Raw genomic sequence first — 57,671 nt, 5'->3', positions numbered from 1 at the left:
GTCATGAATGCGTGCGTTCATATCCAGGGCAGCAAAAAGCTGATAGCAGGGAGATGTGGAAGCATGCATCATGTACGCATTATTCATGCGTTTATGCGGGACATACCGGTCCTGATCCTTGATATGGTTGTCTTTTTTGTGAATCTGGCTGGTCATGGAAAATCCGGCCTGCTGTTTATGAACAGACTGGGTGACAAAGATGCCGGGGTCATCTGGTCCAAGCGTCAGGAGCAGAGGCGAGGCGTCTTTCATCATGGGAATAAACTGTTCGTAACCCACCCAGGCGGAATCAAAGAAAATATAATCACAGAGATATCCGATTTCATCCACAATCTGCCTTGCGTTGCAGAGACAGCCGTCATAAGTGCCAAGCTCAATGACTGCCATGCGGATGGGCCGTTCTTCCTTTGCCTTTTCCGGATTTTTTTCAGCCACCAGTTTCCGGATATATTCTTCATCAAGGCAGCGGGCCGGGATGCTGCCGATGGAGCCGCAGGCATTTCGTACCGTTTCAAGATAAACGGGGACAGCCCCGGAAAGAATAAGGCCCAGATCCATGGATTTATGGTTGTTCCGGTCATAAAGTACGATATCTCCCGGAGCAAGAGCCGCATTGAGGACGATTTTATTGGAAGTGGAGGTGCCGTTCAGCACAAAATAGGTTTTGTCCGCATTGAATACTTTGGCCGCATACTGTTCGGCTGCCAGGGCCGGTCCTTCATGAATGAGGAGATCCCCCAGATCAACATCGGAGGAGGAAAGGTCCCCGCGGAATACATTGGGACCATAAAAGTCATAGAAAACTTTTCCTGCCGGATGTTTGCGGAAAAAAGCGCCGGTGTGATGGCCGGGCGAGTCATACTCATCATTGTGACGGGACGTATAGCGCATAAGGGCACCAAAAAAGGGCGGGAGCAGGTTCTTTTCATACTGCATGGCTCCCCTGGTGATCCTCTTTTTCCAGGATGTTTTTTCTTTGATGGGCAGGAGAATACCGGAAATAGAGGAAATATTTCTTCCGGCTGCCAGGCCGGTATCCAGAATGAATAAAGGAATATCAAAGGAATGAATCGTATCGTAAGCCTTCGGGATTTCATCCCTGTTTGTCATAACCACGGCAGATACTTCGGTCAGGTCAGCCGTATCGAGAGGAACCGTCTTGAAACCGTCGGGAATGATATTCTGGTCCATGGCCAGCGGCGCAAGAGCGATTTTTAACTGTTTCATGAAGCACCTCCTTTTTTAACTGTATTATAAAAACGAAAAGCCCGGCATGTCAATGAGGAAAAATGAGGAAAATGAGGGAAAAAGAAGGAGTTTTGGGAAATAATGGGAATTAAATGATTTTATTTTAATTTATTTCATAATATTGCGATAAATCGCATTTAAAACGGTTAAAAATGGACTAATAAGGGCTGAAACAGGGCGAGAGCGGCTGAAATGGGCCAAAACGGGAAAATAAAGAAATCATGTTTTAAATTTTTACGATTGGGAGTAAAATTCCTGCAGGGTTTATCTCTTTCCTGTATAATAATAAAGATACGAATGAAGAAAAGGAGAAGCCATGAAATTACTCCGTTTGATACTGCAGGGATTCAAATCTTTTGCAGATAAGACTACCGTAGAATTTGCTGATGGAATGACCGTCATTGTGGGGCCGAACGGCTGCGGAAAGAGCAATATTTCCGATGCTGTGCGCTGGGTTCTTGGAGAGCAGAATGTAAGAAACCTCCGCGGGCAGAAAGCAGAAGATATTATTTTTTCCGGCTCCGAGGCAAGGCCGGCGAAAAATGGCGCTGAAGTGACGCTGGTACTGGATAATTCCGCACATGAACTTCCTCTCGATACGGCAGAAGTTGCCATTACCAGAAGACTCCTCAGGAACGGGGACAGTGATTTCCGCATCAATAAAAGGTCCTGCAGGCTGAAGGATATACAGGAATTATTGGCTCCCACAGGTCTTGGGAAAGGTTCTCTGGCCATTATCGGGCAGAACCGGGTGGATCAGGTCCTGACAAGCCGCCCTGAAGAGAGGCGTATCATTTTTGAAGATGTGGCAGGCATCACGCTTTACCGCATGAGAAAAAATGAGGGCCTCCGGAAGCTGGAAAAAACGGCGGAAAATATGGAACGGGTCAATGATATGGTGGCTCTTCTCGACGAACAGCTCATCCCTTTAAAAGAAGGCGCTGAAAAAGCAAGGATTTATAAGGGAATCATGAAAGAAAAAGAAGCGGTAGAGGCTTCCGAGTCCGTGCTGAAACTGACTTCCATCGGACGCATGCTGTCCCGTTATGAAAATGAATACAGAAATCTCGAAGATGAGGATATCGAATGGGAAGCCAGACTTTCCACTCTGACCGCGGAACGGGAAAAACTGGAAAAACAGGTCCTTGATTACCAGGAGAATTTAAGAAATATGGGTACCCTCACCGCTGATGCCCAGGCCCATATGGAAAAAATTAAAGGAGATTTCCGGGTTAAAGAAGAAGAGCTCCGCCATGAGGAAGAAAGAAAAGAGGAACTTGACAGGGACGAAGAAGACCAGCGTCAGGCAGAAGAAGAACTGGCAGAAGATATCAGAACGGTAGAAAAGGAACTTGCGGAAGCCCGGATACGATTTGATGAATGGAAAGAGAAGAAGGACCGGGCCGAAAAGGAAAAGCAGGAACTGGGAAATTCTCTGGCTGCTGCTGAAAAGTCCTATGAGGAAAAACTGTCCCTGAACAGGCAGAAAATCGAAAAGAAACAAAGGCTGGAACAGGAGTTATCTCATCTCGAAGAGGAACTGAAGAGGGAAAAGGAAGAGAAGGAGGAACTTCTTCTTTCGGCCAAAGAAAAAGAAAAAACTATTGAAATGCTGGAAAAAGAAGCCCTTTCCCTTGGAAAAGAAGAAGAAGAGAAAAGGACCGTTCTGGATCAATTGGAAGCACAGGGGAAAAAAGACAGCCTGGCATTAAAAGAAGCGCAGGATCATCATTTTGCCATGAGCAATGAAATGGCGAAAATGAAATCAGATAGAGATGCCATCCACTCCCGCAGGGAATATCTGGAACGGGCGGACCGGGAATATGCATTTTTTTCTGCTGCGACGAAGACCATTATGGATCAGGCGGACCTTTTCGGAGATTCCATTCATGGCATTCTCGGAGAACTTCTCCGGGTACCGGAAAAGTATACGGATGCGGCAGAAGTGGCACTGGGCAGCCGTATTTCCTGCATTGTCACGGATACCACGAAGGCAGCAGGAGATATCATCAAATGGCTGAAAGATCGTCATCTGGGAAGGGCCACCTTTTTCCCTCTGGAATCCATGCATCCTTCCGGCAGCAGCAGAGAAATTTCCGGGGCAGCCAAAGAAACGGGCATCTGCGGAATCGCATCGGACCTGATTTCCTTTGCACCCATGTATAAAGATCTGGTGGAATCCATTCTGGGAAAGACTCTTTTTGCGGAAAATCTGGAGGATGCCAGAAGAGTGGCCAGGAAATACAATTACCGTTTCCGTATCGTTACCCTGGATGGCCAGGTGGTGAATGCAGGCGGTTCCATGACCGGCGGTTCTATGAAAAAGAAAGAAAATACTTTCTTTGGAAGAAAGCAGGAAATCAATCGTCTATATAAAGAAGAAAATCTGAAATCAAAGAATCTTGCGGATTACCGGGAAAGACTGGATGCAGAAGACCGCAGGGCGGATGCTCTTGCCCAAAAAGTGACGGAAGAAAGGGAAAACTGGCAGCAGGCGAAAGAAGCTCTCATTGCCCTCACTACAAGAAAAGATGGCATTCTGGCAAATCTGACGGAACGAAGAAAAGAAGTCTCTCTGGAAAAGGAAAAAATTTCAGAAAAAGAAAGGATTCTCAATCACTCTCTGACCCGAAAGACAACTCTTACTGAAGAATTTATCTCGCTTGCGGATATTCCCACTGTTCTGCAAGATAAAGAAAGCGGAAAACTCAGACAGGCCCTGGATGAGAAGAATCAGGAAATTATTTCCATTCGTATATCCCTTACAAAGGCAGAAGAAGCGCTGAATTTCGGAAAACGCATGATGGATGACAGAGAAAGGGCAAGGAAATCCCAGGCAGCCGACCGGGCAGCTCTGGAAGAAGCCAGAAGGCAGAATGAAGCGTCCCTGATTTCAATGAAAAAGGAAAAAGAAAACCTGTCTTCTGCTTATGAGGACGCAAGGAAAATCTGGGAAGCCCATCAGAAAAGCCAGTCCCAAATGCAGGATGAATCGGATACCTTCGCCGGCAGCAGGAAGGCGCTGGAGGGAAAATGGAGAAAAGTCCAGGAGAAATCGTCACAGCTTAAACAGGACATGGCAGAAAGAAAGGGACGGATTGAACATTTCAAAGAGCAGGAAAAAGAAGAATTCAGCCGTCTGGAAGAACGTCATATGACGCTGGCCGATGCAGAAAAGCTGCGCCTTCCGGGATCCATGGCAGATATGAAAAAGAAGGAGGAAGAGCTGTCAGAAAAACTTAAAGCCCTGGGCTCTGTCAATCCCAATGGTGAGGAAGATTATCAGAAACAGCTGGACCGCCGCGAATTTTATAAGGTGCAGATCGAAGATCTCAGGAAAGCGAGAGAGGGACTGGAAACGGTCATTCAGGAAATTGACGAAACCATGACGATCCAGTTCAAAGATGCTTTCAAAAAAATAAATGAAGAATTCGGACGTATTATGCAGCTCATGTTTCAGGGAGGCCGGGCACGACTGGAACTTACCGATGAGGAACACCCGCTTGAAGGAGGCGTGGAGATGTACCTTCAGCTTCCCGGCAAAAAGAGGCAGCCCCTGACACTTATGTCCGGCGGCGAGAGGGCACTTACAGTCATCGCACTTCTTATTTCTTTCATGGCCTACCGGCCTGCACCATTCTGTTTTGTCGATGAAATCGATGCAGCCCTTGACGATGCCAATGTAGAAAGGTACAGCCGCATGATTGCTGACTATAAAAAGAAAACACAATTCATCGTTATTTCCCACAGGAAAAAGACCATGGAATTTGCGGATACCCTTCAGGGAGTCACTATGGCGGAAAAAGGCGTATCTTCCCTCATCACAGTCAAAATGCAGGAAATGGGGATGTGAGCGGTCAGACATCAGAGCTGGCGGAGAATGGTGATGAATCAGGGCCCATCTGAAAAGCCCGGAGTCAGTATCCAACCACCGTGCTTCATGATACAATATAGAAGATAAGAAACTCAGATAGAAAGAAGAAATTTCGGAAAGTGACGAACGGAGGAATCTATGGGATTTTTTGACAAACTGAAAAAAGGGCTGACCCGCACGAAGGCAAGCCTGATTAAAAATATTGAAAGCGTAGTCATCGGCTATGCACAGATTGACGAAGATTTTCTTGAAGATTTGGAAATGGTGCTCCTTTCCGGAGATCTGGGCGTGAGGACGACAGATTACCTGATGCGCCAGATCCGCCGGGGGGTAACGGAAGGGTCCATTCACAATACAAATGAAGTCATGCCATTCCTCGAAAAGACAGTACAGGACTTGCTTAAGGATGATACGATCGATCAGGAAAACACCCATCATCCGGAAGTCGTTCTCGTAGTCGGGGTCAATGGTGTAGGCAAGACCACCACCATAGGCAAACTTTCCGGACGTCTCCATAAAGAAGGGAAAAAGGTCCTTCTGGCTGCGGCCGATACATTCCGTGCTGCCGCCTCCGAACAGCTTACCATCTGGGCCGAACGCACCGGGGCGGATATCGTGAAGCATGCGGAAGGTGCAGATCCTGCAGCCGTGGCATTTGATGCCGTATCCGCAGCTAAAGCCAGAGGGGCGGACGTGGTACTGATTGATACGGCCGGCAGACTTCAGACAAAAATCAACCTGATGGAAGAACTGGCAAAAATCAGCCGTGTGGTGAAGAAAGTTATTCCAGACGCACCGCACCAGACCCTTCTCGTCCTTGATGCCACGACCGGACAGAATGCCATCAGCCAGGCAAGGAATTTCGGGGAAATTGTCCCATTGACCGGCGTTGTCCTGACAAAACTTGACGGTACGGCCAAGGGCGGGGTAGTCCTTTCTGTTCATGAGGAACTGAATGTGCCGGTAAAATGGATCGGCCTCGGAGAAAGAGAAGATGATCTGGAACGGTTTGATCCGCAGGCTTTTGCAAAGGCGCTTTTTGAAACAGATGACCATGTACTGGGAGAAAGTACAAAAGTCTGAGTGGTATCATTTCTGAAATCAGATGACGGCAGAACCTGTAAAGGCGGGTTCTGCCGTTTTTCAGGAGGAAATATTGGAAATCATTGTCGTACGGAAACGGATTAAGAATATATATCTGCGTATTACCAGAGACCGGCAGGTAATACTGACAGCTCCTCTGCGCATGCCTGATAAGGCGATCCGGGAATTTGCTGAAAAGAAACGGGACTGGATAGAAAAGGCCCTTGAGAAGACGCCGCTTCCTGTCCGGTATACCTATGTCTCCGGTGAAAAGCATTTCGTTTTCGGAAAAGAATTTGTCCTTCATGTTTACGGCGGCAGCCGTAACGGAGGGGCACTGCGAAAAGACTCAGTGGAAATGTATGTGCATTCGGAGGTCACCAACAGGGAAAAGCTGTATAAGGAACTTGCCAGAACATGGCTTTTACCGGTTTTAAAAGAAATGATTTCTTACTGGTCGCCTGTTATGAAAGTGAAACCGGGAAAAATCACCATACGTGTCATGAAAAGCCGCTGGGGCAGCTGCAATATAAGGACTCATGATATTTCTTTTTCGCTTGACCTGTTTACAAAACCTGAAAGCTGCATTGAATCCGTAGTGGTTCATGAACTCAATCACCTGCTTGAGCCGGGGCACGGGCCCCGTTTTCATGCGCTTATGGCGCACTGGCTTCCTGATTACAAGGATAGAAAAAAAGAGCTTGAACGATTTCCTAAAGAATTTATGTAGGAAGAGGTTCATAAGAGGGAATGGAATGAGTGTCCCTGCGTACATCTATATTCTGTGAAAAGAAATTCTATCAAAGAAAATTTTTGCAGGGAGCTCATATTTTTTAAAATTCTTTACAGATGGCTTGCAAAATATGGTATAATCTAATAAAATAATTTTATATCAACAGTTTAGACAGAAATCGTTTTATGTTCATTCCCAAGGGGTAATTTCAATGAATAATACCGATTGGAAAATCCTCATTTACCTTCGCGAAGAACGAAGCATCAACAAAGTAGCCAAGCGGCTTTTCATGACCCAGCCGTCCCTGACTTACCGTCTGAGCCAGATGGAAAAGGAAATCGGCTGCCCTCTTTTTATCCGGACCAACAAAGGTGTCCATTTCACGGATGCAGGGAATCGCCTCTTTTCCTTTGCCGAAAAAGAGCTGCAGCAGTACCAGGATATGAAGAACTATGTCACCCATGAACCAAATTCCATCTCCGGGGTGCTCCGCATCGGTGCCAGCCAGTCCTTCGCACAGTCCCACATGCCGGCAATCCTGAAGGGATTTGTGGATAAGTACAGTGATATTGAAATTTCCCTGACTACCGATACCAGTGACCGTTTGGTGAAACTGGTGAAAAAAGAAGATATTCATCTGGCCATCGTTCGAGGCTCTCAGGAATGGCCGGATGCGGATATTCTTCTGGAGGATGCGCCGCTTTATCTGATTTCTGCCAATAAAATCGATTATGCTACCCTTCCCGAGCAGCCGTCTATCCGTTATCGCAGCGACCCATCCCTCGATGAGCTGCGTACCCGCTGGTGGAGGCAGAATTTCACCGATTCTCCCCATTTCATGCTTACCGTTTCCGATTGCCTGACCTGTGTGGAAATCGTAAATAAAGGACTTGGGCATTCCCTGATTCCGGCGGATCTGCTTCCCAAGTGCGAACCCCAGGTGAACCGTGAATTGATTTTTGATAAACAGAAACGTCCGGTCTGCCGGCCGATTCATCTGATTTACAAACAGGCTATGCTGCAGTCTACCCCGGTGAAGATGTTTGTAGATTATGTAAGGGATTATTTCAAAGTATAAACAAGGATGGATTTTGAATACCGACAGTAGAAAAAGAGGCTTTCATGCCTCTTTTTTGAATGAATTGGATTTTATGATGAAATATTTTTGACTAACGGTCCATTACGAATGATTGAAATCGTGGTAAAATGGAAATAATCAAAGAATTTAACAGGAGGTTTCTATGAAAAAAATCATATCTTTTCTGATGGCCTTTCTTATGGCGCTTTCTCTTGTCTTCCTGGCAGAGGCGGCCGACAAACAGGAAATGAACAGGAAACTTGGATATTTCGATAATACCCGGACGGTTGTCCTTCTTCCCACGCGTTATACGGGCAGTGATTCTGCAGCAGCTATCCTGAACCGTGAAATGAGACAGATCTTCCGGTATCCCTATTACAGGACGCTGAATGCTTCGGACTATGCCGGCATGGCCGTTTCTCCGTCTTCGCTGCCGGATATTGCAGAGAAATCAGGGGCGGATATCGTGATTATGCCGACTCTTCAGTGGCATCAGTGGATTTTCCACCGCTTCCTTTTTGATGATGGAGATGCTATTGTGCAGACAAGAGCTATCGTGGATATTTATTCCTACAAGAAAGAAGAAGGGACTGTCCGCGATGACCGGGGCACTTATTTCGACACGGAAGACGAAGGCTTTGTCCGTACCACCTACATCATGGATGATCTGATGAAAAAAGTGTATAAGACATTCCCGTACCGCCGCGTACCGACCGATGTCTCCAAATCTCTGACAGAAGATACAAAGGATGATACACCAAAGGCAGTCATGAAGAATTAGGGGGAGCCATGAATCGATTATTGAAAGCGGCGCTCCTTCTGGGGGCTGCGCTTTCCTTCTATGCATCAGGAGAAATCTGTGCCGAAGGACCGCAGTCTTCAGAGAAAAACATTCAGGCGGAGGAAACGACCCTGGAAGGGGCCATGGCACATGGCAATTACAAAAGGGCTCTTGCTATCGCCACAGATCTGGTGGAACTGTATCCCGGGAAAGCTTCCGTTTATGAAGAACGAAGCACCATTTATTCCATGATGCACCGGATGAAGCCGGCTCTTGCGGATATAGGGAAAGCTATTGAACTGTCACCGGCAGACCCATCCCTTCTTATGGAGCGGGGAATCATTTACTATCATATGAAGAAATATGATCCGGCACTGGCTGATTATGAAAGTGCCCTTGCCATGAATCCTTCTTTTCCGCCACTCCGTTCTTCCATCTATACGGGACTTTCCTATGTTTATGCTGATCTCGGAAATATAGGGGAAGCGCTGGGTAATGCCAGGCTTGCCCAGGGACAGAATCCTTTTGATCCGGAGGCATACCGTGCCGAAGCCCATGTCTATGAACTTCAGGGAAACAGGGAAAAGGCTCAGAAAGTCATATCCAGGGGAATGGCATACGTATCCGCCCATCAGGGGAATTTCCTCGCGGCCGGCATCTGCGCCCAGCAGGCGGGGGAAATGGATATGGCCCTTGAATTCCTGAACCGTGCAGAAAAGCAGGACAAAGACAATGCAGAGGTTTATTCTGCAAGAGGCCTCGTCTATGCTCTTACCGGACGGCCGGAAAAAGGGATTGAAGATCTGACGAAGGCTTTGAAAAAGCGGGATAACAGCATGGACTATAATAACCGGGGTGAATGCTGGCGGGACCTTAAGAAGTATGACAAGGCCAGAGCAGATTATGAAAAGTCAGTGTCCCTGGCGAAAAATAAAAATGATTTCCATGCGGTGTATGACAGCATCGGCCAGATGTATATGAATGTGGGAAACTATAAAGAGGCAGAAAAATATTTCACGAAGTCCATTGAACAGGAAGAATACAGGGAAGGATACGAATTCCGCGCCCGGGCGAGAAGGATTATGGGGAAAGAGGCTGCGGCAACGAGAGACGAAGAAAGAGCGGCTAAGTTTAAGAAATAGCTGTCAGCCGTTAGCAGTAGAAGACGAAACTTTTGGCCAATTGCGTTTTCCCCAAAATAAAAGAGTCGTAAATCAGGAAACTGATTACGACTCTTTTTGATTTGAGGAAAATTGAATCTGCAATTCTGCCGTCTCTTACTAATGTCTGATGAGCTGACAGCTAACGGCTCTTACAGCCCTTTCTGCTCAATACCGCTGACCAGGTATCCCAGATGAGCTGTATTGTTCAGGCTGACGATGCGCCAGATGCCCCTGTCACATTCCAGTACATTGATGCAGCAGTTGTCCTGTTTGATCTGCCAGAAATGACTCATGTCAAGTCCCAGAAGATCGCAGATAATGGCCTTGTTCACGGCATCGTGGGCAGCTACGAGTATTGTCTCTCCGCCATATTTCTTTGCATAATCATCAAAAGCCTCCCGGCAGCGCTTCCTAACATCTTCCAGATTTTCACCTTCCGGCATCTGTACCTGCTCGGGGTGCGTATGCCAGAGATGAAATTCAGTGGGATAGAGCGCTTCAATCTCATCCGCATGGATGCCTTCCCATTTGCCGTGGGAAATTTCCGTGATTCTCGGGTCCTTTTCAACGGTCAGTCCGTGATAATCGGCAGCCATACGGCAGGTATCGTAGGAACGGGAAAGAGGGGAGGAGACGGCCCGGTTAATGGGCACGTCCTTCAGCGCCAGGGCTGCCTTCTTTCCCTGTTCAATGCCGCGGGCAGAAAGGGGTGTGTCCTCCTGGCCCTGATAACGGCCTTCGATATTCCAGGTAGTTTCTCCGTGACGAAGAAGAATGATGCGTATCATATGGACTCCTTAATGTTCGCAGTGAATGACTTTTACATCATGAATGCCTTCGATATTCATGAGGGCCGGAATGATGGCAGACGGGATATCCTTATCTACGGCAACAACCATAACGTTGGTGCCTTCTTCAGGAGAAGCGCCTACCTGCATACCGTTGATATTGATTTGTGCCTTGCCCAGAACGGAAGCGACCTGGCCGATCATGCCCGGTTTATCTTCATGCGGCGCAATGATGATGCAGCCTTTCGGTTCGATATCTACGCGGAAATGATCGATGGATACGATTTTTGCTTCCTTGCGGTCGAAGAGAGAACCAGTGATGCGGTGAGTGCCTTTATCGGTATCGATAGTCAGGGAAATGGTATTGGTGAAATAATGGCCTTTCTTTGCTTTTACTTCACGGACGTCCATATGACGTTCTTCCGCAATGCCTCTTGCATTAACGAAATTGACAGTCTGCTGGAGAATCGGTGTGAGAAGTCCTTTCAGAACTGCCGTGGTCAGAGGAGCGGTTTCTGTTTCGGCAAGTTCACCCGTGTATTCTACATTGACAGTGGAAATACGGCCGCCGGCCAGATCGATGCCAATATTTCCCATACGTTCGCAGAGGTCGAAGTAAGGAGCGATAACGGTAAGAGTGGCTTTTGTAATCGGGGAAGCATTGACCGCAGTAGCCACGGGTTCACCATGGAGTGCCTGGGCAACGCCTACAGCCACATCGGTAGCGACACCGGCCTGCGCTTCTTTCGTGGAAGCGCCAAGGTGCGGGGTGAGAGCGACATTGGTCATGCCGAGGAACGGGTTGTCTTCCGGCTTCAGCGGTTCATTGGCCCATACATCGATGCCGGCTCCTGCCACTTTTCCGCTCTTTAGTGCATCAGCAAGGGCATAGATATCCATAACTGCACCGCGGGATGCGTTGACGATACGTACACCGTCTTTCATCTTTGCAATTTCTTTTGCACCGATCATTCCGCGGGTTTCATCAGTCAGCGGCGTATGGAGGGTGATGTAGTCAGATTCCTTGAGGAGGGTATCCAGATCGACAAGTTCGACTCCCAGCTGTTTGCCTCTTTCCAGGGAAATATAGGGGTCGTAGCCGATGGTTTTCATATTGAATGCCTGAAGGCGTTTTGCCACGTTGGAACCTACACGGCCTACACCGATAATGCCGACGGTTTTATTCAGAAGCTGGATACCTGTAAAGGACTTCCGGTCCCAGCGGCCTTCCATAATGGACTGATGAGCCTGTGGAATATGACGGGTCATGGAGAGCATGAGGGCAATGGTGTGTTCACAGGCGGCAATGGTATTGGATTCCGGCGTATTGACTACGGTAATCCCTTTCTTGGTAGCTTCCGGGATATCGATTCCATCGATGCCTACACCTGCACGGCCGATGACCTTCAGGTTTCTGGCTGCATCGATGACTTTTTTAGTAATTTTTGTCTGGCTTCTGGTGATAATGGCATCATAATCTTTAATGGCTTCGCAAAGTTCATCTTCCTTCATGTTCGGACGGATGTCTACGATGAATTCCTTTTCCAGGATTTCCTTTGCTTCTTTGGCAACGTCTGCAGTAATAAAAATTCTAAACATAATTTCCTCCTATATAATATAGAAATATATTATTAACCGTTGACTCTTTCATATTCTTTCATAAATTCGGCCAGTGTTTCTGCCGCTTCCGGAGTAACCGCATTGTACAGGGATACCCGGAGTCCGCCTACCAGACGATGGCCTTTGACACCGATGAAATCATTTTCTTTTGCTTTAGCCACGAAATCTTTTTCCATATCTGCATTAGCCAGATTGAAAGTGACATTCATGCGGCTTCTGGAGGCTTTTTCTGCATGGCCTTTGTAGAAACCATCGCTTTCATCGATTACATCGTAAATGAGCTTTGCCTTTACCTTGTTTCGTTCTTCAATGGCAGTAAGGCCGCCCATATTCTTGATCCAGTGAAGCATGCGGTTTAAAGAATAAATGCAGAAAACCGGCGGTGTATTGTAGGTGGAATCCTTTTTCACGAAAATATTGTACTGCAGGAATTCCGGAATGTCGGTACGCGCTTTGGCAAGCAGGTCTTTTTTGATGATGGCAAGAGCCACACCGGCAGCGCCCAGGTTTTTCTGGATGCCTGCCCAGATCATATCGAATCGGTTGAAATCAATCTTTCTGGAAAGAATGTCGGAAGACATATCCGCAATGAGCGGGACATCCACTTCCGGGAATTTCCAGTATTCTGTACCGTAAATGGTATTATTGGCGCAGATATAAAGATAATCAGTATCCGGTCTGATTTCACAGGTATCGGGGATGTAGGAATAATTTTTATCTTCTGCCGAGTTCGCATTATATACTTCGCCGAAGAAGGCTGCAGAATTTCTTGCCTTGTGGGCCCATACGCCCGTATCCGCATAAGCGGCGCGGGTGTGGAGGAAATTATAACCGGTCATGAGGAACTGCATGGTCCCGCCGCCCTGGATGAAGACGATTTCATAATCATCAGAAAGATTCATCAGCTGGCGGAGAAGTGCCTTCGTTTCATCAAGCATGTCCTGGAATTCTTTGGAACGATGGGAAATTTCCGTAATGCCCATGCCTGTATTTTTAAAATTGGTGAGATCTTCTTTCATTCCTTCCAGAACTTCCAGCGGCATTGGTGAAGGTCCTGCATTAAAATTAAATACCCTTTTCATTTTGCCCTCCTGAAAACAACAAAAAGAGAAGCGTCCCATGGGACGAGCTTCTCTTTCTCGCGGTGCCACCCAATTTAGCCGGGGGAGTATCTATAAAAAAAGCCCTTCATCCTGTAAGGGACGAGAGCACCCGCGATACCACCCAAATTGCCTTCCGGCCATCTTTGATCTGCTGTATCGGGCTTACCCGGAAGACTCATCATCTTCAGCTCCGAAGTGGAAAGATAATCATGCTCCGGCAGCTCACACCGGCCGCTGCCTCTCTGGACGAGAATCATTATCCCTTCTTCATCATCGTTCTTCATATGATTGGATTATAGTCCCTGTAACGTTTACTGTCAAGCCCTTAGCAAAGACGAAAATCGGAGAAATGTCCCTGGTACTGTACACTCTATGGATAAGGGTGTATAATGTTTTTACCGTTATCTTGAAGATACGGCACACTTACGCACACATCCGCATTGCAAGATAGAAGAATAGAAGCTGCGTAAAATGGGAAATCTAAGGAGAGTAGTAACATGGCAATCAAAACAAGAAAAATCGGTATCATCGGAGCCGGCAACGTAGGCTCCCATCTGGCACTTCAGTTCGCAATTCAGGGACTGGCAGATGAAGTGGTTTTTTATGATACAAATAATGACAAAGCGGTCGGTGAATCCCTTGACCTTATGGACGCAAACAGCTACCAGCCTCATCATTTCGAAGCTTATGCAGGCACCGTGGACGATATGAAAGATGCAGATATCCTCATCAATGCGTCCGGCAAACCGAGACTTCCGGGACAGACCCGTCTGGATATGATGGACGGTGCTATCACTACCAGCAAGGAATTTATTCCGCTTATCGCCAAATCCGGCTTTGATGGTATCATTATTTCCATTTCCAACCCCTGCGATATCATTGCTGAATACCTGCAGTATAAACTGGACTGGCCGAAACAGAAAATCATCGGCTCCGGTACGGCTCTTGATTCCGCACGTCTCCAGTATCAGCTGGCCGACCAGCTCAAAGTGAACCGCCGCAGCTTGACCGCTTACCTTATGGGCGAACATGGCGATTCTTCCATGATTCCCTGGAGCCACGTCAAGGTGGCAGGCAAACCGGTAGATGAACTGCTGGCTGAAAAACCGGATCTCTACCATATGGATCCGAAGGATGTCATCCTGAAGAAAGTTCATGAAGAAGGTTACATCGAAAATACGACCAAGGGCTGCACCGAATTCGGTGTAACTTCTGCTACTGCAGAACTGGTTCGTGCTATTTACCATAATGAACACAAGATTCTGCCCTGCTCCGTATACCTCAATGGGCCGTATGGCATCGAAGACTCCTTTGCCTCCGTTCCTGTCAAAGTCGGCAAAGACGGCGTAGAAGACATCATTGAAATCCATCTGACCGATGAAGAAAATGCTGAGCTCCAGCATTCCATCAAAGTTTTGAAAGAACACTTCGCAAGAGCACTGACCCTCTGATTTTAGAAATAAAAAAGCTGTCCTGCCATGGGGCAGCTTTTTTGTGTGCAATCCGATTTTGCAGAAATCAAATTTACAAATCACGAACAACGAAGAACGAACATCGAATAACGAAGAACGATTCTTCCCCCGGTCCCGGCTAAAGTGACTCTATCCATAATCCCCTATATGTTGTATAATATAAAGGCTTATTATGTTTTACATGAGGTGAATCATGACTGATCAGGAAGAAATCAAGAGACGCCGTACCTTTGCCATCATTTCCCACCCGGATGCCGGCAAGACGACGCTTACAGAAAAACTCCTCCTTTACGGAGGCGCCATTCATCTGGCAGGATCCGTAAAGGCCAGAAAGACTGCCCGCTATGCGGTTTCCGACTGGATGGAAATTGAAAAGCAGCGTGGTATTTCCGTTACAAGCTCTGTTTTGCAGTTTGATTACCAGGGATGCCGCATCAATATCCTGGATACCCCCGGCCATGCGGATTTCTCGGAAGATACTTACCGTACCCTTATGGCTGTGGATTCTGCAGTTATGGTCATCGATGTGGCCAAAGGCGTGGAAGCGCAGACGAAGAAGCTATTCAAAGTCTGCTCAGACCGGGGCATCCCGATTTTCACCTTTGTCAATAAAATCGATCATTTCGGCAAGAATCCTTTTGACCTCATGGCAGATATCGAAGATGTGCTTGGCATCCGTTCCTGCCCCATGAACTGGCCTATCGGGGTCAATGGCGATTACACCGGTATTTATGATCGGGAAACGGAAATGTGTCATCTTTTCATCAAGGATAATGCCCATGGTGTAAAGAAGCTGGAAACCATTTCCGGAAAGATGGATGATGAGGCCATTATATCTCATGTGGATCCGGAAGCTCTGGAAACGCTTAAGGAAGATCTTGAACTCCTTGATGAAGCGGGAGATCCCTTTGATGCAGATAAAGTGGCAAGAGGTGAACTGACGCCTATGTTCTTTGGCTCTGCCATGACGAACTTCGGCGTCCAGCCGTTCCTTGAAAAATATCTGGAGCTTGCTCCGCCGCCGGAACCCCGAAAGACTCTGGAAGGAACCATCGATCCGGAGGATCCTTCCTTCTCTGCTTTTGTTTTCAAAATTCAGGCCAATATGGACCCGAAACATCATGATCGTGTAGCATTCATGCGTATCTGCTCCGGTCTCTTTGAAAAAGGAGTCTCTGTTCTTCACCGGCAGAGCGGGAAAATGATTCGACTTTCCCAGCCTCAGCAGTTCCTTGCGACAGAACGGCAGGTAGTGGAAAAAGCGTATCCCGGCGATATCATTGGCGTTTTTGATACCGGTGAGCTGGGCGTAGGAGATACGGTGTGCGAAAAGAAGCATCCTGTCACTTTCATTGATTTCCCCGTGTTCCCGCCGGAACTTTTTGCCCGGCTTTCCCCGGTAAGCTCCATGAAGAGAAAACAGTTCCTGAATGGCGTTACCCAGCTGGCTCAGGAAGGGGCCATTCAGGTGTATAAGCAGCCTTATGTTATGGAATCCTTTATCATCGGTGCCGTTGGCCAGCTGCAGTTTGAAGTCATGAAATATCGTCTGGAAAATGAATATAATGTACAGGTGAATCTGGAACCTCTGGGCTATACGGCAGCCCGTTGGACCGAAGGAGACATTCCGCCGGATGAACTGGTGGGTATCGATAATGCCATGGTAGTTTATGACCGCCGTCAACGTCCGGTATATCTTCTCCCCAATGCATGGCAGGCAGGGTGGCTGGCACAGCGCAACCCGAAAGTTAAATTTCTGGAAAGCCCGCCTCTTGGCGTAGCTGAACTGGAAGGGAACTGAATGAGGTAGATCGGTCTTTAAGACATAATGATTGCTATCTTCACGTTATGATTCCTTTATATAAATAACACAAATTGAACCGCAAAAGAGCAGATGCTCTTTTGCGGTTTTTGATGTGCAGGTTTTTGCGAATTGCCGGGGTGAGTGCCGCTTTTCCGCTGAACCAGCCTTTCCTGTACATGGCGGGGGCATGTATTTTATAAAAATTTTTTCCATTCCTATCTGAAACTGGTATAATAACAATAATAGTATTTTGTTTACTAATGGAAGGCGGTGAAGGGATGGCCAGGAGAAAAGGCCTGAAGCGGTGGGATATGATTACCACGGAAGGCTGGCTCATGCTCATGGGAGATACCTCAGTCATGAGCCACCTGATGATGGAAATTTTTGAACGCTTGTATGATTCGGCTGATTACATGGATAATGGTAAAAACATTGCCGGAGCTCTTCACATGGAGTATCGTGCTCTTAATGCAGGTGTGGGCTGGGCCGGCGGCAAAATCAAGGATCTGGTGGAAAAAGGCCAGCTGCCGCTGTACGAAGACAAACCGTCAAAAAAACGAAAAGGAGAGGCACAGCCTTTACTTATGCTGAAAGAGGATGGCCCTTCTGATGCTGAATCCATTCCTGAAGAAAAAGACGAAAAAAGGCCGCCCTGGGAATACGTATTTGATGGAGCAGAGGGCGAAGATGGTACTTATTTCTGGATTCTGAAACCGGAAGCGGTGGAGGCATTCAGGGAAATCCGGGAGGCAAAAGGTCATGAGAAGCAGAAGCTGCGCAGGATTCTTGATGAAGATGAATCGGCTTCCGGCGAAGAGGGCAATCTTTTTTCAAAATCTTCTCAGAGCACGGTGAGCCGCATCCGTAAAGTGCTCGATGAGGATGATTATTTCCAGAGAAAATCTCTTGGGGAGAGTCCCTGCTGCTTCCTCTGCGGAGCAAAGCGTATTTCCCTCCTGAAAGCTTATCCCTATGGTGATGGGGAGCGTGAAACGAAGGGACTTCTTTTCTGTCCCACTCATGGTACTCTTTTCTCGGCGCATCTTATTTCTTTTAATGATCGGGGAGAACTTCTTATTTCCGGGAAGCTCAGTGAAGAAGAAAGAAAGCTTTTTAACCTGAACGACGGAGAAAAGGCAAAAAGCTCTTTCATCCGGCGTCGCATGTCGGCTCATCGTAAAATTTTCAATGAGGAAGCGAGGAAATTCAAATGATTTTATCCGGCAGAGAAATAGTTCGTCACATGGGACAGGAAATCGTTATCAATCCCTTTGATCCGAAGAAAGTCAATCCGAACAGTTATAATCTGACTCTGGCTGATGAACTCATGGTCTACGACAATCATGAGCTGGATATGAAAAAACCGAATCTGGGGCATATGATTCATATTCCGGAAGAGGGAATCGTGCTGGAGCCGAACAAGCTTTATCTTGGCCGTACTCATGAATATACAAAGACGAAATGCTTTGTCCCCATGCTGGAGGGCCGGTCTTCCATCGGACGCCTCGGTCTTTTCATTCATGTGACTGCAGGATTTGGCGATGTGGGCTTTGCAGGGTACTGGACACTGGAGATGTTCTGCGTGCAGCCGATCCGCATTTATGCGGGCGTTGAAATCTGCCAGATTTATTTCCACACGGTTCTTGGTGAAGCAGATAGTTATAACGGTGGAAAGTATCAGAATAATAAAGGAATTCAGCCCAGCCTTCTTTACAAAGATTTCGAAAAGTAGTATTATAATAATAACTTTATAACATAGAGCGAAGCAGCTTGCAGCTTGTGCAGAGTGATTCTGTGCGCCAAGCTGCTTTTTTATTTCACTCTATGAATTTTTGAAAGCCCCGGAATTCACTATTTTTCAGGAGGGAAGAAGGCTTTCGTTTTCCAAGAGGGTATTTAAGGAGGACAGTATTATGAAAAAGGCATTGAAAAAACTGATGGTAGCCGGTGCATTCTGCCTGGCTGGTACAGCTCTTCTTGCAGGCTGCGGCGGCGGTGGCGCTTCCAGCGGCTCTGCAGGCGGTGGAAAACAGTTCCTGAATATCGCGACTGGCGGTACTGCAGGCACCTATTATCCGCTGGGCGGTGCTCTGGCAGAACTGCTGAACCAGAATATTAAGGGTATGAATGCATCTGCCCAGTCCACCGGCGCATCTGTAGCAAACGTCAATATGCTGAAGGATGGCTCAGTAGACCTGGCATTTATCCAGAACGATATTTCCTACTATGCAGCAAATGGCAAGGAAATGTTCAAGGATAACAAAGTAGACAGCCTCCGCGGTATTGCTGCCCTCTATCCGGAAACCATTCAGTTCGTAACCACCCAGGATAAAGGAATCAAGACCATTGCAGACCTGAAGGGCAAGAAGGTCGCAGTTGGCGCATCCGGTTCCGGCGCTGAAGCAAACTGCCGTCAGATTCTTGAAGCTAACGGCATCACCTATAACGATATCGATGTACAGTACCTCTCCTTCGGTGAAGCAGCCGATGCCCTGAAGGATGGCAACGTAGATGTAGGCGTAGTCGTAGCAGGCTATCCGACCGCAGCCATTCAGGACCTTGCCGCCAACAGATCTGCAGCTATCGTAAACCTGGATGAAAAGACCATCGATACCCTGATGAAGAAATATCCGTACTACACCAAGATGACCATTCCGAAGGGAACCTACCCCGGACAGGATGCAGACGTTAAGACTGTAGCGGTAAAGTGCATCATCGTTGGTACTGATAAACTGAGCGATGACCTGGGCGGCCAGATTGCAAAAGCCATCTATGAACACCTGGATCGTATGAAAGCTGCTCATGCCGTAGGCAAGTACATCACGAAGGATACCGCCCTCGAAGGCATGTCCATCAAGATGAACGCAGGCGCAGAAAAGTACCTGAAGGCAAAATAAGGAAGAATCCTGACAGGATCCAACCTTGTATAGAAAGGAGGGAGAACGGACCTGTTGGTCCGTTCTCGCTTTCATGAGAAAACAAAAAAACGGGAAACTTGAAACAGTGATGATTGTTTTCGGAATCATCATATGCCTGATCGTGGCGGTAGGCGGATACTGGATCCGCATGCCCTACGTATTCGGGCAGACGGCAGATGGATTCGTGTTGAGGCAGCGGGTGGAATCGGGTACCCCGGTCACCCTCACGTATCACCATTCCGTCCAGAAGACGATGATTTACGAATATCTTGAAGTCAACAAGATTACAGATGGTTTTGTTCTTAAATCCACCAAGTATCAATCTATGGGGGTGGGGCTGCCTTTCTCGGCTGACGAAGGTAAGTTCAGGGAAGAAAACGGCTGGTTCATTCTGGAAGACATCAACCGGAGATATCCGGAACTTTCTATCCGAAACGGAGTCACCAATCATGGCGTACTGACCGTAGGAGATACGGATTACAATCTCGACGAGCTTGTCCCGCTGGGAAAGGAATTAAAGCTGTATGTAGCACCACTGTATAAAGGGTGGTACATGAAAAAAGAAATCAGGAGTTGATTACATTGGCAGATTTAGAGAAAAAAGAGACTGCCGCAGGTACCCCGCCGGCTGAGGGAGAGCTCAGCGAGGAACTGCAGGCCAAATTAAAGGCTCTCGATAAGGAATCAAATACGGCGGATTATACAGGTATCTGTGGAACCATTATTTCCATTATCTGTATCTGCTTTTCTCTCTTTCAGATTTATACCGGTATCTTTGGCGCGAGAGACGCCATGATCCAGCGTTGCATCCATCTTTCTTTCGGCATCTGCCTGGTTTTCCTGCTTTGTCCGACAAAGAAATCCTGGATTAAAAACGGTCGGTTCAATCCTCTTGATGTGGTACTTGCCATTCTGGCCATGATCCCGCCGATTTACATCCTGGTCAATTACCAGGCACTTATCCTTCGTGCCGGTACTGTTACACCGACAGATGCTTTCATCGGGGCTCTCGGGATGATCATGGTTTTGGAGGCTGCCCGCCGAATCGTAGGCCTTCCGATTGTTATCGTAGTTCTATGCTTCCTGGCTTATGGGTTCCTTGGACCTTACATGCCGGGGCCTCTGGCACACAGAGGACTTACCATCAACCAGATGGTAGGCCATATCTTCTTTACTACAGAAGGCGTTTTCGGTATTCCTCTGGGCGTATCATCCACATTTATTTTCCTCTTCATCCTCTTTGGTGCCTACCTTGAAAAAACAGGTCTTGGCAAGTTCTTTATTGATATTGCAAATGCCATCGCAGGCTGGGCCTCCGGTGGTCCTGCAAAGGTAGCCGTTATTTCCTCCGCCCTCCAGGGAACCATTTCCGGTTCCTCTGTAGCCAACGTAGTAGGTTCCGGTTCTTTCACCATTCCGATGATGAAGAAACTTGGTTATCACAAGAATTTCGCCGGAGCCGTAGAAGCAGCTGCATCTACCGGCGGTCAGCTGATGCCGCCAATCATGGGCGCCGCAGCCTTCCTGATGGCTGAATTCGTAGGCGTTCCTTATATGGAAGTCGTTAAAGCAGCTGTCGTTCCGGCTATCCTTTACTTCCTGGGCGTATTCCTGGGCGTTCACTTCGAAGCCAAGAAAAATAACCTGAAAGGTACTCCGAGAAGCCAGCTTCCGCCCTGGGGCGAGATTATGAAAGAAGAAGGCCATCTGGCCATTCCGCTGATTGCCATCATCGGTCTTCTGGCTTCCGGTTATACCCCGATGAAAGCGGCTCTGGCAGGTATCTTTATTTCCATCATTACCGCTATGCTCCGCAAAAATACCCGCATGAGCATTCCGGATATCGTTGATGGACTTATCAAAGGTGCAAGAGGCGCTCTAGGTGTTATCATTGCCTGCGCATCTGCCGGAATGATTATCGGTATTGTAACGAAAACCGGTGTAGGCCTGAAACTGGCATCTGCCCTCGTTACCGTGGCAGCCGGAAATTTCATGCTTCTTCTGATCTGCACCATGTTGACATCCCTCATTCTGGGCATGGGCGTTCCGACGACTGCAAACTATGTCATCACTTCCACTATTGCAGCACCGGCCCTCATTCAGCTGGGTGTGCCGATTCTCGCAGCTCACATGTTTGTATTCTACTTCGGCATTATCGCAGATATTACCCCGCCGGTAGCCCTGGCTGCCTATGCAGGTTCCGCGATTTCCGGCGGCGATCCGCTGAAGACCGGTGTCAATGCATCGAAATTGGGCATCGCGGCTTTCATCATACCGTATGTATTCGTCCTGTCACCATCTATTCTCGGTATCGGGGCCACATTCTTCAGTGTTACTTTTACGACCATTACAGCCCTCATCGGTATGACCGGTATTTCCGGGGCTATGATCGGCCAGTTCTATTCGAAGGCCAATCCTCTTGAACGAATTATCCTTCTGGCAGGTGGTCTCTGCCTGATCGATCCTCATACCCTGACCGATATCATCGGTATTGCTATCCTGGCAGGCGTCTTTGCTCTCCAGTACTTCAGAGCCAAGAAAGCAAAAGGCGCAGAAGCCTGAGCAATCTTTTTACAAATAAAAACTGCTCCATGAAATGGGGCAGTTTTTTATTGTACAGATGTCTCCAATTTTTCTGAAATAGAGTACAATAGAAATAACTATATTTATGGAGGTAAAACATGGACCGGATTGCCGTGCTTGTTCCCTGCTGGAATGAAGCGCTTACAATAGAAAAAGTGGTAAAGGATTTTAAAAAAGTCCTTCCGGAAGCGGTGGTATATGTTTATGACAATAATTCCACTGATGGCACGGCAGATATTGCCATGAAGGCAGGGGCCGTGCTGCGGCATGAATACCGTCAGGGGAAGGGCAACGTAATCCGTTCCATGTTCCGGGATATCGATGCGGACTGCTATGTCATGGTGGATGGGGACGATACGTATCCGGCAGAATATGCCAGGGACATGGTGAACCTGGTGCTGGAAGGAAAGGCGGACATGGTCATCGGGGACCGGCTGTCTTCTACTTATTTCGAAGAGAACAAGCGACCTTTCCATAATTCAGGAAATGTCCTGGTACGGCGTTTTATCAATATGTTCTGGGGAGAAAATGCCCATGAAATCAAGGATGTCATGACGGGTTACCGTGCCTTTTCACCCATGTTCGTGAAGACTTTTCCCATTCTTTCTAAAGGTTTTGAAATAGAAACGGAAATGACCATTCATGCCCTGGACAAGAATCTGCTCCTTGCCAATGTGCCCGTGACCTACCGGGACCGGCCTGATGGAAGTGTTTCCAAGCTTCATACATTCCGGGACGGCTTCAAAGTACTGAAAACCATTTTCATGCTCTATAAAGATTACCGGCCCCTTCGTTTTTTCTCTATCAGCGCCGTGGTGATGGCTCTCATTTCCATTATCCTCTTTATCCCTGTATTCCATGAATACATGGTGACCGGTCTCGTGCCAAAGATGCCGACCCTCGTCACTTCCGGCTTCTTCATGATGGCAGCTCTTGTCTTTTTCGGTATAGGTCTCGTACTGGACACGGAAGTCAAGAATGCCAGGAAAAATCTGGAAATACAGATGAATATGATTCGTTTACTGCTCAGAAAATCGTAGGAGTCACTGGTGCTGGTCGTTCTTCGTGATTCGTTGTTCGGTAGCGGAAGATTATTATATGAATAAAAAGACCATCCGTGAAAGGTTTTCACGGATGGTTTTTGCGTTATTCACTTTGATGAGAATAACGATGAACCCGAGAATGAGTATAACCGAACAACGAGCAACGAAGAACGAAAACCGTTAACTTGTGATATTTCACTTCTTCAAAATATACCTCTTTGTGAAATAATTCCAGATCATGACAATCGCTGAAGCGATAACCTTAGCAAACATATACCAGATTCCGATGATATCGATGAAGAACCACATGACCAGCTGATTGATGCCAAGGCCCATGATGGAGGTGAGGATGAAGAAAAACATCTGCCGGCCCGACTGGTTTTCCGCGTGGAACACCACGTAGACGCAGAGGATATAGTTCACGATCAGGGATACGGTAAAGGCGATGGGGGCGGAAATCAAGGGATCAAAGCCTGCGAATTCCGTCAGGGCAAAGAGGAGGAAATATTCCAGCAGAAAGCAGGAACCGCCTACCATGAGAAAACGGAAAACTTCCCAGAATCGCTCTGTAGAGGGGAAAAATTTTAAAATGATTTTATCCAGCATGTAATGACCAGCTTTTTATGAAAATGGCTAATAGTTGATGGGAAATGGCGGATGGCTGATAGTGAATAGCCGGCAGCTTGCGGCTGATTGCTAATGGCTGACGAACAACGGGCAGCGAACAACGAATATACTATTTCATCGCTTCCTTTAGCTGCATGCGGAAGATATTTGCTCCCCCGTTGGCGGGATGGCGAAGGCCGGTAACTTTGAAACCGGCTTCGGTCAGTGTAGTTTCGCTCTTCTTCCCGATGGCAAAAATGGGAAGTGGACCGGTAATCTCCAATAATTTCTTTGTATAGGAAAGGCCGATACCAAGTTCCTCATCTGTGGGCGTGCGGTTGGTTAGGAGGTTTCCTTTTTTATAGGGATGGAAAGGGAAAATATTCCAGAGGATAAATTCATCCGGAGAGAGTCCTGCTTCAAGGCAGGCTTTCCAGACGACAGAGTCTGTGGGTTCATTGAAACCTTTTTCCACCTGCGCCGGTTTGGTAATGAAGGGGCTGTCGGTCCTGCTTGTCCTGAGACCCTCCCGTCCTAAAATCATTTCACTGTTTACGGCAGGATGGAAATTCAAAATCATTCGCTCGCAGGTCATGGCGATTCCGGAGAATTGCCCTCCCTGATAACCGCAGGCTTCGGCGATGAGAAGGATTTTCGCTTTTCCCATACGCCGGGTAAAGTAATCCATCAGATTATCTCTTCGTATGGAAACAGCGCCCGGTACATCATAATCCGGGTTGAAATCATTCCAGGGATTAAAGGTATTTTCCCCTTTAAAAGCAATGAGATATTTCATGAAATCAGAAAAATCTTTCTTCATGGCAGCCTCTTTTCTGTTAATTCCCCGAAGGGCCCGGCTTGGGAGGGAGTGTACCGTTTTCACTGTCTTTTTCCATTTCATCCTGTATTTTCTCTTTAGCTTCCTTGAAGGAACCGGGCACATCTTCTTCCGGGGTCATGATGTAAATGGTACCATTTATAAACTGCTGCACCGGCATAAAACTATGTTTGTAGAACCAGAGGCCGAAGTATTTCTCATCGCTCTTTGAGACAAAGAGGAATACGGGGGTGGTCTGCTTTTGATGCTTTTCCATGAATTCCTGATCCGAGATGGAAGGCATCACGTATTTTTCATTCCAGAGTGGATTTCGCTTCTCCTCATTCACTGGCGGCGGTACGAGGCGGGTGGCGATTTCACCGGTGTAAAATGTGTAGCCTGCAGGATAGGAACGGAAGAAATAATGGTCGCCCTTCCTTTCAAAAATTTCCGAAGCCGTGTCCACGGCAGACCGGCGGGGAATATAATGGGGAAGCCCCTCCATCATGAGGCAGAGGAAAACGGAAGCCGTGACAGCGGCCATAGTGGTAAGCCTCCTGCCGATATTCTTTTTCCAGCGGATGAGGAGAGCGTAAACGGCGTAGATAATGACCACATAGAGCACCCACCAGGAGCCTTCTTTGATGTAGAAAGAACCGGCCAGGGCGATGGCAAGGAAAAGGAAGAATCCGGTGGCAGCTGTAATGGAAGGCCATTTTTCTCCTTCCCTGATTTTTGGTGCCGAAAAGGCAGCCAGAATGATGGCAGGAACTACGGCAATATACGTATAGGTGACATATTTCGTGGCCATTAAGGTGTAGAAAAGAATGGTACCCCAGCACCAGACCATGAGGAATTTATAGAAAGGGATTTTCTCCTTCCAGCCTTTCACCATTTCATAAAAGGAAGTGAAAGTCCAGGGGAGAAGGGCTGCGGGAAGAAGCACCAGATAGTAATACCAGTGGTTATCAGCCGGATGCTCAGAAGAAGTGGCTCGTACTATATTGTGAAGGCCCAGGAACTGGGTGATAAAATCACTGCCATGAATAAGGACCATTCCCCCATACCAGGGAAGGACTACGAGAAAGAAGGCAAGGATTCCCTGCCAGGGGAAGAGACGGGCTGCCATTTTCCCTGATTTCATGGAGAGGCACCAGAAAAGAAGGAGCGCTCCCGGCAGGACCAGGCCTACCGGACCTTTGGAAAGGCAGGCAAGACCCGCTGCCGCATAGGCGATAACGAGGTGTTTTTTATTGCCTTCCATCGCTCCGATATAGCCCGAAAGCATGGTGGGAATCGTAAAGAGCAGCAGCATACTGTCTGTGATGATGGCATGGGAAATGACCCAGAATTCAAGAGAAATGGCAAGCATGACACCTGACCAGACGGCAATGATATTGTCTTTCTTAATCCGGATCATGTACCAGATAAGTATCATCACGGAAAGGGCACCGCAGAAAACGGCGGGAAGCCTTGAGGCAAGATCCGTGAAGCCCAGAAGAGTATAGGAAATGGAAAGAAGCCAGTATACCATGATGGGCTTGTCATACCAGTAAGTTCCATAGATTTGGGGACTCATCCAGTCACCGGAGAGGACCATTTCTTTTGCGGTTAAAGCATAGTTCGATTCTACCGGGTCAGTTACCGGCAGGAGCCAGCTTCCCCAGAGAAGGAAGATGAAAGCGGTAAGGAAGAAAAAGAAAAGGGTGGCGGGAGTCTTTGATTCTTTAGAAATATTTTCGGAAGAGGACTGGTTTCTGTTTCTACTGTTTCTATGTCTTGTACTGCTCAAATGGCGACCTCCTGTTTAAGAAATACGCAGGCTGTGTCTTTTTCCCACAGCAGGTAAAGGTTCTTCTTCTCTGATTCCGGCCAGTTTTTGAGGATTTTTTTCTGGACTAAAATATAGGCGGTATCAGGAAGGGTTTCCTCATCCTTGCCTGGGAGAAGGACCCCTTTTTCTTCGTTCTTATCATCCACTGCTTTTTTACGCAGATCAAATTCCGGCAGCGCTTTACCGTAAATACCGGTATAGAAAGCCACTGACGGCCGGTAGAAGGTATCGATATAAATGGGAATGGCGGGGTCTTTTTCCATCACTGCAAAGTCTTCAGCAATCACTTTGGAAGTGAATTTGGAAGAAACGGAAGGAGCAAAGACACCCCATACGGAAATGACAAAAATAAGGATCAATGCTCCCTGGGAAACCATGAAATGGCGGAAATATCCTTTCTTCAGGTTCCATGCCGCATACAGGGCAGCTGCCGTCATGAAAAGGACGACAGCAATCCGCACGGGAAGTCCTCCCACCGGTTCCACCGGAGCCAGAGCGATGGCTGTGGCAGAAGCAAAGGCAAAAAGGAGATGGAAAGCAAGGAAAGTTTTTGAAAAATGACCGGTCTCCTCACAGTCCGTCATATATTTCCCCGCCAGAAGAGACAGGGGCGGGAACATGGGAAGGATATAGGAAAAAAGCTGGGTAGAGGAAATTGAAAAGAAAATAAAAATGAAAGCGGCCCAGACCATGAAATAAGCCAGCACTTTATCTTTAAACCAGGCCTTTGCCCTCCGGCAGATGCCCGGAAGGGTCCCGCACCAGGGATAAAAACCGGCCAGCAGCACCACGATGTAAAGCCAGTAATGATTCTGCCCCGCATGTTCGGGACTGGTGAAACGGGTGATATTGTGGTAGCCCAGGAATGTATCGATGAAAGCATCCCCATGGAGCATGCCCATTTCGATATACCAGGGAAGGCCCACCAGGCAGGCCAAAGGAATTCCCCAGTACCATTTGAGACCAAGGATATTTTTCAGATTAAACTGTTTTGTGAAAATCATCCACAATCCCACGATAAGGGCAGGAAATCCGAAGCCGATGGGACCTTTGGCAAGAAGGGCGAGACCGCAGGAAATATAGGCCGGAAAATATTCTTTTCGGAGAAAACTCATGAGCGCCAGAGTCAGGGTAAAGGTCAGAAGCGTGTCGGTAACGCTGGACCGGGCCAGGACAATGATTTCCAGAGAGGAGGCACAAATAAAAGCTCCCCGGAGGGCGGCGTTTTCACCGATCAGCTTTCTGGAACTCATGTACAGATATACCGGTGTCAGGGCGCCAAGAAGGACCGATGGAAAACGGGCAGACCAGGTAGATATGCCAAAAATAGAGAAGGAAATGGCTTCCAGCCAGTAAAAAAGAGGAGGCTTGTCATACCAGAATTCCCCATAAATACGGGGTGAGATCCAGTCTCCCGTCAGAAGCATTTCCCGGGCGGTTTCCCCATAGACCGGTTCATCGGGATCCAGAAGCGGTATGAGACCACAGAAAGTGCCATAGAGGAGAAGGCAGAATATAAAAAGAGAAATACAGTTTTTATTGATTTTCATTTGGCTTTTCTTTTGTGATACAGATAATACCCGCCGGCGACAATGGCAGAAATGAGGACGCACACACCTGCGATTTCCCATTTGTAATCAAGAAGCATACGCCAGTTGTGGCCAAGAATGGAACCCATGTAGACAAGGAACATCGTCCAGGGAACGGTACCCAGAATAGTGAGCAGAATGAACTGCCCCATGGGGAACTGTGCGATACCTGCAGGAAGGGAAATAAAAGTACGAACGCCGGGGAGGAGCCTTCCTGTGAAAACGGCAATGGCTCCATAATTTTCAAACCAGTCTTTGGCGGCAATCATTTTCTTTGCCCCCAGGCCTCCTTTGGCCGTATGCTTCAGGATGAGGTCTCTCCCGCCATGATATCCCATGTAGTAGGAACCGACAGAACCGGCTATGCCGGCAACGGTCCCGATGATGACAGTTGGCCAGAAAGAAAATATATCCTGGGACACAAGAAATCCTGCGAAGCCCAGGATGATTTCACTGGGAATGGGGACATTCATATTTTCCAGCACCATGCAGATAAAGAGGGCAAGGTACCCCCAGTCCGAAAGGAATGTAATAATTAGTTCCATAAGCACCTTTTGCCCGCCCGGCGGGTCTTGAAAACAGAGAGAATCTTTATCTTTTTCAGTATAAAGCAGGAAGTGTATCTATTCATTATACAGAATTTAACAAATCATAAATTCAGCCCGTTTGGGGACTCGTATATAAAATAATATCATGATAAGTGGGCGGGGGTCAATGTAATCTCGTCATTCAATTTAATAAGTAATATATTTTAATGTAAAAACAGTATTTCTTTATAGGAGAGATTTTCAGAAGGCAGGGGCGGGTGAAAAATATTCATAATAAAATCCTTATATCTTTTAAAAACAATTGACAGTTATACAAGAAATTGATAAAATATGCATAGCTTGTATAAAGATACTGAAAATACAGAAATTCCGTTGATGCTTGGGCATCGATAGGAGAAATGGGAAATCATCCGTATTTCTCAGCAGCTTTTTCAGCGGAGGGAAGGGATAAATATGCAGGCCCTTCGCAGAGGTAATGAATCTGGAGATGATCGTTATGATGGGTAAAAAACTGAAAATCGCATTGGCAATGGGCGCTATGGCTGCTACCCTTCTGGCAGCAGGCTGCGGCGGTGGAGACAAAAAAGCTGCATCTTCTGCAGCTGGCGGAATTCCGCCGGTAATCCGCGTAGGTTCAGAAACCACCTACCCGCCATTTGAATTTACTGAAAATGATAAATATGTAGGCTTTGACCTGGATCTTACTGATGCTATCATCAAGAAGATGGGCAGTAAAATGGAATTCAAGTCCATGGGCTTTGATGCACTGATTCCGGCTGTTCAGGCAGGCCAGATCGATATCGTAGCCGCAGCTATGAATGCTACCCCGGAAAGAGCAAAGACTGTTTCCTTCTCCGATCCTTACTATACCGATGCAGGCTATACCATTATTGTCAAGAAAGACAATACTTCCATTAAAGACTGGGCCGATCTGGCAGGCAAGAAAGTAGGCGCTCAGGTAGGCACCGATCAGGTTAATGTGGCCAAAGAAGCAAAAGCAGCAGAAGTAAAACAGCTGGATACCAACTCCCAGGGCTTTATGGAACTGCAGGCAGGCACCCTGGATGCATTCGTTATCGATAAACCGGTAGGTCTCTACTATCTCCATAAGGGCGCTGATAAAGACCTGAAGGCAGTAGGCAGCCCGAAAGCCGGCGAACCGCTTGCTCTTGCCATGAACAAGGATAAGAAAGAACTGGTTGCCGCTGTAAATAAAGCGCTGAAAGATCTCAAGGCTGATGGCACTTACGATAAGATTTACGCTAAGTGGTTCGGCGAAAAGAAGAAGTAATAATCCATAAGAAGTAACAAAACCGTGAGACGGATTTTCCGTTTCACGGTTTTTGCGTTCTTTATTGCTGTTCCCAATTAAAGGAATACATTCTATTTGCTAAAGTAGAACGGTCCTTATATAATGAAGAAAAAATGGGGACAAGTTCATATATTTCCAATGGAGGTACCCTATGAATCACTGGACAAAAGCAGGTGCAGCCGTTCTGGCACTGACAGTTCTAGGCACAATGGCAGGCTGCGGCGGAGAGAAAGCATCTTCGTCTCCTGCCAAATCTGCACCGGTCAAGAAAGAGCTGAAAGTCGTATGCAATGCTACCTATCCGCCTTTTGCCTACAAAGATGAAAAAGGAAATATCGTAGGCTTTGATGTGGATATCACGAAAGCAGTGGCCAAAGAACTTGGCGCAAAGGTCGTTTATGAGGCCACGCCTTTTGATAAACTGATTCCTGCCCTGGTGGATAACAAGGCAGATATTGCCGTTTCTGCTGCGGATATGACGAAAGACCGTCAGGAAAAAGTGGATTTCAGCAGCATTTATTACAGCAAGGAAAGCGTATCTGTTCTTGCCCGCAAAGATGATAATGAAATCAAATCTCCGGAAGACCTGAAAGGGAAAAAGGTGGCTGTCCAGAAAGGGACCCTCTACGTGGAAACCGCAAAACGGTGCGGGGCGGAAGTGAAGGAATATGATTCCCATGACCAGATTATCAAAGCTGTAGAGGACAACGAGGCGGATGCCCTTATTCTCGATAAACCGGTGGCCCGTTTCTACCTGGCTCATGGAGCTTCGGACAAACTGAAACAGGCGGCCGTCCTCCCGGGTTCCGGCGGATTTGTCATGCTGCTGAATAAAAAAGATGAAGGTCTCCAGAAACAGGTCAATGATGCACTGGATAAACTCATGAAAAATGGGGAATACGACAAGATTCATGACAAATGGTTTGCTGACAAAAATGTGGATAAAGCGCCGGCTATGAAGAAATAAAAATGTAAAAACCGTGAAAGCAATTGCTTTTACGGTTTTTTTATGGGCATAATTTCAAAATATAAAAATATAAAATTGAAAAATTAAAGAAATAAAAGCGCATATTGAAATTATAGGGAGTTACCTATATAGTAGAGTAGATGAATACGTTCTATATTGCTTTGATTTCAGAACAGGAGGAAATCAAATGAATAAAAACTGGAAAATGGCCCTTTTACTTCTGGCTGCCGCAGGATCTCTTGCTTTTGCGGGCTGCGGGAAAGCGCCAGAGAGGGAAGCTCCCAGGTCTGCCTCTGCGGGTAGAGTCCTCACCGTGGCGACGGAAGGGGACTATGCGCCACTTTCTTTTAAAGATGAACATGGCCATGTGGTTGGCTTTGAACTGGACCTGGCCAAAGCGGTGGCAAAGGAAATGAATGCGGAAGTCAAAGTGGAAACCATGCATTTTGGTGAAATTATTTCCGCTGTGGAAAATAAAAAAGTGGATATGGGTATTTCCGCCATTACCATCAGGGACGAAAGGAAAAAACATGTTGCCTTTTCCGACCCCTACTATAAAATGAGCGGCTATTCCATTATCGTCAAAAAGGACTCGGGCCTCCGCGGGGAAGGGGCAATCAAAGGGAAAACCGTGGCCACCCTGCAGGGAAGTACCAGTGAAGCAAAAGTCAAGGAAATGGGACCGGCCAAAATCAAATCCATGGGCGACTATAATGGCGTATTTGATGCGGTGGAAAAGGGAGAAGCCGATGCCGGCATTACCGATGAACCCGCCTCCATTTACGGTCTGAAAGCAGGAAGGGCCTCAAAGCTTACTATCGTGGGACTCATTCCGGCGGAGGATAATTTTGGTATTGCCGTTTCAAAAGACAATCAGAAACTGGCAGACGAAGTGAACCGGGCCTTGAAGAAAGTCATGAGCGATGGCACGTATGATGAACTTTCTAAAAAGTGGTTCTTCGAGGACAAAGTGGCAGAGAAAAAATAAATAACATCAAAAAAGGACATCGGCAGATGTCCTTTTTGATTATCTTCTGTAACCGCACCCGCAGCCACGATTAGTACGGCAGTTATAATTTCTGCCATAGCCATTGCATCCGTAGTCCTCATCCGGCCGGTTTTCTCCAGAATAGCAGTAACCGCTCCCGGGACCGTAACAATATGCACTTTCATCTGTATTATTTTCGGCCGATACGCCAAAGCCGCCCAGGGCGATGAATCCGGCCGCTGCAGCAATCAGTAGTTTTTTATTCGTGGGAAGACCTCCTTTTTCTTTTATTTTATCATTTCTGTAAAGAACAGGGAAAACCGGAGGACCAGGGATGGTTATTTTTTCAGGAAAAGGGATAACTTGACTTCATATTGAAAAAGTTAGATAATATAAATTCAGGTTCCCGATTTAAATAAAACTCCCTTTTCTTTTCGGGGTCCTGTATTTACATATAGGGATAAATACAGTAAAATGGAATAAGCTTTTAATTGTATACGTCGAGAGGCGCATGCAGATTACAATATATGAGGTGATCAAATGAGCGAATTACTTCGCGTGGAAAATCTCCACGTATCTGTAGGCGGGAAAGAACTCCTCCACGGCATTAACCTCACCGTGAACACGGGGGAAGTCCATGTCATTATGGGCGTTAACGGGGCAGGCAAGTCGACGCTGCTTCATGCTATCATGGGAAATCCTGTCTACAAAATTACTGAGGGACATATTTATTTCGAAGGAGAGGACATTACAAACCTTTCTGTCGACAAGCGTGCCAGACTTGGCATTTTCCTTTCTTTCCAGAATCCTATTTCCGTGGCAGGCATTACTATGGAAAATTTCATTCGTACGGCAAAGACCACTATTTCCGGCAAACAGCAGCGTCTTTTCCCTTTCAAGCGTCTCATGAAGAGCCGTATGGAAGGACTGGCCATGGATCCTTCTTATGGGGATCGTTATCTTAATGACGGATTCTCAGGTGGTGAACGGAAGAAGAGTGAAATCCTTCAGATGCGCATCCTTGATCCGAAGCTGGCCATGCTGGATGAGACCGATTCCGGTCTGGATGTGGATGCAGTTCGTATCGTTTCTAAAAATATTTCCGAATATCACAATGAAAATAATTCCATCCTCATCATTACCCATCTGAACCAGATTCTGAAATTCATTACTCCTGAATTTGTCCATGTACTTATCGATGGACGGATCGTAAAAGAGGGAGGACCGGAACTGGTGGATGAAATCGAGAAGAACGGTTTCGATGCCTACCGCAGTGAGGTGTGATCATGGCTGAGGAAAAAGTAAGAAGCCAGGTCGAAGAAGTCAACCGCAGCATTTACGATGTGAAGGACAAGGTGGAATTTTCCTACAAAGCGGACAAAGGGCTCAATGAAGAGATCATCCGCCAGATTTCTGCCGAAAAAGAGGAACCTGAATGGATGCTGGAAAAACGTCTGCAGGCTTTGAAAATTTACAACAAGCTGGATATTCCGCCGTGGGCGCCGGATATTTCCGAACTGGATATGGAGCACATCGATACTTATGTGCGTCCTAAAACAGATATGAAAGCCCGCTGGGAGGATCTGCCGGAAAATATCCGGGATACTTTCGACAGACTGGGAATTCCGGAAGCGGAAAAGAAATCCCTTGCCGGTGTAGGTGCACAGTATGACTCTGAAGTGGTGTACCACAATATCCAGAAAGAGCTGGAAGAACAGGGCGTCATTTATGTGGATTTCGAAACGGCAGTGAAGAAATACCCGGAACTGATCAAACCCTATTTCGGAAAACTGATTACTCCCAATTATCATAAATTTGCGGCCCTCCATTATGCCGTATGGTCCGGCGGGTCTTTCGTCTATGTGCCCAAAGGCGTAAATGTCAGGATGCCTCTTCAGAGTTATTTCCGCCTGAACGCGCCGGGGGCCGGTCAGTTTGAACATACACTGATTATTGTGGAAGAAGGAGCCACCTGTCATTTCATCGAAGGCTGCTCGGCTCCAAGATATAACGTGGCCAACCTTCACGCAGGGGCGGTTGAGCTGTATGTGAAAAAGGGAGCGACACTCCGCTATTCGACCATTGAAAACTGGTCCAAGAACATGTACAACCTGAACACCAAGAAATCCCTGGTGGAAGAAGACGGTCATATGATCTGGGTTTCCGGTTCTTTCGGTTCCCATACGTCCTGCCTCTATCCGGATACAGTGCTGAAAGGCGACAGGTCCACCTGCGAATTTACAGGCATTACTTTTGCAGGTAAGGGTCAGTTCCTGGATACCGGTTCCAAAGTGGAAGCACTGGGAAAGAATGTCTCCATGACTGTCAATTCCAAATCCATTTCCAAAGCCGGAGGCACGGCCATTTACAGGGGTGTGGTCTATATCGGACCCAATGCGAAGGGGACAAAAGGTACTATTTCCTGTGAATCCCTGATGCTGGATAATGAATCGAGATCCGATACCATTCCCGATATTATTATTGAAAACGATGATATCGACCTTGGTCATGAAGCAAAAATCGGTCGTATTCCCGACGAGGATATTTATTACCTCATGAGCCGCGGGCTTTCGGAAGAAGATGCCAAGGCCATGCTGGTCAGAGGATTTGCGGAACCTATTTCCAAAGCCCTTCCTCTGGAGTATGCGGTAGAAATGAACCGTCTCATCGATCTTGAATTTGAAGGCGCTATAGGATAAGGAGGCCATATGGAAGAAATAAGAATCAACCGGCTGCCTCTCCTCACCTATCGTTATCTTCATACGAATGATACGAAAGTGGACTTTGAAGCGCCGAAGAATGGAAATACACCTGCTTTTTCCGATATTTCCTACGTATCTGAAGGAGGAAGGCTTCCGGACTTTTTCCGGGGGGCTTCTCCGGAGACCGTAAAAGCACTGGAAAAGGGCAGTCATTATACGATTACCATTCCTGCAGGGGTCAAAGCGGATCTGACCATTACCCTTTCAGGAAGTATGGAAAATCCCGACTTTGCGGCTGCCTTCCTTTTCAAGCTGGAAGAAGGCGCAGACCTCAATCTCATATACCGCATGGAAGGAAAATACGAGGGCACTTCTCTTGCTGCTGCTTATTATGAGCTGGATAAAAATGCAAATCTTAAAGTGTCCCGTCTTGTAAGCGGCCTCAAAGGGGCAAAGATTTTTGACCAGCGCCATACGGTCCTCTCCGAAAATGCAAAGGCCGACTTTACGGTTGCTGAACTGGGCGGAGAGAATATTTATATCCACAGCTACGGAAAACTGGAGGGGGACCATTCACAGATGTTTGAACGGGCCCTCTATGCAGGAAAGGGTAGACAGCATCTGGACTTTTTCTACCACATCGATCATGTGGGTAAAAAGACAAAAGCTGAAATCGACGTGAAAGGTGCTCTGGATGACACCTCAAAGAAAATTTTCCGGGGAACCCTGGACTTCAAAAAGGGCTGCAGCGGTTCCGTGGGGGATGAAGGCGACTATGCCATCCAGCTTGCACCGAAGACGAAAAATATTTCCCTTCCTCTTCTTCTCTGCACGGAAGATGATGTGCAGGGCAATCATGCATCCAGCGCAGGCCAGCTGGATGAAAATACGATTTATTTCCTTATGAGCCGCGGCTTCTCTCTGGAAGAAGCAAGAAGAATCGTCATTGAAGCACTCATTCGTCCAATTATCGATCAAATGGATGAATCGGTGAGAGAAGAAGTACTGAGAGAACTCAGAGAAAAACTGGATTCCAAGGAGATTAAATGAATAGTGAACTGATCAGGAAAGATTTTCCTATTTTCAATACAGAAGTTAACGGGCACAAAGTGGTTTATTTTGATAACGGTGCAACCACCCAGAGACCGCTGCCCGTCATCAATGCAGTGGTTGACTATGTGACACATCAGAATGGCAATCCGCACAGAGGGGCGCATGTCTTTGCTATTGCGGCATCGGAAGCTTACGACTCCTCTAAGGAAGTCGTTCGTGACTTCATCCATGCAAAAAGCGAAAGAGAAATCATTTATACAAGAAATACTACCGAATCCCTGAACCTGGTGGCCCGTTCCTGGGGCGAGACCCATGTACAGGCAGGGGACCATATCCTTATCACCATTGCGGAACACCATTCCAACCTCGTCACCTGGCAGCGGGTGGCAGAAAAGACAGGGGCCGTCCTTGACTATATTTATGTAGATAAAGAAACCGGTCATTTTCCGGAAGAAGAACTGAAAAAAATTGATGATCCCAGGGTGAAGATCTTTGCCTTCGCAGAAGTTTCCAATGTACTGGGGATTGATTTCGATCCGAAGCCCCTCATTCAGCGTGCCCATGCCCATGGGGCGATTGTCGTTCTCGATGGCGCTCAGTCTGCTCCCCATAAACCGGTGGATGTGCAGGATCTGGACTGCGATTTCTTCGCTTTCTCTGGCCATAAAATGTGTTCTATGGGAGGTATCGGCGTCCTTTACGGAAAAGAAGAACTGCTGGAAGAAATGGAACCATTCCTCCGGGGCGGAGATATGATCGACGTAGTGGAAGAACAGCATACTTCCTTTGCTGAACTTCCGGCCAAATTCGAAGCCGGAACCCAGTATGTGGAAGGGGCCGTATCTCTGGTGGCCGCAATCCGTTATATTCAGGCCATCGGTTATGATGAAATCCGGGCCCAGGAAAGAAAACTGGTCACCCGGTGCCTGGAAGGCATGAAAAAGCTTCCTTTCATTCATATCATCGGGCCGAAGAACCCGGAAGAAAAAGAAGGCCTCATCGCCTTTACGGTGGAAGATGTCCATCCCCACGATGTGGCACAGATTCTTTCCGCTGACGGAATCTGCATCCGCACGGGTCATCACTGTGCAGAACCGCTTCATAAATATTTAGGTATTAATGCTACCTGCCGGGCCTCTTTCTATTTCTATAATACGGAAGAAGAAGTGGACTATTTCCTCGAAAAACTGAAGGATGTCCGGAAAGTGATGGGGTATGACGACTGATGGAACTGAAACAGTTATATACAGATCTTATCCTTGAATACAACAAAGATCGTACCAATAAGAGAAAAATCATCCATCCCACACTCCATGAACACGGCCATAACCCGAGCTGCGGCGATGATATCGATATCGAAGTGATTGTGGAAAACGGAATAATCAAGGATCTGGCCTATACGGGCACAGGCTGTGCCATTTCCCAGGCTTCCACAGCCATGATGGCTGAACTCCTGCGGGACAGGACGGTGGAAGAAGGACTCCGGCTCTGCCGCCTTTTCCTCGATATGATTCGTGGCAAAGTGACCGATGAGGCACAACTGGAAGAACTGGAAGCGGCCATTACGCTCAAAGATATCTCCAAAATGCCGGTCCGCGTCAAATGCGCCACTCTCGGCTGGCATACGCTGGAAATGGCTCTTGAGAAAGAACTGAAAAAAGAAGGAAAGTAAAAACCTGCAAAGTTTCTAAGCAGAGTTAAAACCGGATGCCAGGCATCCGGTTTTTAATTGACATAATGGGATAGAAATATAATAATAGAATTATAAAATATTTCATGAAATATGAGAAATTCATCATTTTGAGGAATGATAAATGACATTCTATGAAACTTTTCGAAAAAATCTGGCTCTTTTTCTGGCTGTCCTGCTGATAGTATGTATGGCAGGATGCGGCAGGGTAAAGGAATCAGGCGGTACCAGAGTCATTACCGACGACCAGGGCGCAGAATTGCGTGTGAGCGCTCATCCGGTGCGTATCGTTTCTCTGACTTATGGGACTGACGAAATCCTTCTGGGACTTGTAGATACGTCAAGGGTGAAAGGTCTATCCAAATATGCGGGAAATCCGGATATTTCCTTTGTGACGAAAGAAGAGCAGCAGGCTGTGGGACAGATTGCCGAAGTCAACCCGGAAATGATTATGGCCTTGAAGCCGGATCTGGTCATAGCTTCTACCAACGTTCCCATGAACATGGTGGAGGTATTGAAAAATTCAGGTATTCCGGTTTATGTATCCCTGGTTGCCGTGAACTGGGAGCAAATGGAGACTAAAGTACGGGGAGTGGCCAGGGCCGTCAATGAAGAAGAAGCCGGAGAAGCTATGGTTTCTGATATGAACAGGAAAAGGGAAGCACTGGACAGGAAACTTTCTGTCATCCCGCCTGAAAAGGAAAGGACGGCTCTTGCTTTATCCTTTCGGGGAATCCTTGGGAAGAAAGGGACCCTTTTCAGTGAAATCCTGGCTATGGCCCATGTAAAGGACGGGGCGGCAGTTTACGATGTGCCAAAGGGAACGAATGCCTATCTTTCCAATGAAATCCTTCCGGAAATTAACCCGGATATCCTTCTCATGCCTGTATGGAAAATCAAGGAAGGGGATAATGAAACGGAATTTGAGAAAGAGCTCCTGGCAAATCCTGCTTTTCAGGATGTAAAAGCTGTGAAAAACCATAATCTTGTCCTGTTCCCGGAAAAGTACAAATATGTCATGAGCCAGCATATTACCGATGCCATGGAAGCCGCCGCAAAAGCTGTATATCCGGAACTCTTTGAGAACTCCGTGAGCTCCGGCGGGAAATAGAAATCAATTTTCGGTTGCCCCATTTTCCTTTCTGGTCCATAATAGATAAAGAATCTTTATGGAAGGTGAAGCTATGCAGCACAGTTATGTTTTTGACGTAGTGGCAGTGGGTATCTGCCTCTGGTTTATCAAATCCTACATCCTTGGCATCTGCCATACGAAAGAAGAAAAATTCATTCATGACGAAGCGCCCAGATGGCTTCTCTGGCTGGTGACCGTCATCGTTTGTATTTCCCTTCTGATCCTGGTATCAGCGGATGTGGGACTCCTTCCGATTCCCGTGGACAGCGTCTACCGCGTGGCAGTGGCTGGATTTCTCATGTGGCTGGCCATGGCTCTTTATACGAAATGGAACTGGGGGATTTCCCTTGCAGACAAGGAAATAAAGAAAAGAAACAACCGCCAGATGATCATGATACTTTTCCTGATGTTCTTCCTCGCTACAACGCTGAGGTGAGTGGTTAGTGGTTAGTTGTTAGTAAAAAATGGACCCGTCCGGTGAGGAGGCGGGTCTTTTTGTTTAAAAAATGCGGCGCTTATAATTTCGCGCCGCATCAAATCTGATAACTGATAATTTTATGAAGAAAGTTTTTCAGACTTTCTGAATTCAAATCATTTCACTCAAAGGATATCGATATCATCATAGGCAGGTTTTACAAGGAAACGGCCGGTCTTGTCGATGAGGCCCCATTTTCCTTTAATCTTTACGCCGGCTCTTCCATTTTTGAAAGATGTGACGTCACTGGCCTCTTCTTTAAGGATGATGGCATCTTTACCTGCAGTATCCACATATTTCCAGCCTTCCTTCGTTTTTACCGGAATCAGTCCGTCACCGCAGGTAGCTACGCCCCGGAAAACCGGTTCCGTCACGAGACTGCCGTCTTTGGAAAGAATTCCCCAGTCCGATTTCACTTTATAGCTGTAGAAACCATTTCCGATGGAGTAAAGATTTTCATACATCATGGGGACCACTTCCGTGCCATCTGCCATAGAAAGGAGGCCCCATTTTTTATCATCATTCTGGGCGAGGAGAAGACCGTCTTCTTCCACCGGGATCAGGCTCTTATATACGGAATGAGCCGTAAAGATGCCCTTCCGGTTGACCCAGCCGTACTTGCCTTCATTGCGGATAAGGATACCCTGGTCTGTTGCTTCAAAGACTCTGTCGTTGGAAGGGGAGGCAATGACTTTGCCTGTATTGTCGATATAGCCCCGTTTCACCTGTACCGTGGGGACCGTCTCATCTCCATAACCCCAGGGATCCCAGATGGGGATACCGATTCCGATGCCCCAGCCGGAATGTCTGTGATGATGGTGGTGATGATGACCGTGGAACCAGTGCCCCCAGCCCCAGCCGATGCCAATGGAAATAGGAAATCCGCTTCGCTCCCTGACTTCCGTGACCTGCCCGTCTCTCACTTCTGCAATTCCGTCTTCAAAAGGATAAAGCTGGTTATAGTCGGCCATGAAGGCGATATTTCCATCGGGTCCGGCATATCCGTTGCCATCCGGCGTCTTGACACCGGCCAGACCTTCAGAAAATTCGGTAAGAACTGCTTTGAACTGAGGCTTTGCGGTGACTTCACCTTTCGTATTGATAAAGCCCCAGAGCTTGTCATCATTTTCTACGGCCGTGTTTCCTTCAGTGAATACGGGGATGACTTCCTTATAGGCCGGTTCTACTGCTTCACTGCCTGTTTTATCAATAAATCCCCAGAGGTCCTTTCCATTTTTCACGGCCAGCAGTCCTTCACTGTAGATGGGCCCTGCATCTTTATAAGAAGGCTGGACCACCATATTGCCTGCCGTATCAATGACACCCCATTTGCCTTTTTCCCTGACCGGTGCCAGACCATCCTCAAAGTAGCGGGCTTCCTGATACACCGGCGCGATTTCTTTGCCGTCCAGAGAAAGATAACCGTACTTGCCGTTTTCCTTTACGATGGACATGCCATTCTGGAAATCAGAGACCTGCTCATAGGTTTTATCGATGATCTTTGTCCCGTCCATGCGATAGAAGGTAATCTTTTTTTCAGATTCCTGAATGGCCAGGGCTCCTTCTTTCCATATGGACCGGTTTTCATAGGAAATGGGGACAATCACTTTGCCTTCCCGGTTGTAGAAACCGCGAAGCTTTCCTTTCTGGACCTCGATCAGATTTTCCCGTCCTTCACCGTCCAGGTCTTCCTCCTGCTTTGAGGCATCAGTCAGGCTCAGTCCTTCCTTGTCATAGGAAAATGGAATGATAATGATACCCTTTTCATTGACAGCGCCCCATTTCCCATCTTTTTTCACTGCTGCTGCAAAGGGGACCGGCTTTGTCAGTCGTGCACCATCCTTTGGGGCATCCGGCCCTTCATTGGCGGAAATGGAAAGGGGCAGAGCCAGTGCGGAAAGCGCAAGGGCTGCCAGTAATTTTTTCATCATATCAATTCACCTCACGAAAGAGAAATATTGTCTGATATCTATTATTTTATCATGATTTCCGGTGAATTTTTACAGAGAATAGGCAAAATTTCCCAAAATATTGACTGCTGGTCGGGGTTTGATTTTAGAATTTCGTCCTTTCCGGCTTTAAGAGATAATTTTTGGTTTACCGGATACAATCACAAAATATATAAAAGGGCGGAACTTTTTCTGTTCTGCGCCGCTACTATCCCGGCAGCCCCGATACTCCCGTTACTCCCGATTCAAAAGCTTCTTCACCTGTATTTATTTTCATCAAATATGAAATGACTCTTTACTTTTGAACCCCGATTTGCTACTATAAGTCCATAACTACGGTGATGAAGAAGAGGAGTACGCATAATCAGCGAGCCGGTGAGGGTGAAAGTCCGGCAGGATGCGGAAGGCGCTTCGGAGCTGCTGCCTGAATGAAGTAGGGCTGCTATAAATGAAGGCGGGCCGCAAGACCAATGAGGGTGGAACCGCGGGTTATTCCCTGTAACTCGTCCCTGTAACGTATTGTTACAGGGATTTTATATTGTTTTTCAGGAGGAAATATGACATTTCAGCAGATTATTTTGGCACTCCAGAAATTCTGGTCCCGCCAGGGCTGCGTTCTTGGTGAAGCTTACGATACTGAAAAAGGTGCCGGCACCATGAACCCTTTCACATTCCTGCGCACCATCGGACCGGAACCCTGGAATGTGGCTTACGTTGAACCATCCAGACGCCCCGATGACGGTCGTTATGGCGAAAACCCGAACCGTCTCTATCAGCATCATCAGTTCCAGGTGATTATGAAACCGTCCCCGAACAACATTCAGGAGACTTACCTGGAATCCCTGAAAGAACTGGGTATCGATCCGGAGGAACATGATATCCGTTTCGTAGAAGATAACTGGGAATCCCCGACCCTCGGTGCCTGGGGCATCGGCTGGGAAGTATGGCTGGACGGTATGGAAATCACCCAATTTACCTATTTCCAGCAGGTCGGCGGAATTGATGAACATCCGGTATCCGTAGAAATTACCTACGGTCTGGAACGTATCGCCATGTATATCCAGCAGGTAGACAATGTATATGATCTGGTATGGACTGATGGCGTAACCTATGGCGACGTATGGCATGAAAATGAATATGAACAGTCCGTATACAGCTATGAACTGTCGGACCATGATATGCTTTTCAAACTTTTTGATATGTATGAAAAAGAAGCCTACCGCATCAGCAAGCTGGGCTATGTGCTCCCGGCTTACGACTATGTATTGAAATGTTCCCACAGCTTCAATCTGCTTGATGCTGCCGGTGCCATTTCCCTTTCTGAACGTACCGAATATATCGGACGTGTCAGAAATCTGGCCAGAGCCTGTGCAAAGGCCTGGCTGAAAAAACGTAAAGAACTGGGATTCCCCATGCTGAAAGGAAGTGAAGGAAAATGAGTAAAAATCTTCTTTTAGAAATCGGTACAGAAGAAATGCCGGCCAATATTATGTCCGGTGTGGTGGATCAGCTGAGAGCTCTTTCTGACGCGAAATTTAAAGAAAGCCGTATTTCCTTCGACAAAATTACCGTTTATGCGACTCCCCGCCGTCTGGCAGTACTCGTGAAAAATGCCGCTGACCGCCAGCCTGATGAAGAAGTGAAGAAGCGCGGCCCTTCCATCAAGGCAGCTTTTGATGCTGATGGAAATCCGACCCGCGCGGCACAAGGCTTCGCCAGAGGCCAGCATATCGATCCTTCCCAGCTCATTAAGGAAGGGGACTATACCTGGGCTAATGTAGTAAATAAGGGCAAGGCAGTGGAAGAAGTACTGCCGGACCTGTTCCTGTCTTTCATTACAGGTCTCACTTTTGCCAAATCCATGCGCTGGGCTTCTGAAGAAGTTCATTTCATCCGCCCTGTCCGCTGGCTTGTTGCTCTTGCCGGTGACCAGATAGTGCCCATGGAATTTGCTCATGTAAAGAGCGGCCGTGTAAGCCGTGGCCATCGTTTCCTCTGCAAGGAACCGGTAACCATTGAAAAACCGGAAGATTATAAAGAAACCATGCGCAAAGCTTTCGTCATCGTTGACCAGGACGAAAGAAGAGAACTTATCAAAGAGGGCCTCCTGAAGGTCGCTGAAGAACTGGGCGGTCATGTCTGGCATAATGCGGATCTTCTGGAAGAAATCAACTACCTCGTCGAATATCCGACTCCCCTCTATGGACGTATCGATGATGAATTCCTGAAGCTTCCGGTACCGGCAGTGGTTACCCCGATGCGCGATCACCAGCGTTACTACCCGGTAAGAAATGAAGATGGCAGCCTTATGCCTTATTTCCTTACGGTCAGAAACGGCGGAACCAGGGCTATTCATAATGTACAGATCGGGAATGAAAGGGTACTTCGTGCCCGTCTGGACGATGCGAAATTCTTCTTCGAAAACGACCGTAAAAAATCCCTGGAAGGCCATAGAGAAGGCCTCACCCGTATTAATTATCAGGAAGGCATGGGCACCATGCTGGACAAGGCAGACCGCCTGCAGAAACTGACTGCTGCCATCGGAAAAGACTGGAATTTCTCTGCTGAAGAACTCTCTGATGCAGACAGAGCCGCTTACCTTTCCAAATCCGACCTGGCTACCGGTATGGTTACCGAATTCACTGAACTCCAGGGCGAAATGGGCAAGGAATATGCCCTTCTGGACGGGGAAAAGAAGAATGTGGCCCAGGCTGTTTTCGAACAGTACATGCCGCGCTTTGCCGGTGATATTCTCCCGCAGGAATCCATCGGACGTGCCCTTTCTCTGGCAGATAAGCTGGACAATCTGGCTGCCACCTTCCTCCGCGGACTTATCCCGACCGGTTCCCAGGATCCCTTCGCACTCCGCCGCCAGACCATTGGTGCAGTCAATATCATTACTGATGGTAAGATTCACTGGGATATCAGAAGAGGCATTGAAAAGGCTCTCGAACTTCTTCCGGGTGAAGCGGAACAGAAGAAGACCGTCCTCTCTCAGGTGGAAGATTTCTTCCGTCAGAGAATCAGGGCTATCCTTCTTGATGAAGGAATCGCATACGACATCATTGATGCGGTCCTTGCAGGTCCTGTAGATGATATTTATGCTATCTTCCTGAAAGCCAGAGCTATGACCGAAAGCCATCTGAAAGAAGAAGCCGATCTTCGCCAGGCAGTGACTCGCCTTGCCAACATTACAAAGGGCAAAGAAGGCGGAGAAATCAATCCGGACCTCTTTGAAGATGAAGCAGAAAAGAATCTCCAGGCAGCACTTGAAAAAGCTACGGTAGAAGTTTCGCCGCTCTTTGCAGCCTATGACTATGCGGCAGCTCTGCCATTCCTCAAGGAACTGACGGCTCCTGTGAATGCATACCTTGACCAGGTTATGGTTATGGTGAAAGACGAATCCGTAAAGGCAAACCGTATTTCCCAGCTCAAAAAGACGCTTGCTCTCTTCGATACCTGGGGCGATTTCAGCAAGCTGGTGTGAAATAGCTGTCAGCATTTAGTTGGCAGTGGCTAGTTTACAGTCAGGAGTTTTCCCTGACTTTGAGCTCATGAAATAAAAATCATTTAAAAAGCTGATTATCCGAATATCGGATAATCAGCTTTTTGTATGGGAAATATAAAAATGGCGCCTTTTATATAAGGCGCCATTTCCACGGACCACGAACCACGAATCACGATTGACAAACGGTAAAAGTAAATGTGGGAGAAACGATTCATGAACTTACTCCGTCTTCTCCCCGGATATATCAAATTCCAATCCTTCTGCAGTGTCTTTCATTTCATTTTTTATGGTGCTTCCCGGGAACCACTGGATTCTGAGGGGCAGCTGGAAGATTTTACGGAATTCGGGAATCAGGTGCTGCACAGCATGGGCAGGAACGTCGAAATTTTCACGGTTTGTGTAAATCCGAAGGTCCATGGCCGTTTTGCCGGCAGTGCATATAATGCGGGTAATGCACTGTTCATGACTTTCGTCGAGTCCTTCTGCCAGGGCCAGGAAAAGAGAAAGCATACGGACCTGCTTCATCTGTAATTCTGAAAGAATCCTGGCATGACTGGCACCTTTCAGGTATTTGTTGGAGTAACCATGATGGAATGCGCAGACCAGGGCGCACATGATTTGTTCCCGGTGAGTCCAGCCGAAAATATGGGCATTGGCAGTGATGTAGGCACTGTGCCTGGCATGGCTGTAATAATTGACGATGGTACCTGTATCATGGAGGAATCCGGCAGCCGTAAGTATTTTCCTCATACGGTCATTGAGACCATGAATTTTTTGCCACTGGTCAAACATGGAAAGGGCCATGGCTGTCACATAGGAAGTATGGAAATCGTACTGGATGGGGAGGGTATAGAGATAATTTTTAACGGAACTTTTCAGCATATCCTCTTTCCATTTTTCCTCTTTGTCGTAAATGGGGTCATAATAATGGAAGAAAAGTCCCTCACGGAGACCGCAGCCGGAAATGGTGAGGTAGGATGCTTTGGCACGGCGCACGATTTCCTGGACCACCAGGGCACCGGCTACGATGATATCTGCCCGTTCTTCAGAAAGGCCGGAAATATGTTTCCTTTCTTCAAAAGTCTTTCCACAGATGGATTTGACCATTTCAAAAAGGCTTTCTACAGGAAGATTGTAGTTGTGGAGTTTCGGCAGGGGATAGGAAGAAGAGCGCTGATGGACCTTGGCCAGGTTTCTGACCGTCCCGCCTACGCCGATGACTTCCATCGGCTCTTTCGGGAACCAGGGAATCTGATTCAGCTGACGCTGGATATAGTCACGGATTTCACTGATTTTTTCATAGTCCACGGTACCGGAGGACTGGAACATTTCCGTCAGGGTCACGGCACCCATGGGGATACTTAGGGAATGAATCCGCTGCTTGTTTCGCACAAGGGATATTTCTACAGAAGCTCCGCCCAGGTCAAAGAGGAGGAAATCCCTCCGGTCAATGGTATGGATAACGCCTGAGAAACCCAGCGCCGCTTCTGCCTTGCCGCTAATGATGGTCATGGGGATGCCTGTGGAAAGGCGGACTCTTCTGAGGAAAGAAGCTCCGTTTACCGCATTCCTTACGGCCGCGGTGGCCACAGCCAGTGTCTTTTTCACTTTCTGTACTTTAATGATGTGTGAGTAAACTGCCAGGCATTTCAGGGCCCGCTGCTGGGCCTCCTCTGTGAGAAGCCTGGTTTCCATGGTCATCCCTTCTGCCAGACGGATGGATTTCTTTTCCTGATACACCAGCTTGTAGGACCCGTGGGGGCCAATCTGCATGATGACGAAGCGGATGGAATTGGAACCAAGGTCGATGATTGCTATACGTTCCATGGTATCTCCCTCTCAGTCGGCTTTCCGGAAACAGGGAAACAGAAAGCCGGAATATTTCCTTTATTTTACATCATATCCACGGCCGGTGGGTGAAAAAGTGCCTTTTATTACAGGAATTTTACAATTGGTTCTTCTTTATGAGTGCCTATAAAAGGATTCTCATACAAGGAAGAAGGCTGGCGGGTTACAGGTCCCAAAATCATTCGTGAATGTGTTAAAATAATATAAAAAGTAGATCATTGATTTTCTTCCTTTCCGAAGAAAGTATTCGGCAAAGCTGTCGATTTTTTTACATGGGTTTTACCTTTAAGGTGTAATGTTAGAAGAAGGCATAAACTCAATTTTTATATGGAAACGGGGGCTCGTTATGTCGGAACAAAAGCCGCTCATGTATGGCATCATCCACATCGGATCATCCAGCCTGTCCATGCGCATCGTGCAGTATACGGATATCAGGCACATCCAGGTGGTTGAGTCGGTTAAAAAAGATACAACTTTCGGGGAAGAAGTATTTCTTCACAGGAAACTTTCTTTCCCTTCTATTAAAAAGCTCTGCAATATGCTGCTGGGCCTGAAGCAGCTGATGGTGGATTATCAGGTGAAGACGTATGCCGTTTATGCGACAGCCACTCTTCGCGAGGCGGAGAACTGCCGCTCTATTCTGGACCTGATCCGCGTAAACACGGGCTTCCATGTGCAGGTCATCGATATGCCTCAGGAAATTTATTTCAAGCATTTCGGCCTGCAGTACAAATTTAAATATTTCAATAAAGATGAGGGCAACCGGCTGGGAAAGAATTTTCTCTTCGTCGATATTACTTCCGGCTGCGTAGGCCTCACCATCTGGGAAAACGGAACCCTCTGCTATCAGCATAATGTCCATATCGGAACGCTGCGCCTTTTGGAAGCTTTCAATCAGAATCAGAGAGATTCTATTGATTTCCCAAGGGCTCTGGGGCAATATATCCATGCCATTATGGAACCGCTCTGGGTGACCGTGAGAAAGTACAATATCGATACGCTGATCCTTTCAGGCAGGGAAGCCCGCATCATCGGCAGTCTGATGAACCTTGATATAGAAAAGAAAATAACGGAAGTGACCCCGGAAAAACTTCTGAACTGCTACGATGAAGTGGGTGAGCTTTCTGCATCCATGGTTATCCAGAAATACCATATGGATGAATCGAATGCTGCGGTCGTTGCACCGACCATCCACATATACAGGGAAATACTGGCCAATGTGCCTGTAAAGAATGTGGCCATGATGGGTATGACTTTCATAGAAGCAGTCAGCCTTTTCTATGGAGCCATGAAGACGAAGGATCCGGCACTCCTTTATATGAGGGCCCAGAATCTGGAACTGACCCGGTCCATTGCGGCTGATTTCTATTATGAACCGGAACATGCCAGAGCCATGGAGCTTTACAGCTACCAGATTATCCATGCATTTGACAGATATAACGGGCTGAATGACAGGGACGAATTCCTGCTCCGCATGGCCATCATCCTTTATCAGGTAGGGAAGTATGTAAATCTTCTGGGCTCTTCGGCAACTGCCTGGAACATCATCCGGGGTACTGATATTTTTGGAATTACAGATAAAGAAAAAGATATTGTAGCCTGCATTGTGTACTATGACCATAAAGGCATGCCCACCGATGATGACGAACCTTTCCGGATTCTGTCAGAATCATCCAAGATGACGGCTATCAGGCTTATCGCCATCTTCCGCCTTGTCCGGGCTATGGATATGGCAAGGAAGCAGAAGCTTAGGGACGTGACTGCCCGCATCGTGGGAGACTCCCTCCTCATTGAATATGAGAGCGATGAGAATACAGCTTTGGAAACATGGCTTTTTGATAAAGAAAAAGAACTTTTTGAAAATATATTTGGCATGGAAGCCAAGCTTGAGCGGAGGTAATTATGGACGTGGATGTGAATGATCATAGATATTACCTGAACCGGGAACTGTCCTGGCTTCAGTTTAACCGCAGGGTGCTGCAGGAAGCAGTGGATCCGAACAATCCTCTTCTGGAAAAACTGAAATTCCTGGCCATTACCAGCTCCAACCTGGATGAATTCTTCATGATTCGCGTGGCAGGCCTGAAGCACCAGAAAGAAAATGGCGTCAAACGCAGGGATATTGCCAATATGACTGCTGAAGAACAGCTGGAGGCGGTTTCTGAAGGAAGCCAGCGCCTGGTGGCCCGTCAGTACAGGTATCTGAAAATGATCCTGAAAGAACTGGAAACAGAGGGCCTTTATTTCATCGATCCCAATAATGCAAGCCCAAGGCAGGAAAAATGGCTGGATGACTATTTCGAAAGGCAGATTTTCCCGGTAGTTACCCCTATGGCAGTGGACTCTTCCCATCCATTTCCATTCCTCGCGTCCAAGAGTTTAAATATTGCTCTTCTTCTGGAGAGAAATGAAAGAAATATGAACGTGGATGAAGAAAATGATATCGATGTGAAGACAGCCATCGTTCCGGTGCCTTCTGTGCTGCCCCGTATCATCCGGCTTCCGGACAATCCTGAAAATCCCTCCCGCCATGACTTTGTCTTCCTTGAACAGGTGCTCTGCCATTTTGCCGCCCGTCTCTTCATCGGATATGACCTTCTGGAAGCCCGGCCCTTCCGCATCACCCGTGATGCAGACTTGAATCTGGACGAAGAGGATGCCCAGGACCTGGTGGTGGAAGTGGAGAAACAGCTGAAAAAGCGTCAGCGCGGGGAAGCCGTACGACTGGAATTCCAGGTGGGCGCCAGCCGTTTCATGCGCCGTTTCATGACCAGCGAAATGAACCTGGGGTCGGAAGATATGTATGAAATCGACGGACCCCTGGATATGACCTGCTTCTTCTCATTCTGCGGAATCAAAGGATATGATAAGCTCCGCTATCCGGAAGCCCATCCTCATCATCCCTGGTCCATGCTCCAGATGGAAAAAAATAACAAAACCAATATTTTTGATATGATTCGGGAAAAGGATCTGCTGGTTCATCTGCCCTATGAATCCTTCGATGATTCGGTAGTTAATTTCGTGGCATCCGCCGCCTCTGACCCGGATGTCCTCGCAATCAAGCAGACCCTGTACCGCGTTTCTTCTTCCAGCCCCATCATTCAGGCACTGGAAAAAGCAGCCCAGAATGGCAAACAGGTCACCGTCCTTATGGAAGTAAAGGCCCGCTTCGATGAAGCAAACAACATACTCATGGCAAGACGTCTTGAAAAAGCCGGAGCTCACGTCATTTATGGGCTTGTGGGACTCAAAACCCATTCCAAGTGTACCCTCATCATCCGCCGTGAAAAAGATGGTATCCGCCGCTATGTCCACGTGGCCACAGGCAACTATAATGCCTCTACGGCGAAACTCTATACGGATCTGGGTATCTTTACCTGCAATGACCGTTTCGGCATGGATGCATCGGCCTTCTTCAATCTGCTTTCCGGATACTCCGACCCGCCAATCTGGGATTCCTTCATCGTGGCTCCTATCAATATGAGACAGCGCTGCATGGAACTGATCGATCGTGAAATTGCCTTTGCAAAGAGGGGCGAACCGGCGCATATGATTGCGAAGATGAATTCACTCCTTGATAAAGGAATTATTGCCAAACTGTACGAAGCTTCCCAGGCAGGCGTGAAGATTGAACTGATCGTCCGGGGTATCTGCGTTATTAAACCGGGTATTCCGGGTATTTCCGAGAATATCACGGTCAGGAGCCTGGTAGGCCGCTTCCTGGAACACAGCCGCGTCTTCTGGTTCCTTAACGGCGGGCGTGAAGAAATCTACATGGGCTCTGCAGACTGGATGCCCAGAAACCTGAATGACCGGGTGGAACTGATGATTCCGGTAAAGGATCCGGATCTCTGCAGACGGCTGAAAGGAATGGTAGACAGCGAACTCTCGGACAATCAGAAAGCCCATATCATGCAGTCTGACGGCACCTGGATCAAGACAATTGCTCCGGAAAACAAAGTGGGCGCCCAGGCTTCCTTCCAGAAACTGGCCGAAAAGCGGGATCAGGAAAGTGAAATGACCCTTGCCCAGAAGATGGAGCCTTATGTGCCGGTATTTGGTAAAAGATAAACCGGACTGCTTCCTCTTTCCGGGACTATATAAATAGACAGAAAGGACTCACAACCGGGTGGGTCCTTTTTTGTGTGTTCAAAGGCAGCAGAACGATACTTCGCAGGCAGGAAACATCGTCCTTCGCTGCTTTCACAGGGCAGCATCTCCTGCTAAAAATCCCTGCGTTTAACTTTTTATATTCTGCCTTTTCTTTCTTGTGCTACCATTTGATAATTTGATGCGAAATAATCGACAGCAGCGGGCATTTTTCGTTCTGCTTCCAACTTCTGCGGGACGAAGGCAGCTGCTTTGCTTTTCCTTATGCGGGCTGTGTGGGGAAAGCCGGAAATAACAGGAAAAAGTCAATAAAATTGGGAACTCTTCGGATAAACTGGAGGTTATGAAATAATGAAAAAAACACGGAAAACCGCAGATGGCAGCAGAGACATAAAATCATGATTTTCCACTTTTAATATTAAAAACTTTTTAATTTGGGATAGGGTCCATTAAATGCCACTATTTTTCAATAAAATCTCCCACTAAAGCCATAAATATTGGGGAACATAAATTTGATGAACGGAAAAATATGGGACAAAAAAGGGTAATCAAAAATTATCGATTTTTACTTACAGAGGTTTACAAATTTTACAAATCCGGAGGCGGAAAATCGCTGGAATGCCGATAGAATCTAAGGGAATCAAGAATACCATATTTCTCCTGCTTTATATGTGTCTATTGTATAAAGACAGCGTTGACAAATATAGGAAATTAAAAAGTCAGATAAATACTGATATAATTTAATATCGACATAGCAGAGTTCCATTCTTAAACATGGATATTCTATTGTCTTTACAATGAAAATTAACCGATAAATTCAGTGAAAATCCATAATAAATAATTTGTCAACCAAATTAAATTTGACAAAAAGTCTACCTGTGGTAGAATATGGCCCATAGGAGAGAGACATATGAAACATTCAACCTTTGAAAAAGCTGTTAAAGCGATGACCTGTTCCCTGCTTCTCTTATCTATGGCAGCTCAGGCTGACCTGGCCATGGCCTTTGGCTTCGGCCTCAATGATGAAGAAAAAGTGGTGACAGTCTACGACGGAAAAGACAAACAAATAGTCAGTACGGCAGCAAGGAACTACAAGCAGATTCTTGCCAATCTTGGCATCAGCCTCAATTCCTATGACAAGTACTGGTCCAGCTCCGAAAAAGTCCGGAATGGGGCAGTCCTTGTCGTAGAAAGAGCAATTCCGGTGACCATCGTGACCCGCGAGAAGACAAGAATCCTGTATACCACCAAGCAGACCGTACAGGGCGTAGTCAATGAAGCCGGTTTTGACTGGAAGAAGATGATGCCCATAGAAGACGAGATGATGAAAGTCACTCAGGGCATGCAGATTCACGTGGTTCCCTACACGGCGAAAATGGTCAATCACGTGGAATCTATTCCTGTCCATTACCGGAAATGGTACGACAGCAGCCTTGCACCCGGCGAGGAAGTCATCGTGCAGGAAGGCGTTCCTGGGAAAAGACAGGTGGAAATGGAAGAGTTCGTATCTGACGGTAAAGTCATACGGACCATCGAGGCGGATGTAAAAGTCCTGGATGAAGGTATCCCGGGGATTATGAAGACCGGTTCCGTGGAGGATACGGAGGGCTTCGTAAAGATCATGCAGGCCAGCGCCTACCATCCAAGTGACGGAAACGGCTATGGCATCACGGCCACCGGCACCAGGGCAGGTCATGGAACCATTGCCGTGGATCCCAGAGTCATCCCTCTCGGGACGAGGGTGTTCATTCCCCATTACGGCCATGCCGTGGCAGCAGATACAGGCGGAGCCATCATTGGAGACCGTATCGATCTCTGCATGGAAACCTTTGAAGAATGTTACAATTTCGGCCGCCGGAATGTTGAAGTTTTTGTGAATTATTGACTGGTTACTGAATATTTCCACTTTTTCAAAAGAAAAGTGTCCTATACATGGCAGCGCGTCATGCCTCCCTTATGGGAAATAAGAACGCATCTTGAAGCTTGAATATAAAACAATTCTACGAATCGTTATAAACCATAAATGAAACGGTTTCCCTGCAGGAAGCCGTTTTTGATTGCCCTTTCATGCAGGATTTTCGGCAGGATTCCTGAGCCCGAAGCGGCTGTAAGACAGGAGCCGTTCTCTTTTGTCCCTTCTTTCCATCTGTTATAATACCTACAGGAGGAAAATATGATAACTATACTGATTGCAATCATCGTCACTGTTTTTGACCAGCTGGTGAAATGGCTGGTGCAGACCGAAATGGATCTGGGAGAGACCATACCGGTTATTCCCCGGATTTTCCATCTCACCTACATCCACAATCCGGGGGCCGCCTTTGGCATCCTGCCCCACCAGGAATGGTTTTTCCTTGCCATCGTGGTCATTCTTTTTGCCGCCTTTTTCGTCATGCGGAAGAAAATACCGGAGAAACCTTTTTATTTCCCCTCTGCCGTGGGCATGCTTCTGGGCGGAGCCCTGGGAAATGCCATCGACCGTGTCCGGTATGGCAGCGTAGTCGATTTCTTTGATTTCCGCATCTGGCCTATTTTCAATGTGGCAGATATCTTTATCTGCGTTGGTGTGGCACTTATTGTATTTTATTTCTGGAGGCATAACTGATGAATCAGATTACCTGTCGTATTACGGATAAAGAAGAAGGCGAGAGGCTGGATCAGGTGCTGAAGGACGCTTCGGGCCTTACCCGTTCTGAAGTACAGAAATGGATTAAGGAAGGGAGAGCCATCCTGCTTCCCGGGAAAATGGTCCGCCCCAATTATCATGTGAAGGCGGGAGATGAGATTTCCTTCTCCTGGGAAGCCAGGGAAGAACTGGCGCTCATTCCGCAGGATATTCCTCTCGATATCCTTTATGAAGATGATGATATGATCGTTATCAACAAGAAGAGAGGCATGGTGGTCCATCCCGGGAGCGGCAATCCGGACGGAACTCTTGTCAATGCTCTTCTTTACCATTGCGGAAATACGCTTTTTGAGGCCTGTGAAGATCCCATCCGTCCCGGTATCGTTCACCGTCTGGACAAGGATACTTCCGGTGTCATGGTGGCCGCCAAATCTGCCAGGGCCTTTCCTGTGCTGAAAGAAGAAATAGGATCCCATGAAGCCCGGCGCCTCTATGTGTCCCTTGTGCATGGACAGATGGAAGGAAATAAGGGGGTCATCCGTCTGCCCCTTGGCCGCAGCACGAAGGACAGGATGAAGTGGGAAGTGGACCCGAAGACAGGAAAGCCTGCGGTCACTCATTTCAAAGTGCTCGAATTCATGAATCATTATTCATGGCTGGAACTGAAGCTGGAAACCGGCAGAACTCACCAGATTCGCGTGCACATGGCTCATATAGGTCATCCCGTGGTCAATGATCCTCTTTATGGCTGGAAAAAGGACAGTTTCCCCATCGAAGGGCAGGCCCTTCACTCCAGGACACTGGACCTGAAACACCCGGTGACCGGGGAACTTATGCACTTTGAGGCACCTATTCCGGATGACCTTGCCCTTTGCGTGGAAATGGCACGAAAGGGGGAAAAATAATGGAAACCCGGACAATTCATGTTCCCGGATTTACGGTCGGTACGTCGGAAGACCGGGAAGGACTGACGGGAGTTACCGCCATTCTGGCTCCTGAAGGAGGCGCTTTTGCAGGTGTGGATGTCCGGGGCTGTGCACCGGGGACCAGGGAAACGGACCTGTTAAATCCTATAAAGACAGTGCAAAAGATTCATGCCGTAGTCCTTTCGGGCGGTTCCGCCTTCGGCCTGGAAGCAGACAGCGGTGTCATGCGATATCTGTCTGAGAAAGGTATAGGCTTTGAGGTGGGGGATGTACGGGTTCCCATCGTCTGCGGGGCCGTCCTTTTTGACCTGGGCATTGGCAGCTCCCATGATTTCCCGGACCTCTGGATGGGATATGAAGCAGCCATGGGAGCAGGCACTTCATTTCCGGTGGGCTGCTATGGCGCAGGAACCGGGGCGACTGTCGGAAAGCTGACAGGAGCAGACCATGCCATGAAGAGCGGCGCCGGTTATGCGGAACTTTCCCTTGAAAACGGGCTTCATGTAGGAGCATACATGGCTGTCAATGCCTGCGGAGAAATTTTTGACAGAAATGTGGTGCTGGCAGGCGCCCTGGCAGAAGATGAAAAAACAATCGTCTCCAGTCATGATCTGATGCTGAAAGGCTTCAAACGGATTCTGGGAGGAAATACATCGATTGGCTGCATCATGACCAATGCCAGGCTGACAAAAGCGGAATGCAGTACCATCTCAGGCATGGCTCACGATGGATTCGCCAGAGCCATCCGTCCGGTCCATACGACCATGGACGGGGATACCGTCTTCACCATGGCATCCGGAGAAGTGGAAGCTCCCGTGGATACGGTGGGGTACCTTGCGGAAGAAGCTGTCCGTCTGGCCATCATTGATGCGGTGAAGGCAGCGGAACCCATGGGCGGCCGCCCTTCATGGAGCAGCATTCGTTCCTGAAAGGTAGAGCTTGCGCTTTCCATTATGAAATTGATGGCAGGCTGTTATCTCCATTTCTCATAGCAGAGTTGACAGAAATATTTCTTTAGCTTATAATAAATATCGCCCTAAAAGGGGATGTACCGGTTTCGACAGGAGTTTCCGGTTCATAAATAGCGAGTCGGGATTCCATCAACCCCGCTAAACGGTGGAAAAACTTAAACGCAAAACGTGATTTTGCTTTAGCAGCCTAATCTGCTAATGTCCCCGGAAGTTTTCCTATGACTTCCGGCTGACATCAACCAATAGGATACCAATGAGGGATCTTGCGGGACCTCTGCGGGAAACCAATTCCGGAATCGGCAAAGGCAGTTTGCTCCTGTACGATACTTTGCTTAAACCTCAAACAGAGAGCTGCACTCGGAGAAGTTTATGGGACGGGCTTTTTGGACAGGGGTTCGACTCCCCTCATCTCCACCAGTACATGCCGGCGCTTTCGAAAGAAAGCGCCGTTTTTAATATGGCCAGTCTAAAAACAGCTCCTCCTTTCCATGATTTATTTACTTTATGCGTCGTTTCCGTGTTACAATAATAAAGGATGATTTTATACAGAAACAAGAGAAAGGAGGGATGATCTTGGACCAGAATATCAAAACAATGTCTAAAGATGAACTCCTGAAACTGGGGCTCCAATATCTGTCCATACGCAATTACGGTAGAGCCCTGAAATATATAAGCCATGCCGCTGAGCAGGGAAGTTCCAGGGCGGCCAATGAACTCTTTAAGCTTGGAAAACAATTTTACGATATGAAATCCTACACGACTGCGGAAGAGTGTTTCGATACCCTTTCCGAAATGGGCCATGGGGAAAGCTGTCTGTACCTGGGAGAAATGAATGAAAAAGGTCTGGGCTGTCCTGTGGATATCCAGTCGGCTTTTGACTATTATGCCGCAGCCTATCAGAACGGCCTGCCCCGTGGCGCTCTTCTCGCAGGCAGGCTGATGCGGGATGATGCCATGCGTACCCAGAAAGTCCGTGATATCGCTATTTCCTGGTTTGACGAAGCTATTAAAGGCGGAGTATACGAAGCCTATGCGGAAATAGGGCGGCTCTATCTGGAAAATGATGAATTTGATTTCATGAAAGGACCGCAGAAAGATAATAAAACTGCCCTTTCCTGGTTCCTGCGCGGGGCCATCCACGGGGACAACATGTCCAGAGAACTGGCGGCAGACTGTTTCATGCGGGGAAAGGGAACAGAACCAAATCCCAAACGGGCCCTGGAGCTCTGCCAGCAGGCCTTTCATGACGGCAGTGTTTCCGTCTGCTTCCGGCTGGGCGACTGGTATGCGGAAGGACGGGGCGTAAAGAAAAATCTTCCTCTCGCCCTTGCCTGGTACCTCAAAGCCTACGAACGGGGGGATGAGCGGGGAAAATATCAGGCCGGCCGGATATCCTACATGCTCGGGCGCCTTCCTTTTGGCGGAAATCAAACAGAAGAAGAACGGGAAAAATCTATTTCCTACCTGAAACAGGCGGCTGATTACGGATATACCGATGCCTATCTGGATCTGTCCGATCTGGCGGGAGATGAGGGGGATGAAAAAGCAAGGGAACGTCTCCTTCGTAAAGGAATGAATGCAGGAAATGACGACTGCCGCAGGAGACTTATCGTTTACTACAACAGACAGGCATCCGATCTCATTCATGAACTGCAGCGGATTTCCACGCCTGAAGCCATGGAAAGAACTCACATGTCCGAAGATGAATTCATGGACTATGTGACAAAACGCTACATTAAAGCTGCCGGCTGTCTGAAAAAAGCAGCCAATATCGGTGATGAAGAAGCCTGGGCCATCCTTGCCAATATGTACCTTTACGGAGGCGGCCAGATTGGGGTGACAGACAAAGACTTCCTCAAAGCGGCAAAAAATGGAATGCACGCAAGAAGCCTGGACGTCCGCCGGCTCCTCTGGCAGTACTATGCCGGCCCAAAGCCGATGAATGGGGAATATTTCCACAAGGAAAATCCAAGAAAAGCCTACCTCCTTGCCAAAGAACTGGCCCATGAGGGAGACCATACCTTCATGCAGATTCTGTCGGAATACTATGCCGAAGGATATGGTACTTATCTCAGCCCCCGGCTTGCCGCCAAATACGCACAGAATCCCAAGGCCGGCCCGACGAAAGAAGGAGGACAGACATAAATCCCACCTTATCCGGAGCGGATAAGAAAGGAGAATTCAATATTCATACAAAAACCGGCACTGCAGAAGCGGTGCCGGTTTGATTTATAGATATTAATGAAAAAACAGGGGAAAGGGGAAGGGGGGTGGTGGCCGCTTCAAAATTGGGAAGCGGCAAATATATATGAGGCCTTTGGCCCTCAAATGTGCTGAAAGTGGTTGTATGCAGGCGGTGGCTCTACTTGGGCGGCTTGGACCTGTATTCCCGGCCGCACGGAGACGTGAACCTACGTACGAGGGAGAGTGTGTATTCCCGGCCCCGCGCGGAGAGCGGAGTGAGCGCAGCGTTTTCTTTTGGATGTCAGAAATCCGGTGGGAAGGAATTCCTCAATATCGTCTGATTCCATTCAAATCGTTACCGTTCAAGCCCTCCCAGGAGTTGGGAGGATGCCTGAACGAAGTGAAGGCGGGTGGGTTCTCAACCGTTCTTTCAACCCGCCTGTGAAAATCCCCAATAGGGTAGAGTTATTAGCCCTCCCATTGCACCGTACGTACGGTCCTCGTATACGGCGCTACATTGTTACATCTATTCCTTAAGCTCAGAT

45 protein-coding genes and 1 other RNA gene (1 of these 46 running past the window's edge) are annotated in these 57,671 nt (G+C 47.5%); 34 read left to right on the top strand and 12 right to left on the bottom strand.

What is annotated here, in order from left to right; all coding sequences use genetic code 11:
- Window positions 1-1,227 carry the 5' portion of an ornithine decarboxylase gene (speC, locus tag QZN42_RS03310; RefSeq protein ID WP_296954309.1) on the bottom strand. 930 nt of this gene lie to the left of the window's left edge, so 1,227 of the gene's 2,157 nt are visible here — the first part of the coding sequence; it begins with the start codon at window positions 1,225-1,227; the stop codon falls past the left edge of the window.
- Between the two features lie 337 nt (window positions 1,228-1,564).
- Between speC and smc the strand changes: the two genes are divergently transcribed.
- The 6 genes from smc (at window position 1,565) to QZN42_RS03280 (ending at window position 9,939) form a co-directional block, all read left to right on the top strand.
- Entirely contained in the window at window positions 1,565-5,101 is a 3,537-nt protein-coding gene (smc, locus tag QZN42_RS03305; RefSeq protein WP_296954308.1) for a chromosome segregation protein SMC, read from the top strand.
- A gap of 159 nt (window positions 5,102-5,260) precedes the next feature.
- Window positions 5,261-6,205 (top strand): signal recognition particle-docking protein FtsY, encoded by a 945-nt coding sequence (gene ftsY / locus QZN42_RS03300; protein WP_296954307.1) that lies wholly within the window; start codon window positions 5,261-5,263, stop codon window positions 6,203-6,205.
- 73 nt (window positions 6,206-6,278) lie between these two features.
- A complete protein-coding gene (locus tag QZN42_RS03295; protein WP_296954306.1) occupies window positions 6,279-6,935 on the top strand; it encodes a M48 family metallopeptidase in 657 nt (218 codons plus the stop codon).
- 214 nt (window positions 6,936-7,149) lie between these two features.
- Window positions 7,150-8,016: a LysR family transcriptional regulator gene (locus QZN42_RS03290; protein WP_296954305.1), complete on the top strand. Its 867-nt coding sequence runs from the start codon at window positions 7,150-7,152 to the stop codon at window positions 8,014-8,016.
- A gap of 163 nt (window positions 8,017-8,179) precedes the next feature.
- Window positions 8,180-8,797: a hypothetical protein gene (locus QZN42_RS03285; protein ID WP_296954304.1), complete on the top strand. Its 618-nt coding sequence runs from the start codon at window positions 8,180-8,182 to the stop codon at window positions 8,795-8,797.
- Between the two features lie 8 nt (window positions 8,798-8,805).
- Complete coding sequence (locus tag QZN42_RS03280) at window positions 8,806-9,939, top strand: tetratricopeptide repeat protein (protein WP_296954303.1); 1,134 nt, start codon at window positions 8,806-8,808, stop codon at window positions 9,937-9,939.
- A gap of 170 nt (window positions 9,940-10,109) precedes the next feature.
- Here the strand turns inward: QZN42_RS03280 and QZN42_RS03275 are convergent, their stop codons facing one another.
- From QZN42_RS03275 to QZN42_RS03260, 4 genes are all read right to left on the bottom strand, one after another.
- Entirely contained in the window at window positions 10,110-10,748 is a 639-nt protein-coding gene (locus QZN42_RS03275; protein ID WP_296954302.1) for a histidine phosphatase family protein, read from the bottom strand.
- Between the two features lie 9 nt (window positions 10,749-10,757).
- Complete coding sequence (gene serA, locus QZN42_RS03270) at window positions 10,758-12,347, bottom strand: phosphoglycerate dehydrogenase (RefSeq protein WP_296954301.1); 1,590 nt, start codon at window positions 12,345-12,347, stop codon at window positions 10,758-10,760.
- Between the two features lie 32 nt (window positions 12,348-12,379).
- Window positions 12,380-13,450, bottom strand: coding sequence for a 3-phosphoserine/phosphohydroxythreonine transaminase (serC, locus tag QZN42_RS03265; RefSeq protein WP_296954300.1), 1,071 nt, complete (start codon window positions 13,448-13,450; stop codon window positions 12,380-12,382).
- A gap of 74 nt (window positions 13,451-13,524) precedes the next feature.
- Entirely contained in the window at window positions 13,525-13,755 is a 231-nt protein-coding gene (locus QZN42_RS03260) for a hypothetical protein (RefSeq protein ID WP_296954299.1), read from the bottom strand.
- Between the two features lie 213 nt (window positions 13,756-13,968).
- Between QZN42_RS03260 and QZN42_RS03255 the strand changes: the two genes are divergently transcribed.
- From QZN42_RS03255 to QZN42_RS03220, 8 genes are all read left to right on the top strand, one after another.
- On the top strand, window positions 13,969-14,922 hold the full coding sequence (locus QZN42_RS03255; protein ID WP_296954298.1) for an L-lactate dehydrogenase: 954 nt from the start codon (window positions 13,969-13,971) through the stop codon (window positions 14,920-14,922).
- A 214-nt stretch (window positions 14,923-15,136) separates the two neighbouring features.
- Window positions 15,137-16,744, top strand: a complete 1,608-nt coding sequence (locus QZN42_RS03250; protein ID WP_296954297.1) for a peptide chain release factor 3 — start codon at window positions 15,137-15,139, stop codon at window positions 16,742-16,744.
- Between the two features lie 281 nt (window positions 16,745-17,025).
- A complete protein-coding gene (locus QZN42_RS03245; protein ID WP_296954296.1) occupies window positions 17,026-17,961 on the top strand; it encodes a type II restriction endonuclease in 936 nt (311 codons plus the stop codon).
- On the top strand, window positions 17,958-18,479 hold the full coding sequence (gene dcd, locus QZN42_RS03240) for a dCTP deaminase (RefSeq protein WP_296954295.1): 522 nt from the start codon (window positions 17,958-17,960) through the stop codon (window positions 18,477-18,479). The genes QZN42_RS03245 and dcd overlap by 4 nt, the downstream gene beginning before the upstream one ends.
- Window positions 18,480-18,660: 181 nt before the next feature.
- The gene (locus tag QZN42_RS03235; protein WP_296954294.1) at window positions 18,661-19,644 is read left to right on the top strand and encodes a TAXI family TRAP transporter solute-binding subunit; all 984 of its coding nucleotides are present in this window, start codon (window positions 18,661-18,663) and stop codon (window positions 19,642-19,644) included.
- 25 nt (window positions 19,645-19,669) lie between these two features.
- Entirely contained in the window at window positions 19,670-20,242 is a 573-nt protein-coding gene (locus QZN42_RS03230; RefSeq protein ID WP_296954293.1) for a DUF1850 domain-containing protein, read from the top strand.
- A 5-nt stretch (window positions 20,243-20,247) separates the two neighbouring features.
- On the top strand, window positions 20,248-22,227 hold the full coding sequence (locus QZN42_RS03225) for a TRAP transporter permease (protein WP_296954292.1): 1,980 nt from the start codon (window positions 20,248-20,250) through the stop codon (window positions 22,225-22,227).
- Between the two features lie 119 nt (window positions 22,228-22,346).
- On the top strand, window positions 22,347-23,288 hold the full coding sequence (locus QZN42_RS03220) for a glycosyltransferase family 2 protein (protein WP_296954291.1): 942 nt from the start codon (window positions 22,347-22,349) through the stop codon (window positions 23,286-23,288).
- Between the two features lie 198 nt (window positions 23,289-23,486).
- On the opposite strand, the gene QZN42_RS03215 is transcribed toward QZN42_RS03220, so the two are convergent.
- The 5 genes from QZN42_RS03215 to QZN42_RS03195 form a co-directional block, all read right to left on the bottom strand.
- Complete coding sequence (locus tag QZN42_RS03215) at window positions 23,487-23,897, bottom strand: GtrA family protein (protein WP_296954290.1); 411 nt, start codon at window positions 23,895-23,897, stop codon at window positions 23,487-23,489.
- A gap of 130 nt (window positions 23,898-24,027) precedes the next feature.
- Entirely contained in the window at window positions 24,028-24,717 is a 690-nt protein-coding gene (locus QZN42_RS03210) for a uracil-DNA glycosylase (protein WP_296954289.1), read from the bottom strand.
- A gap of 16 nt (window positions 24,718-24,733) precedes the next feature.
- On the bottom strand, window positions 24,734-26,506 hold the full coding sequence (locus QZN42_RS03205; protein WP_296954288.1) for a glycosyltransferase family 39 protein: 1,773 nt from the start codon (window positions 26,504-26,506) through the stop codon (window positions 24,734-24,736).
- Entirely contained in the window at window positions 26,503-28,098 is a 1,596-nt protein-coding gene (locus QZN42_RS03200) for a glycosyltransferase family 39 protein (protein ID WP_296954287.1), read from the bottom strand. The genes QZN42_RS03205 and QZN42_RS03200 overlap by 4 nt, the downstream gene beginning before the upstream one ends.
- Window positions 28,095-28,682, bottom strand: a complete 588-nt coding sequence (locus tag QZN42_RS03195; protein ID WP_296954286.1) for a DedA family protein — start codon at window positions 28,680-28,682, stop codon at window positions 28,095-28,097. The genes QZN42_RS03200 and QZN42_RS03195 overlap by 4 nt, the downstream gene beginning before the upstream one ends.
- Window positions 28,683-29,181: 499 nt before the next feature.
- On the opposite strand from QZN42_RS03195, the gene QZN42_RS03190 reads away from it, so the two are divergent.
- The 10 genes from QZN42_RS03190 to QZN42_RS03145 all read left to right on the top strand — a co-directional run bounded on the left by QZN42_RS03190 (window position 29,182) and on the right by QZN42_RS03145 (window position 38,965).
- Window positions 29,182-29,976, top strand: a complete 795-nt coding sequence (locus QZN42_RS03190) for a basic amino acid ABC transporter substrate-binding protein (RefSeq protein WP_296954285.1) — start codon at window positions 29,182-29,184, stop codon at window positions 29,974-29,976.
- Between the two features lie 172 nt (window positions 29,977-30,148).
- Complete coding sequence (locus QZN42_RS03185; RefSeq protein ID WP_296954284.1) at window positions 30,149-30,964, top strand: ABC transporter substrate-binding protein; 816 nt, start codon at window positions 30,149-30,151, stop codon at window positions 30,962-30,964.
- Window positions 30,965-31,151: 187 nt separating this feature from the next.
- Window positions 31,152-31,952 (top strand): ABC transporter substrate-binding protein, encoded by an 801-nt coding sequence (locus tag QZN42_RS03180; protein WP_296954283.1) that lies wholly within the window; start codon window positions 31,152-31,154, stop codon window positions 31,950-31,952.
- A gap of 540 nt (window positions 31,953-32,492) precedes the next feature.
- Complete coding sequence (sufC, locus tag QZN42_RS03175; RefSeq protein WP_296954282.1) at window positions 32,493-33,236, top strand: Fe-S cluster assembly ATPase SufC; 744 nt, start codon at window positions 32,493-32,495, stop codon at window positions 33,234-33,236.
- Window positions 33,237-33,238: 2 nt separating this feature from the next.
- Window positions 33,239-34,651 carry a Fe-S cluster assembly protein SufB gene (gene sufB / locus QZN42_RS03170; protein ID WP_296954281.1) on the top strand — a complete coding sequence of 471 codons (1,413 nt, stop codon included), beginning with the start codon at window positions 33,239-33,241 and terminating at the stop codon, window positions 34,649-34,651.
- 9 nt (window positions 34,652-34,660) lie between these two features.
- Window positions 34,661-35,704: a SufD family Fe-S cluster assembly protein gene (locus tag QZN42_RS03165; RefSeq protein WP_296954280.1), complete on the top strand. Its 1,044-nt coding sequence runs from the start codon at window positions 34,661-34,663 to the stop codon at window positions 35,702-35,704.
- Window positions 35,701-36,933 carry a SufS family cysteine desulfurase gene (locus tag QZN42_RS03160; protein ID WP_296954279.1) on the top strand — a complete coding sequence of 411 codons (1,233 nt, stop codon included), beginning with the start codon at window positions 35,701-35,703 and terminating at the stop codon, window positions 36,931-36,933. Before QZN42_RS03165 ends, QZN42_RS03160 begins: the two co-directional genes overlap by 4 nt.
- Window positions 36,933-37,379 (top strand): Fe-S cluster assembly sulfur transfer protein SufU, encoded by a 447-nt coding sequence (sufU, locus tag QZN42_RS03155; RefSeq protein WP_296954278.1) that lies wholly within the window; start codon window positions 36,933-36,935, stop codon window positions 37,377-37,379. The genes QZN42_RS03160 and sufU overlap by 1 nt, the downstream gene beginning before the upstream one ends.
- Before the next feature lie 142 nt (window positions 37,380-37,521).
- Window positions 37,522-38,508, top strand: a complete 987-nt coding sequence (locus tag QZN42_RS03150) for an ABC transporter substrate-binding protein (protein WP_296954277.1) — start codon at window positions 37,522-37,524, stop codon at window positions 38,506-38,508.
- A 58-nt stretch (window positions 38,509-38,566) separates the two neighbouring features.
- Window positions 38,567-38,965, top strand: a complete 399-nt coding sequence (locus QZN42_RS03145) for a hypothetical protein (RefSeq protein ID WP_296954276.1) — start codon at window positions 38,567-38,569, stop codon at window positions 38,963-38,965.
- Window positions 38,966-39,129: 164 nt separating this feature from the next.
- Here the strand turns inward: QZN42_RS03145 and QZN42_RS03140 are convergent, their stop codons facing one another.
- Window positions 39,130-40,935, bottom strand: coding sequence for a WG repeat-containing protein (locus tag QZN42_RS03140; RefSeq protein WP_296954275.1), 1,806 nt, complete (start codon window positions 40,933-40,935; stop codon window positions 39,130-39,132).
- Window positions 40,936-41,510: 575 nt separating this feature from the next.
- On the opposite strand from QZN42_RS03140, the gene glyQ reads away from it, so the two are divergent.
- Both glyQ and glyS read left to right on the top strand, forming a co-directional pair.
- Window positions 41,511-42,392 carry a glycine--tRNA ligase subunit alpha gene (gene glyQ / locus QZN42_RS03135; RefSeq protein ID WP_296954274.1) on the top strand — a complete coding sequence of 294 codons (882 nt, stop codon included), beginning with the start codon at window positions 41,511-41,513 and terminating at the stop codon, window positions 42,390-42,392.
- Window positions 42,389-44,440, top strand: coding sequence for a glycine--tRNA ligase subunit beta (gene glyS / locus QZN42_RS03130; protein WP_296954273.1), 2,052 nt, complete (start codon window positions 42,389-42,391; stop codon window positions 44,438-44,440). The genes glyQ and glyS overlap by 4 nt, the downstream gene beginning before the upstream one ends.
- Before the next feature lie 240 nt (window positions 44,441-44,680).
- Here the strand turns inward: glyS and QZN42_RS03125 are convergent, their stop codons facing one another.
- Window positions 44,681-46,288 (bottom strand): Ppx/GppA phosphatase family protein, encoded by a 1,608-nt coding sequence (locus QZN42_RS03125; RefSeq protein WP_296954272.1) that lies wholly within the window; start codon window positions 46,286-46,288, stop codon window positions 44,681-44,683.
- A gap of 367 nt (window positions 46,289-46,655) precedes the next feature.
- On the opposite strand from QZN42_RS03125, the gene QZN42_RS03120 reads away from it, so the two are divergent.
- The 8 genes from QZN42_RS03120 to QZN42_RS03085 all read left to right on the top strand — a co-directional run bounded on the left by QZN42_RS03120 (window position 46,656) and on the right by QZN42_RS03085 (window position 57,087).
- Window positions 46,656-48,209, top strand: coding sequence for a Ppx/GppA phosphatase family protein (locus QZN42_RS03120; protein WP_296954271.1), 1,554 nt, complete (start codon window positions 46,656-46,658; stop codon window positions 48,207-48,209).
- A gap of 2 nt (window positions 48,210-48,211) precedes the next feature.
- The gene (gene ppk1, locus QZN42_RS03115) at window positions 48,212-50,380 is read left to right on the top strand and encodes a polyphosphate kinase 1 (protein WP_296954270.1); all 2,169 of its coding nucleotides are present in this window, start codon (window positions 48,212-48,214) and stop codon (window positions 50,378-50,380) included.
- A gap of 949 nt (window positions 50,381-51,329) precedes the next feature.
- The gene (locus QZN42_RS03110; protein ID WP_296954269.1) at window positions 51,330-52,304 is read left to right on the top strand and encodes a 3D domain-containing protein; all 975 of its coding nucleotides are present in this window, start codon (window positions 51,330-51,332) and stop codon (window positions 52,302-52,304) included.
- A gap of 288 nt (window positions 52,305-52,592) precedes the next feature.
- The gene (lspA, locus tag QZN42_RS03105; RefSeq protein ID WP_296954268.1) at window positions 52,593-53,024 is read left to right on the top strand and encodes a signal peptidase II; all 432 of its coding nucleotides are present in this window, start codon (window positions 52,593-52,595) and stop codon (window positions 53,022-53,024) included.
- Entirely contained in the window at window positions 53,024-53,950 is a 927-nt protein-coding gene (locus QZN42_RS03100) for an RluA family pseudouridine synthase (protein WP_296954267.1), read from the top strand. The genes lspA and QZN42_RS03100 overlap by 1 nt, the downstream gene beginning before the upstream one ends.
- Complete coding sequence (locus tag QZN42_RS03095) at window positions 53,950-54,900, top strand: P1 family peptidase (protein ID WP_296954266.1); 951 nt, start codon at window positions 53,950-53,952, stop codon at window positions 54,898-54,900. The genes QZN42_RS03100 and QZN42_RS03095 overlap by 1 nt, the downstream gene beginning before the upstream one ends.
- A gap of 113 nt (window positions 54,901-55,013) precedes the next feature.
- Window positions 55,014-55,359: a transfer-messenger RNA gene (gene ssrA / locus QZN42_RS03090) on the top strand.
- A 156-nt stretch (window positions 55,360-55,515) separates the two neighbouring features.
- Window positions 55,516-57,087, top strand: a complete 1,572-nt coding sequence (locus QZN42_RS03085; RefSeq protein ID WP_296954265.1) for a hypothetical protein — start codon at window positions 55,516-55,518, stop codon at window positions 57,085-57,087.
- The last annotated feature ends 584 nt before the right edge of the window (window positions 57,088-57,671 follow it).

The organism is uncultured Dialister sp. (assembly GCA_900314595.1).
In the GTDB taxonomy this organism is placed as follows: Bacteria; Bacillota; Negativicutes; order Veillonellales; family Dialisteraceae; genus Dialister.
The sequence above is the reverse complement of the archived record's forward strand: the minus strand, read 5'-3'. Positions and strand labels throughout refer to the sequence as shown.

Excerpts from the sequence above, each read along its gene's own strand:
- QZN42_RS03190 (WP_296954285.1), top strand. The coding sequence starts at position 29,182 with ATGATGGGTAAAAAACTGAAAATCGCATTGGCAATGGGCGCTATGGCT.
- dcd (WP_296954295.1), top strand. The coding sequence starts at position 17,958 with ATGATTTTATCCGGCAGAGAAATAGTTCGTCACATGGGACAGGAAATC.
- QZN42_RS03160 (WP_296954279.1), top strand. The coding sequence starts at position 35,701 with ATGAATAGTGAACTGATCAGGAAAGATTTTCCTATTTTCAATACAGAA.
- QZN42_RS03275 (WP_296954302.1), bottom strand. The coding sequence starts at position 10,748 with ATGATACGCATCATTCTTCTTCGTCACGGAGAAACTACCTGGAATATC.
- ftsY (WP_296954307.1), top strand. The coding sequence starts at position 5,261 with ATGGGATTTTTTGACAAACTGAAAAAAGGGCTGACCCGCACGAAGGCA.
- QZN42_RS03145 (WP_296954276.1), top strand. The coding sequence starts at position 38,567 with ATGGAAGGTGAAGCTATGCAGCACAGTTATGTTTTTGACGTAGTGGCA.
- glyS (WP_296954273.1), top strand. The coding sequence starts at position 42,389 with ATGAGTAAAAATCTTCTTTTAGAAATCGGTACAGAAGAAATGCCGGCC.
- QZN42_RS03185 (WP_296954284.1), top strand. The coding sequence starts at position 30,149 with ATGAATCACTGGACAAAAGCAGGTGCAGCCGTTCTGGCACTGACAGTT.
- QZN42_RS03165 (WP_296954280.1), top strand. The coding sequence starts at position 34,661 with ATGGAAGAAATAAGAATCAACCGGCTGCCTCTCCTCACCTATCGTTAT.
- sufC (WP_296954282.1), top strand. The coding sequence starts at position 32,493 with ATGAGCGAATTACTTCGCGTGGAAAATCTCCACGTATCTGTAGGCGGG.
- QZN42_RS03125 (WP_296954272.1), bottom strand. The coding sequence starts at position 46,288 with ATGGAACGTATAGCAATCATCGACCTTGGTTCCAATTCCATCCGCTTC.
- QZN42_RS03120 (WP_296954271.1), top strand. The coding sequence starts at position 46,656 with ATGTCGGAACAAAAGCCGCTCATGTATGGCATCATCCACATCGGATCA.
- lspA (WP_296954268.1), top strand. The coding sequence starts at position 52,593 with ATGATAACTATACTGATTGCAATCATCGTCACTGTTTTTGACCAGCTG.
- QZN42_RS03195 (WP_296954286.1), bottom strand. The coding sequence starts at position 28,682 with ATGGAACTAATTATTACATTCCTTTCGGACTGGGGGTACCTTGCCCTC.
- QZN42_RS03100 (WP_296954267.1), top strand. The coding sequence starts at position 53,024 with ATGAATCAGATTACCTGTCGTATTACGGATAAAGAAGAAGGCGAGAGG.
- QZN42_RS03210 (WP_296954289.1), bottom strand. The coding sequence starts at position 24,717 with ATGAAGAAAGATTTTTCTGATTTCATGAAATATCTCATTGCTTTTAAA.
- QZN42_RS03255 (WP_296954298.1), top strand. The coding sequence starts at position 13,969 with ATGGCAATCAAAACAAGAAAAATCGGTATCATCGGAGCCGGCAACGTA.
- QZN42_RS03215 (WP_296954290.1), bottom strand. The coding sequence starts at position 23,897 with ATGCTGGATAAAATCATTTTAAAATTTTTCCCCTCTACAGAGCGATTC.
- QZN42_RS03250 (WP_296954297.1), top strand. The coding sequence starts at position 15,137 with ATGACTGATCAGGAAGAAATCAAGAGACGCCGTACCTTTGCCATCATT.
- sufU (WP_296954278.1), top strand. The coding sequence starts at position 36,933 with ATGGAACTGAAACAGTTATATACAGATCTTATCCTTGAATACAACAAA.
- QZN42_RS03140 (WP_296954275.1), bottom strand. The coding sequence starts at position 40,935 with ATGATGAAAAAATTACTGGCAGCCCTTGCGCTTTCCGCACTGGCTCTG.
- QZN42_RS03150 (WP_296954277.1), top strand. The coding sequence starts at position 37,522 with ATGACATTCTATGAAACTTTTCGAAAAAATCTGGCTCTTTTTCTGGCT.
- serA (WP_296954301.1), bottom strand. The coding sequence starts at position 12,347 with ATGTTTAGAATTTTTATTACTGCAGACGTTGCCAAAGAAGCAAAGGAA.
- QZN42_RS03220 (WP_296954291.1), top strand. The coding sequence starts at position 22,347 with ATGGACCGGATTGCCGTGCTTGTTCCCTGCTGGAATGAAGCGCTTACA.
- QZN42_RS03235 (WP_296954294.1), top strand. The coding sequence starts at position 18,661 with ATGAAAAAGGCATTGAAAAAACTGATGGTAGCCGGTGCATTCTGCCTG.
- QZN42_RS03285 (WP_296954304.1), top strand. The coding sequence starts at position 8,180 with ATGAAAAAAATCATATCTTTTCTGATGGCCTTTCTTATGGCGCTTTCT.
- QZN42_RS03260 (WP_296954299.1), bottom strand. The coding sequence starts at position 13,755 with ATGAAGAACGATGATGAAGAAGGGATAATGATTCTCGTCCAGAGAGGC.
- QZN42_RS03110 (WP_296954269.1), top strand. The coding sequence starts at position 51,330 with ATGAAACATTCAACCTTTGAAAAAGCTGTTAAAGCGATGACCTGTTCC.
- smc (WP_296954308.1), top strand. The coding sequence starts at position 1,565 with ATGAAATTACTCCGTTTGATACTGCAGGGATTCAAATCTTTTGCAGAT.
- QZN42_RS03200 (WP_296954287.1), bottom strand. The coding sequence starts at position 28,098 with ATGAAAATCAATAAAAACTGTATTTCTCTTTTTATATTCTGCCTTCTC.
- ppk1 (WP_296954270.1), top strand. The coding sequence starts at position 48,212 with ATGGACGTGGATGTGAATGATCATAGATATTACCTGAACCGGGAACTG.
- QZN42_RS03095 (WP_296954266.1), top strand. The coding sequence starts at position 53,950 with ATGGAAACCCGGACAATTCATGTTCCCGGATTTACGGTCGGTACGTCG.
- QZN42_RS03180 (WP_296954283.1), top strand. The coding sequence starts at position 31,152 with ATGAATAAAAACTGGAAAATGGCCCTTTTACTTCTGGCTGCCGCAGGA.
- glyQ (WP_296954274.1), top strand. The coding sequence starts at position 41,511 with ATGACATTTCAGCAGATTATTTTGGCACTCCAGAAATTCTGGTCCCGC.
- serC (WP_296954300.1), bottom strand. The coding sequence starts at position 13,450 with ATGAAAAGGGTATTTAATTTTAATGCAGGACCTTCACCAATGCCGCTG.
- QZN42_RS03290 (WP_296954305.1), top strand. The coding sequence starts at position 7,150 with ATGAATAATACCGATTGGAAAATCCTCATTTACCTTCGCGAAGAACGA.
- sufB (WP_296954281.1), top strand. The coding sequence starts at position 33,239 with ATGGCTGAGGAAAAAGTAAGAAGCCAGGTCGAAGAAGTCAACCGCAGC.
- QZN42_RS03245 (WP_296954296.1), top strand. The coding sequence starts at position 17,026 with ATGGCCAGGAGAAAAGGCCTGAAGCGGTGGGATATGATTACCACGGAA.
- QZN42_RS03280 (WP_296954303.1), top strand. The coding sequence starts at position 8,806 with ATGAATCGATTATTGAAAGCGGCGCTCCTTCTGGGGGCTGCGCTTTCC.